Raw genomic sequence first — 41,760 nt, 5'->3', positions numbered from 1 at the left:
GTTCAATGACAGATGGTTATGACTGCTATCAAAATGCACTGGCTGAGAGAGTAAACGGTATTCTTAAAAACGAATACTTGTTAATGAAACCAAATAACCTAAATGAGGCAAGGGAAATGGTAAAACAATCAGTCGATTTATATAATCAACAAAGGCCACATTCGGCCTTAAAATACAAAACGCCCGATGAAATTCATCAGGCGTTTTAATCAAAAAAGTGTCAACCCATACTAGGATGGGTCATTTAGTGCGTAATTAGTTACACGTGCCTAATTCATCCCAAACAGCCCAAGGGCCAGAGTTTGATGCAGGGTTATCCCCCTGATTCCACCAGCGAGCACGGTATTTAACACCATTGTAGGCAACTTGGTCGTCAGTTAAGTAAACTGCGCTTGCGTTCCATGTTTCTACACCAGAGCAACCAGTACCACCTGAATTCCCTGATGTGACAGAAACTGATTTAGTCTTCACACTTTGCTCACCTTCAGCATCTTTAACGGTTAGAGAAACCGAATAGGTACCAGCTTGGCTGTATGTGTGATTAGGGTTACTTGATGAAGAATTTGAGCCATCGCCAAAATTCCAAGCATAACTAGTGACCGCTTTATCATCAGAAGCGTTTTCTTTAAAACTAACTGCTAAGTTATTTGTGGTAAAAGAGAAATCAGCTACGGGTGCTTGATTGTTATTACCCGAACCCGCTGTGTATTGGCCTAACAAAGTAAGTCCAGAGAACGACGAGTAACCTTGTAACATAACATGGTAAGTACCAGCTTGGACCGGGGTAATATCACAGCTTTCGCTATTACCATTGCGGTATGGACGACAATCATAGCTTGATGAACTAGGTTTACTGCCGAACTTGACATATAAATCTGCATCACCTGAACCGCCTGATATAGCAAAGCTCAAGTTACTTGCATTGGCAGGGACATCAAGTTCAAAGTAAGTGCTTGAGCCTCTGCTACCTGACAAATTTGTTTTTGCTTTGCCATTTTCCAAGGCGCCACCGGCAGGAGGATCAGTCGGATCAGTTACGCCACCTGTATCAATCACAGATAAGCCATTGCTTGCGCGATTGAGTTTCAGCACTTGACCAACCGAAGCTGCACTCCACCAGTTAACACCTGTAGGTAAAGCAAGCGAATCGGCAGCACGGGCACTGCGAGATAACGTACTAGCTGAAGAGCTAAATTGCGCTGTACGCACTTCTAAGTTATCAGCTGTAACACTGATCACTTTGAACTGCTGAATACTCGCTAAATCAATAGTCCATGATTTTGGATCATTGGCAGAGCGCGCTGGTGCACCCCAACTACCTTCACCAACATAAACTGTACCACCAGAAGTCGTTGCACTAAAGCCACTACCTGAAGGCCTTAAAGCTTCAGTTAACTTATTGATATGAGTGTCCGATTCAACAACTAAGTTCATATCATAGTTGTAAAAATTGTTCGCCCACCAAGTGTGCAAAATAGTGTTATCAGACTTACCTGTGTAATGTGGGTACATAGGTTTGTGATATTGAGCAAAACGCCATTTAGCGCTACTACCCGATGAAGCTAAATCACTGCGTAACCAATTGTTCATTGATGTCGCATAGCTTGACCAACCTGAATCTTTGAACTGACTGTTCAGTGTATAAACCCTAAGTAAAGGCGATACATTGAATGCACCATAAGTATCCGATGGATTACACGCGCCATTTTGGTCGTAATCGACACCAAACACCTGACAAAGCGTACTGTAGTTATTGTCTTCATGGTTACCATGTGTAGCGACAAATGGATAAATACGCTTATAACTTGTGCTGCCAATCACATCAGATGAAAACGTTTGCTGCCAATCAGATAAGTAGCTCGACATTTCTGATGCAGAGTTCGCATTGGTGTAATCACCACCGTGCATGATAAATAACGGACGGATTTTTGCGACTAACTGATTGCCGCTACGACGAGTGGTCCACCCGGTACGCGTATCACCACCGGCAATGGCAATAAAAGGTGAATTATCGCTAGGGGCCGTTTTAAACCACAATCTATCATCACAGCCTGTGCTATCACATACTCGGTAATAGACATCAGAATTGGCTCTTAAGCCGGTTAATTTAACAAACTCACTTTTCAAGCTACCGCCAAAAGTGTGTTTTGCCGTCACTGATTTTGATTGCCAGGTATTTTCATCGGTTGAATAACCATACTTCACATAGTGGCCAGAGCCGCCATCTGGTGTAAAGCCGATAGTCGCTTGAGTTTGCGGACTCGCATCCCAAACTAACCTGTGATATTTACTGCCTGCAACAGCAGAAGTGGACAAGCCGACTCCTGCCAATGCCATTATTGCTAGGCTTAGCCTTTTCATTGTTTTGCTCCAAAGTTGAATGCAGTTCTTCTGACTGCTTAAAATCAGCGGGATAGCACTCCCGCCTCGGTTCGCGAACTTGGCAACTGTTCAGTTACCAAGATCACAAATGCTGCATTTCGATAAGGCAGGTTCAACTCGGATTGGGAAAAGAAATTGAAGGCTTTGGCACCATGGCCAAATCGTTGATAATGCCCCGTCAATGCTTGATGATGATCGCTGCTCCAGTAATCACCATTTTTGATTTGTGGGAAATATTGTGTCGCAATCTGTGCTTGTTGCGGCAAGGTATTGAGCCTATAGAGCGACTGTAATTCTGCACTCGTCGGCAAACGCCAGCCTCTGACATTACACAAGGCTTGCTGGTTGGTTCTAATGACAAGATCTAAAGTGTCACAACGGTTATCTTCAAAGTAGCAATCACCAAAGTTATCTTGACCTTGCTGACCGTCATACCAAGAATAGGTCCAGTAACCATCGTGAATTGATTCATCATCGGTTTTCACTTCCCATAACAAACCTTGCTCTTTGTCTAAGGTACAAGCCCATGGACCTTGCCAAGGGTTTAATGGCTCACCATTACTAGCAATTTTTGCAAACCTATAATCGGCAAAGTCAACGGGGGTTTCTAGTTGCCAATAACACCAAGCAGTGAATACCAAAATGGTTAATATGCTGTAAATCAAGCGCGCGGTTTTCATGAAGCAAACACCAATTGAATGGCTCGAACATGGCGAGTATGGGCAACCTGAGAACGATCAAATGCCGAGAACCAAATACACACACCCGAATCGATAACCACATCTTTTTGCGAACCCGTATCGAGTTTTCGAGCGAGCTCTAAATGCCAATAGCCATCTTTCCAAATACCTTTGGCACGTACATTCGCGCGATCGCCTTCAAAGCGGTTAGAGCGATACAGTACCGAGGGTAATTCCGTGCCTACTGGATATCGGTCTGTTGTTTTGTGATAAGGCGTTGATTCAAACCAAGGCAGTAATGCATTTTGATTAAACAACGCGAGCTTATTGTTATCTTGTGGCAAGCGCTTTGGCACGATGATATCGGGTTTATACCAAAGCCAATTCATCACATACGCACCACTTTCTTTACCATCAGCTTGGTATCCAGCGGTATAACGTCGAACGCCAGGTTTATGTGAAATAGGCTTACCAATAAAGTTATCATCCGCAAGCAGCATGCCATTGGTGCGAACAGCTTTCCAATGCCATAAATCACGTACTTGGTTATCTAAACTGGCGTGATAGCCCTTTTGATGCCAGTTTACGGGTTTATCTTTTAAGGGTTGATGGCCAAGATGCGCAGTACCATCAGCACCATAGTCGCAAGAATTAGAAAGCATGACCGCAAACTTATCTTCGTAATGCTCAGTTTCATCAAAATGATGAAAACCTTGCTGTTTAACCTTCCAACCTTGCTCGGTTTTCTTTAACGGTAAGTGGGATAAACTTTCATTTGCATCTTGCCAGCGAAGAGCAAAATATATTTCTTGCTCATTTTGTACGGCCTGTGCCCAAATACGTGTTTGGCCATTATCAAAATTCGCCCCACCATGCGTTAATACGCTAATTTGATGGGCCTGCTGCCAAATGCCTTCATTGGCGATACCATCGATATCGATATGTGTATCAGGGTTTAAGTCATCTACTAACAAGGTTTGATATTGGTTTTGAGCGATAAATGCATGACTCAGCCAAGCCAATGCCGGTAGTGAAAAGACAATAATAAAAAAGAGGGGCTTGAGCCCTTTGCCGGGTACAAAAACGCGCTTTAATCCGCCAACGCCTGAATCAATAAAATGAAAATAGCTATGGGAAAATAAATAAGCGATAACAGCAAGCGCCATCAAATAGTGCAAGATACTAGCAAGCTTGTTAATAACCGGGGCCTGCAGCCAAATCAACCAACCAGAAATGATGGCTGTAATTAAAACCCAGTGCCCTAGTCTAATCACCAAATGATGGTATTTGTGCTTTAAACGCGTCGTAGTTCTTTTCTTATCTTGTTGTTTTAGACGCGTATAAATTAGATAACAAAAAGCGGCTAAGCTCAGTAGCATGCCCGATAACAAGTGAATAGAGATCACTTCACCTTGTGGCAATAAGTAACTGTAATTACGCCAAAAATCATCAAGCACTGCGCGAATACGCAAGCCAGTAAACAGGCTAATTAATAAAGCTGCTGTAGCCACCAAGTGAATAGCAACAAAACAACATCGAGCAAATTTCATCGTATGTATTCTGCTTATTGTTATAACGATGCGCTGATACTGCATAGCACGATAGAGCCCGCCATTTAGCGTGGTTGAGCGGATAAAAAGGCGAGATAATAAATAGCTTATGTGAAAGGTATGTTAAAAAAAAGTGTAATAAATTTGTCAGAACTGCTCTTACCAGCTGAGGTTGTAGTGTTTGAATTACAGCGCTTGAGCCATTTTATTAATTGAATATTTTAAGAGAGTTATAAAACAAAAAGGGAGCCATTAGGCTCCCTTTTGAAGTTTAGTAACTAGACTCTATTAAAGAGTACAAACTAACTTCCAAGCACCACCGTCAGTAGGCTCAGAACTTGTCCACCAGTTAGCTTCGTATAAACCACCATTGTGAGTTAAACGGTCGCCAGTGTTAGCGTGGCTAGGCTTACCTTGCCAGTCAGTTTGTGGGAAGTTAGGGTATGCGTTAACACCAGTTGCATCACATGAACCGTTGTTACCACCACCGTTGTTTCCGCCACCAGTGTCGCCACCGCCGTTGTTACCATCACCGATTGAGTCAACAACTTCAACACCATCTAATGTGCGGTAGTCACGAACTGTACCTAACGTCTCACCACCGATAGTGAATGTAACGTTTGAAGGTAACGTCATAGGCATGAAGATACGGAATGGAACAACGATACGCTTACCAGGACCGAAGTCTGCAGCACCCCATGCACCCGCTTCTTTCAATGTCATTGAAATACGGTGGAAGCCTTCAGGTAAACCACCTACAGCACCAACTGTGTTACCAGCAGGTTGAGCGTCGTAAGTAACACCTGAGTAGATGTCAACCATGTCAGCATCATCGAATACTGGGTATGCAGCATCAACGAAAGGTTTCAACCATTTAACGCCATCTTGTACTAATGGAGTTGAAGGAGCTGTATCAAATTCAATTGTCGCGCCAGATAAGTCAACGTTAGAGTTGTTAACTAATTCTAAACCGATTTGAATTGGGTAGTTAAGCATACCTACTGGGTTGTAACCAATTAAGTTAACTGATACGTCTACCGCTTTAGTAGGTTGAGCGTGAGTGTTGTCACCTGGTACTACATCGTATGGAGCAGCTGTCTTAAGCATGTTGTATGCTAAGTCAGTTAATGTGCTACCCATGTAGTAGTGGTCACGACCGTTTTCACCTGGTTTAGAGAAGTCACCAGCCATTTCCCAGAACATTACACCACCAGCACCTGAGTCGATAGCGTATTGAACTTTCGCAGCGTAAGACTGTTCAGTTTCAGTTGATAAGAATACTTTCTTCTCAGCGTTCCATAACCAAGCACCCGCAGATACTGAATCATAGTGAGCTGTGTAAGTACCTACTAACTCGTGTGAAGCTGGGTCTGTGTAGAACGGAGACGCAGGGTCAGCTGAGTGATACTCACCGAAGTAAGGCATAGGTAGTTTCTTCTCAAGGTTCATCGCGTGCCAGATTGGACCTGCACCAGCGAACATTTCTGAACCATCTGTGTCAGCATCCCACCATAAGTTATCGATACCTTGTGCACCGTAACCACAGTCTGCACCAGCTTTATCAGAGATAGCGTCGCCACCTAAGTTACCACCAGTACCTAAGTAACATGCAGTTTGGTCAGGAAGAGCAGCTAAACCGTAAAGACCGTTTGTGCCACCTTCAACGTTCTGCCAACCACGAGTGTAGTGAGCTAAACCGATGTTGATACGACCGCCTTGTAAAGCAGTAGTGAAGTAACGGTATGCCCAGTCAATGTTTAAGTAACCTTGACCGTTGAAGTATTTACCATCGCCAGCGATGTCGTAGATACCTGCATCAGCGATTTCGCTGTCGATACCATCGTCGTATAACGCTGAGTTATGGCCAACGAAGTGGTTCCAAGCACCGTGTAAGTCGTAAGACATGATGTTCACGTAATCTAGGTACTTAACAGCTTCGAATGCTTCGAAACCACGTAATAAGTAACCTGAAGAAGGTGAAGCGATAGTTAACATATAGTGAGTCTTATCTTCTTGACCCGCAGCATCTAACTTTTCACGTAAAGTCTTCATTAACTCCATGTAACCTTTCCATAATTCACCACGGATAGGGTTAGCAACATCCCAGTCTTGAGGGTGACCAGCATCTTGCATTGAAGTTGGGTATTCGTAGTCGATATCGATACCGTCGAAGTTGTACGTACGTAAGAAATCAACTGTTGAATCAGCAAATGTGTTGATGCCGTCATAGTTGATTGAACCATCAGGGTTGATAGTCATTGAGTAGAAACCGCCATTGTCACAACGACCTAACTCGTCAGTTGCGTATGCACAGTCTTGACCCCAGTATGCGCCAGTTTCAGCCCAACCACCTACAGAAAGTAGAAGTTTAACGTCGTTAGCTTGTGCATATTGGTTTAATAAGTTGAAGTGACCAGTGTAAGGTAATGAAGAATCCATTGCATTCTCAGCACCTTCCCAAGTCATATCAGTCGCAGCGTTACCAGCTTCGTTAGCATTTACAGAAACTTTCCAGTTGCTGTCGATGTGTGCGAATGCATAGTTAACGTGAGTTAAGCTACCCCATGGTGCGTCTGATGCTAAGTAAGTCGGCTGACCGTTTGCACCGTTTCTCCATGAAGTGAAGTAACCGATTACACGACGTGGGTGATCAGCACCCATCATTTCACGACCGTCTTCATCATAGATAGTACAGTAGTAAGTGTCACCAGTTGCAGTAACTTCTAGACCTTGAGGTACACAGTTTTTGCCTAACGCTTGGTCAGACTTAACCATACCTGTGTCTGTATCAGTTTCAGTAGCTGTTTCTGTTTCAGTAGCTGTAACAGTCTCAGTTTCAGTCATTGTTTCAGTTTCTGTTACTGTTTCAGTAGCAGTCTCTGTCTCAGTAGCTGTAACTGTTTCAGTTTCAGTCATTGTTTCAGTAGCAGTTTCTGTCTCAGTAACTGTAACCGTTTCAGTAGCAGTTTCTGTCTCAGTAGCTGTAACTGTTTCAGTTTCAGTCATTGTTTCTGTTTCAGTTTCTGTAACAGTGACAGTTTCAGTCATTGTTTCAGTTTCTGTAACTGTACCAACTGAACATTCACCTTTAGCTGTCCACGCGTCAGCCCAGTATAAACCAGTACCTGGTGCGTAAGCCCATGCAGCATTTGAAGAACACCAGCCTGCGATATCACAAGCGTATTCCATGCCTTCGTTTTGAACAACTTGACCAGCTGAGTATGCAGTACCAGCAACGAATTGCTCAGAAGTACATGAACCGCCAGTATCTGTATCAGTTTCTGTAACAGTTACTGTGCCAGTATCTGTTTCAGTTACTGTAACAGTGTCTGTGTCAGTGTTTGCGTCACAAGCACCAGCTTCAGACCAAGCGTCAGCCCAGTATAAACCTTCACCTGGAGCGTAAGCCCACGCAGCGTCAGAAGAACACCAACCAGCAATGTTACAAGTGTATAAACCGCCCATGTTAGCTACTTTTTGACCTGCTGAGTAAGCAGTACCAGCTACATAGTTAGGTGCATCACATGAAGAACCTGTGTCTGTATCAGTATCAGTTGCTGTACCAGTACCTGTAGAAGTCTCAGTTTCAGTCGCAGTGCCTGTACCTGTAGAAGTCTCAGTTTCTGTTTCAGTCGCTGTACCAGTACCTGTAGAAGTTTCAGTTTCTGTTTCAGTCGCTGTACCTGTACCAGTATCTGTGTCAGTTACTGTTACGTCAGCAGGCTCAACAAATACGCTTACTGTATCAGCATCGTCTAATGAACCGTCGCTTACTGTTAATTGGAATACTAACTCTTCAGCAACTTGCACTTCTTCAACATCGAATGTAACAACAGCAGTGTTGTCGCCCATTAATGCTACTGGAGTACCTGATAATTGAACCCAAGAGAAAGTTAATGCGTCGCCGTTAGCGTCGAATGAAGTAGAACCATCTAACTCAACTGTAGCAGGTGCAGTAACTGTTAAGTCTAAACCAGCACGCGCAGTAGGAGTTTGGTTAGTATTGCCTTCACCATGACCTAATGCTTCATGCATAGCATTCATAATGTCACCGTTATCGGCATCTACTTCCCAAGAGAATAAACCAGCAAGGCCTTTAGCTTGTGCATAAGCACCTTTAGCTTTAACTGAACGCTCGTTGTCGTAAGTTACTAAGTCACCTGTAGTTGGATTCCAAGAGTAAGCAGCTTCAGCTTCTTCATCGTAACCAACTTCCCAAGCACCAGTAGTCATTTCGTTAGCGATTTGACGATAGTCTACAACACCATTTTCCCATGTACCTTTAACAGGACCTGTGGCAGTACCTGTGAATGGGTTGTTAGGATCAGTTAAGTTAGAAACACCAGTCCAACCACGACCGTACTTAGCAACACCTGCAACTAACTTGTTAGCTGGAACGCCTTGTTGAAGTAAGATCTCAGTACCTGCACTCATAGAGTAAGGAGTCGCTTCTGGCTTGTCTGCGTAACGAGGTAATTCCCAAGAAGGAGTATAAAGATTAGTCTGGTGACCTAAGTCAACATTCGTCCAAGCACCAGAGAAGTCATAGTTCATCATGAAGATGTAATCCATGTGCTTCACTGCTTCACCGTAATCAACTACAGCTAGCTTGTCGTAACCAACGTTAATTGCAGAAGAAAGTTCGTATTCACGACCAGTTTCTAACTCTAACTTGTCTAACATCTCACGTAACTCTTTCATAAGTGCTACATAAGTTGCGCCATCAGTTGCTTGGTTACCTAGGTTAGGGTTAGCACCTTTACCACCTGGGAATTCCCAGTCAATATCTAAACCGTCGAAGAATTTCCATGCACGTAAGTATTGCTCAGCAGAATCTACGAAACGCTTACGCTTAACTTCGTCATCGAAGAAGAAGAATGGGTCAGATAAAGTCCAACCACCAACTGATGGTAAGATTTTAAGATCAGGGTAAGCTTGCTTAAGCGCCATTAACTGACCGAAGTTACCTTTATAAGCAGAGCTGAAAGACTGGTCTTGTTGGTTGATACCAACCGCTGCCCATGGATCATGGATAGAGATTTTGAAGTCTTCACGGCCAGCACAAGAGCGTTGTAATGCAGCGAATGAGCCTTCGATTTCTTTTAATGAATCGTTAAGACCGTCACCACCACATAACGGTGCGAAACCGTATAAAAGGTGAGTAAGGTTCATTGCAGGAATCTTGTCTACTGGGAATTTACGACCGTAAACACCCCATTCAACGAAGTATGTACCTACAACGCTACCCGTTTTGTTTTCGTATGGCTTGTTGTTTTCGCCAACGTTTAAACGGATTGGATCTAAGTGAGAACCATCAGTATCAGCAACTGCGATAGCGATCGGAGCAGAGTCTGTACAACCGTCAGCGTTACATAAACGCACAACTAAGTCATATTGACCACCTTTAGATACTTTAAGGTCGATGTTACCAGATTGGCTTGCGCTACCTGAAACAGCTTGTTCTGCTACAACTTTACCGTTAAGTAAGTATTGTGCAGTGTCAGCAGCATCGCCTGACCAACGATCCCAAGCAACTGGTACAGTCGCAGCATCATTGATTTTGATAATGTTGTTATATGCCGTTGCAGCGTCATCAACTTCGATGATAGAGAACGAAGTCTCCATCCAGCCGATATTTGCAGCACCAGGTGCTGCAGCCACCGCATTAGCACTTGATAAAGCAGCTATCGCTGCCGCAAGTGTGGTGAGTTTGGTTTTCATTTAAAGCCCCTTTATAGCTTTTATTATTAAGAGTTTTTACTTTTTGTAATGTGTTGACTAAATAACGCTCATTTTTCAATCAACACGAAAAGTAGAAACAATTGCAATACTAAAACTACACAATAATTAACATTTAGGCAACATAATTAACAACAAAAATGGCAAAGAAAACTAAATTAACTTAGCTACAAAAAGTTAAAAAACTGTAAAAACAAAAATAAAACAATATAAATCAGCAATTTAAATGTAAAACCTCACAAGACAAGTAGCTAAGCAGTGATCAAAAAAAGATCTTAATTTAACATTTTATTAACATAAAAATTACAGTAAACCACTCAAATAGACGATAAAAAGCCCTAGCTTTTATAGGTATTCTGATCAAATGTTAAAGTGAGATCTCAATTCATTTATAAATGTTGCAAAGATGAAAAATTGATCAATTTAAGCCCTGGTTAAGGCATGAGAAGTGTTTATATAGCGAGCAACTATGTCATTGCTGTAATACTTTAGTGAAGAGAAATAGGCTGAGTTTAGATAAAAAAGAGGCGCTTATGGGGACCTGAAACCCATAAGCGCCTACTAAATTAGCGAAACCAACAAACTTCCATATTCTGATGAATATATCCTTGGTACGCTAGCCACGGAGATTGGGAGTTAGCTAAAAATCGGCAAACCTAGAGCAAACTCACAGTAATCGACTGCCACTAAATGATAGTGATTATCAATTGCGTTTAACTATACTTATGCTTTATTCAAAGATCAATACCCAAATGAAAATAATTATCATTTAATTTTATAGGCATAATATTAACTTCGAAAAGGGCACAACAGATGCCAAAAACAACCTATAAAATATGCTTGGTGATAGATACTCTCTGAAGTCTTAGATATAAAGCTGCAGATAAAAGAAAAGCGCTTATAGGGACCTGAAACCTATAAGCGCTTAAAGAAATAGCGCCACCAAAAACTTCCATATTCTCGATGAATAAATCCTTGGGACGCTAGCCACGGAGACGGCGTATAAAGCAAGTTGCTTTATAAATATCTTTAAAACGAATTGCTAATTGATAGTGATTCTCAATTGCGTTTAACTTTACGCGCATATAAGAACGCCGTCAAGCACTAAATGAAAATAATTCTTATTTAATTAATTTTGAATATTCACAGCTGGCAAGTATATGAGACATACTTGCCAATCAATTTAGAATTTCACACTGAGATTAAACTCAAGTGTACGACCTGATTGGGGGTGATAAGCAGGAGCGAAGCCTTCTGGATTAGGGTTAGTAATCGGATCATAATCTGTGACCAAACTACGACCATCTTGACGCCCTACTCCGTAATAATCTTCATCTAATAGATTGTTGATTTTTAACTGTGGTTGAAGTTCAAAGCCAGCGTAATTAAATGAGCGGCTGGTGACAACAGCATTTACTTTAGTATATGAAGGCGCCTTTTCATGAGCAAAGTAGCTGTTGGTATCAGGTACTTCTCGTTCGCCGACATAATTGACTCTAAGATCAAAATTAGCCCACTCAGTTTGATAATTTATACCTGCATTAATTTTGTGTGTAGCAACATTTGGAATATCTTTCCAACCATCACCGGCATCACATTCATTAAAGTGATAATTAATATAAGACTTGAGGTTTCGCCCTAGTTGTAAATCAGAGCTTAGCGTTGCTCCGCGAACTTGCGTATCATCAGTGTTGCTATAAATAACCCCACTTTCTGAGCCAGGGTTGGCCACTAATGAGATAAGATTTTGTAAATCAGAGTAATAAACAGAAGCACTAAATGTCAGCGCTTGAATCCAAGCATCATTATTTTCGGCAATCCAACTGCCCTGACTAACCACTTCATAAGTACTAATTTCTTCAGGCTCTAAATTTTCATTACCGCGAAATTCATCGGTTAATTCAAAAACAGACGGCTCTCTAAATGCTTCACCATATAAAAACTTAACATTAAGCCTTTCAAAAAGTTCAACTGGCACCTTATAGATAAAACCTAAACGCGGGTTTAATGTATCGCCATAATCATCGCTATTGTCATATCTAAGCCCTAAGCTGTAATTCCAGTTGTCGGCCAATACCGAATCGTAGGTACTGTAGAGCGCTTGTTCTGATACTTTATTAACAGGTTCACGTTCAGGTAAACCAAGCTGAGGGTTATCACCTTCGGTGGCTCTATGCCAAGATGAGTCGGTAACTGGATCATGGCCCAATTGCTCAGCACCCAGTGAAACTAACTGATCCATTTTATCGCTTTGCATTAATCTCATACCAACTAATAAAGTAGAGTCTTTATCTCTTTGCCATTCTAGTTGAGGCTCAATACCAATCTGCGAATTGAAGCTGTGATAACTCTTAGTTAAATCGACAAAGCGATAGCTGTACCTAAAACCTGTGTCGGGTAATTGTCTATTTTCTCTATACCAAGCACGTGTTTTAGTTTTTAAATCACTACTGAGGCGGTAGTCGAGATCTAAATAGGCGTGTTTACCACTGTGATGGGATTTAAAATTATCTGCTGTGGCCTGATATTCATAGCTAGGTACATAACTGGCTAAGCCACTTTCTTGGTCCCACAAGTGAAAACCAAAGCTAATTTTACTGATACCCGCTAACTTGCTTTCTTCTTCTGGTGAAAAATAACTGGCATTGACCCGAATCGCCCAGTGATTTTGCTCTGTATTAAAACCTGCATCTAAGTATTGCCCAGCGTATGGATTAACCACATTTTTTTGATATTGGTTGTTTTCATCATAATTTTCTTCAAGCCAAACAGGCCAAGGGTGTGATGAAAAGTAACCCGCAGGGTCAAATCTGTCTTTTCCCATATCGCCATCACTTGAATAAGTTTTCAATGCGGCATTGAGATGGAAATCTTTATAAAGGCTTTGATGCGTCACCGTCAGGGACTGCGTACTGTTGTCTGCCAGTTTGACATCAACTTTGGTATTGGGCTCTTTGACATAGCGTTTAGTAATGAAATGAACAACACCAGAAAAAGCGTTAGCACCATAAATAGCGGAACCTGGGCCTTGAATGATTTCGATGCGTTCAAGGTCGGCAAAGATGTTTTCCTCACCCCAAAGTTGAGACCAGTTAAAAGCGATGTGATTTTGAATGATACCGTCTAGTAAAATTAATAACTTAGGATTACCAGGATCCCCGCCAATCCCCCGGGCAGAGCTATGTGTAGGGTATTCACCACCACCGTCTTGATACGTTGCAAAGTCAAAACCAGGTACATCTTCTAGTACCTGTACTAAATTAGAATAACCGCGCTGCTGAATTTGAACTTGGTTAATCACCGTTATGTTGGCTGGTGCATCAATCAGCTTTTGCTTGGTACGAGAGGGAGTAATCACTTCTAATTCGAGCAACTCACCCAACGACATGGCTTGTAAATTGTCGATAGATATATCTTCCAATTCATTGGCTTGAGCAAAGCTGGAAACGAGTAAACCGGTGAGCATCGAAAAGGAAGTGTACCGCATGGACTGATGGCTCTCTTGTTATAATTATCTAGTGAATGCGTATATTTAATTAAAGATACCATAATCCAAATAATATGGGGAATTATTGACTTCACAGTTTTCAATACTTATGTTTATAAGCTAACAAAGAAGTTAATAATAATTATGAGAAAACGATTTCCAGTTATAGCCGTGATTTCATCTTACCTGAGCTTTGGCCTAGCCGCCGAAGAGTTAGATGATTTATTTAACTATGATTTAGAAGATTTACTGGAAGTCGAAATCACTGTCGCCACTAAATCGGATTTGGCAATAAGACTCTCCCCCTCCTCTGTCAATGCATACAACCGAAAACAACTCAACCAAATGAATATACAAACATTAGCCGACTTAGCTGATGTTACACCTGGCTATTCGAGTTACAGTATCTATGGCGAAAGAGTGTTTGAAACGCGAGGGCAAAAAGCAGGCAGCTTTGAAAATAATAAACACTTAGTACTACTAGACGGTATTCCGCTTAATCACACTCGCTCAAATAAAGCGCCCACTGAGTATGAATTGCCATTAGCTACGATGTCGCAAGTAGAGATGCTGACTGGTCCTGCGTCTTCTTTATACGGCGTTGGGGCATTTTTTGGTGTCGCGAATTTGACTTCAAACTATACAGACTCAGATCAGCTCAATGCTTATATCAGTTACGAAGCAGAAGTAGATGCAGAGCAACTAACGTTAAATGGTAATTTTCACTCATACTTAGGTCATAGTTACTTAGCTTTTTCTAGCTTTAATAAAGAGGCAAGTAATGAAGAAGTAGCGCCTCATTTTTCTGAATTACAACAATACTACGATGACCAAAAAAGTGAATTCGGTTACTTCAATCACAAAGTGACATCTGGTTGGCTTAAAGACACTCGCTTTGGTTTCATTAAGCTCAATCGCAAAAGTGGTTTAGGCGAGCACTGGATGGGTGATTTTTCAGTTGCCGCTAACAGTATCGAATGGGATACCAAGATCAAGTTTATCCAAGTCCCAATTCAATTGTCCGAATCAGTCAGCTTCAACACTCAATATTTGCAAAACACTTCGACTGAAATTGGCTTTGCCGCTAATAGTACCCGTGGGGAATACCAACAGTCTCATGCTCTGCGTATTCCTTTTATTGACTATAGGGTTAATGTAAAAAGCGACCAGTTGCAATCAGAACTCAGCTGGTCAACAACTGATGAACAACAGCTTTTACTTGGCTTCAATTACGAAGAAAAAGTAGATCAAGGCGGTTATTTTAACGAAGGCTTAGATATAACCAAACCTGAAGATTGGCTGTACTCAAATCCTCGGCTAAAGTCAGATAAAGTTAAATACAAAGGGTTTTATGCGCAGTTTTATCAACAGCTCGATAACTTATGGGATGTGCATTTAACAGCGGGGATTCGTCACGATGAAGGGGAATATCACGATGATAAGTTTGAGCATACCTCTCCTCGTATTGCCTTAGTAAAATCATTTACACCGTCATTTTCTATCAAGGCCTCATATGGCTCAGCGCTTCGCTCGCCCGGCTTGAAAGAATACTTACTCAACGCTGAAAGCAACGATGTAATTGCTAAAAATGCCCTCCATCCAGACAGGGTACTGGCGCAAATCCCCTCTAGTCTAAAAGCAGAAACCTTTGATTCTTTTGAACTTTCGGCTAATTTCAATACCGATACATTAACCAGTTTTTTCTCTATTTATCACAACACCACAGAAGATGCGCTAGATGGCAATCCCATTCGCTACCTCGATCAACAAGGCACAAGACAAAGTGTTAATAGTTTTGCAAACAGTGATGGCAGAATAGAAAGTTGTGGTATTGATTTACACACCACCTGGTTTGCCTCAAGTGACTGGCAATTACATGGCGCATATAGTGAAGTCATTGAATTCAAGGGGGTCGATGAGAGAACACTCGATACGCCGAAAAGGAAAGTTTATTTGCGATTGCAACACAATTTTGAGAAAGGCAGCGCATTTATCGGTCATCAATATCGCTATTATGACGGCTATCAACAAACGGACTACAACTTAACTCAACTTGGCTTTAACTATCCCATCAACCAATACTTACAAGCACAATTGGTCGTTAACAACTTATTCGACAACACCGAATACCTGCCCTTTAACGGCATTAACACAGTTCCCGTCAGCCAAAGACAGGTGCGTTTTGCGGTGGCAATGGTGTATTAATGATGCAGATGTTTAAAGGAATAAACTTAACTCATAAATTGATAAGCCTTAGCTGGTACCTGTTATGCTTGTGTTGGCCTTTATCTGCAGCCGCGCAAAATACTGACGCAACTAAGCTCACAGTAGCCTACTTGTATCAGATGAGTAAATTTACCAAATGGCAGCAGGAAGCTTTTTCTGATGACAATGCCAAATTAGAAATTTGTTATGTTGGCCAACAAACACCAACACTCGAGGCCTTATTAAACAAACTCGCATCTCGAAAGAGCAATGGACGAGAAATAGCAACACATCACTTTGCCGACGGGCAAATAATACTGAAACAAAAACAAGCCTGCCAGCTTATCTATTTCAGTGAACAAACATGGTTAGAGCTTTCCTATGAACAACAAGCAGCAATAACTAAACAACGTTTAACAATCGGAGATAGTAAGGCATTTCTGAAACAAGGCGGCATGCTCGCTTTAATACCAGTAAAATCAAAACTCGCTATTTTTGTGAATCCAAAAGCCGTTGAACAAAGCCAAATTCAACTCGAAGCTCGATTATTGGCTCTGGCGAAAAAGGTAACGCAATAATGAATGCTTTTTTCTCTATTGGAACCTTCAATCGCAAGTTACTCATTATGGTGATGGCGACTTCCCTGCTATCACTGACTTTAGTCGCCACTGCTTTGACTATTATTAACATCAAAAACTACAAAACCAATATGCAGACATCGTTGCAAGAAAAAGCAAGATTGTTGTCATACAACTTGGTGCCTATGTTGGTTTTTGATGACAACTCAAGTGCAAGTGAAGCGATGTCAGCTTTTAGTACCAACCCGAACATATTATCGGCCCAAGTATTTCAAACCGACAGTCAAGGTAGCATCAGTCTATTCGCTGAATATCAAAGGCGAGACTACCCGTCACCGTCAACAAAAGATATAAGCAGTTACCTCAATCCGCAATTTTCTGAACGAGCGTTGATTTTGAGTCAGATCATTTCGTTTGAAGGGGAGAAAATCGGTTACCTGCACATTCACCGAGAGTTGTCCGAGTTAGACGAGTTTTTACAACAGAGCATTGCGATTTCCACCATAGTGCTAATTTTCAGCTTAATCATCGCCATGATGATGTCTGTTCGCTTCCAGTTCATCTTATTGAAACCGCTACAATATTTGATTGATGTCACGCAAAAAGTCAGAGATGAAAAAAATTATGACGTTCGCGCACGAACCGATTCTAACGATGAGTTTGCCGTTTTAGCTGAAAGCTTCAATCACATGCTACAAGAAATTGCCGAACACCATCACAAACAGCTTGCCGTTGAATCAGAAGTCAGACAATTAAACTTAGTATTAGAAGATAAAGTGCATGCTAGAACACTGGAGTTAGAAAAATCGAATGGCGAGCTAGTCAAAGCCTTAGATAGCTTGCAAGACTCTCAAAAGCAATTGGTTGAAAAAGAAACCATGGCTTCTCTTGGGCAACTGGTAGCAGGCATAGCGCATGAAGTTAACACTCCAGTGGGAATAGGTGTAACCGCAATATCCCATTTAGCCGAATTACACAAAAAGCTGGAAAAGGCTTACCTGGAAAAAACACTATCAGCCAAGGACATGAAGCAATACTTACAAACCTCGTCTGAAGCAATAGACGTGATGGATAAAAGTTTGCACAAAGCCGCAGAGTTAGTATCGAGCTTCAAACAAGTGGCAGTTGATCAGTCTTCAGATAATATCAGGCCCGTCAAACTTGATGATTACCTACAAGAAATTTTGACAACCTTAAAACCCAAGCTAAAACGGGTATCACATCAATTGAAAATCGATTGTTGTCCAGATACCGTCAATTGTAACGCTGGTGCAATTTATCAAATCATTACCAATTTGATCATGAATTCAATTCTGCATGGTTTTGACACGAACGTCAGTGGCATCATCAGTATTAAAATATACCTAATGCAAGATCATGTTCATATTGACTACTCAGACAATGGCAAAGGTTTGAGCCCAGATAATTTAGCTTCTTTGTTTGAACCTTTCTTCACGACCAAGCGCGGCGAGGGTGGAACAGGCCTAGGTACTCACATTATCTACAACTTAGTTACTCAAGCACTAAATGGTGATATTGCCGCTAAGAGTAAAATTGGCCAAGGCCTGAGCTATCAAATTCACTTCCCTGTGGTCAATCAATAACAACTCAACTCGTTCTAGCGTAAGTTTTTCTAAACTCACTTGGCGTGCAAGCTTTGTGCTGTAGAAAACGGCGATTAAAGTTAGACATATTGTTAAAACCGCAACTATCACTAATATGATTGATGGGCAGTTCGGTATTTTGCAAAAGTGCACACGCTTTACCAATTCTTAACTTAGTTAAGTGCTCACCAAATGTTTGCTCCGTTTTTTGTTTAAAAAAGCGGTGAAAATGATTGGTGCTCATATGTGTGAGGTTTGCCATATCTTCGGCTGTTACTGCCTCGTTGTAGTGTTGGTCTAGATATTTAAGTACCCGTTCAATTTTATCTTGGCTGGTATCTGAAGCTTCGGTAAAAGAATAGTTATCACTGGATAATGTCTTGGCTACATCATCTTGCTGCAGTAAATTAAGTAACTGCATTAACAAGATAAACCGCTCGATATCATTGGCTGTCGACATCTGCTCAAACAGGCTTTTGCTTTGCTTCGCAACCCTGTTACTAAATGCCAATCCCTTTTTTGATTTAATCAACATACCCTTGAGTTGCAAGCATTCTGGGGACGTTTTCATCAAACTCTCGAGTAACAAAACTGGAATTTGAGCAACATAAACTTGCTGAAGGCTTCCTTTAATACTGTCATCCGATCGCCAAGCATGTGGTAAGTTAGGCCCGAGTAATACTAAATCCAAATCATCATAATACTGGATATCATCACCGATATAACGCTGACCAAAACTATTTAATGTGAGGCAAATTTCATATTCAGGATGATAGTGCCAGTGAAAATCAAGTGACTCCACTTCATAAAGCCAATATCGCCAAGATGTATTTGCATCCGGGATTATTTTTTCACACAAAGGTTTGCTGATTGTTGGCATAAAACTTAACTTTTCAAAATTCTCATTCGGTAAAAAACGTCTATTTCACCGCCATACAAATTAACAAAAAGCCGATAGAAACCGCAAAGTTTCACCGTTATTTGGTTAGAAACATACCATCAGATGTTTCAAAAGTATCACCTAAGTGTAGTTTCTCTGGGCAAACTGTAAAAGCTAGCACAACTTGAGTATGGCAAAAATACGCTCTGGCCCGGCCGTTTTTGCATTCGTCATGCTCGGATAAAAACAATAATTCAACAGGGGACACACCATGTCTTTACCAACGTTCCAACGAACTTCGCTTAACCAAGCGGTTTCGTTAGCCATGCTAAGTATGATAGCAAGCCAAGTTTGTGCTGAAGAAAACAAAGAGCAGCAAGATACCTTAGAAGTGATCACGGTCACAGCGACCAAATCACCAACCAATTTAATGAAAACGCCCGTTGCAGTAACAGCCATGAACGAAGAATCATTGAGGCGACAAGATGTGACTGAAGTCAGGAATTTATCAGGCTTAATACCCAATATTCAGTTGGGTTTGTCAGCCAGTGATTCTGGGGTTCAAGCATCAATACGCGGTGTCACATCAACTAACTTCACTGAAATAGGTGACCCAGCAGTGGGGATTCATATTGACGGTTTATATTCACCAAGGCCTCAAGGCGCATTAGCTTTGATGTACGACCTAGAGCAAGTTGAAGCTTTGCGGGGGCCACAAGGCACCTTGTTTGGTCGAAATGCCACTGCCGGTGTCATTAATATCATCACCAATAAACCTAATTTTGATGAGAAACAAGGCAGCATTACCTTAGATAAAGGTAACTACAATAAGACGCAAGTTCGCTCAATGTTCAATATGCCAATTGCAGACAATTTTGCAGTTCGCGGTACGTTTATGATGGAAAAACGCGATGGCTATTTAAACCAAACCCAAGATTTTACTGATAGGTTTGGCAAAACAGCCTCTGTTCCTGATGGCAAGCCTGATGTCGATCAGCGTTACAATGTCAAAGTACGCCCCCAAGATTATTACACCAACGCCGATCATTGGGGAGCTAGGGGCAGTGCTCGGTGGGCTCCGAGTGACAATATAGATACGATTTTGACCTATGAAAGCTACCAAAACAATGGCGCAGGTGAAGTTAACTTACTCGATTGTGAAGATGCGAAAGGCACAAAATTTGAGTGTCAGGGCGATCACTTTTCTGCCCAAATCAATGTCCCTGGTGAAATTGATATGTCGATAGACACCATCCGCAGTATTACCAGCTGGCAAATCAACGAGCAAACCACTTTAGAATATCGACTAGCCTATGCTCAGCAAAGCCGTTACCAACAACAGGATAGCGATGCGGGCCTTCATCCTCACCCCGATGAAATCACGGTCAGCTATGACCAACAGAATCCCATTCCAGCGGGAGGAAATTGGGGAACTTGGCAAGTCGATGACCGAGGTACATGGACACTCGATTCCGATTACGATTCAGTCGTACATGAATTACAACTCAAACAAACTTTTGATAATTGGCGCTACGTGGCTGGCGCGTTCTGGATGAATGAAGAAAATACCATAGAATTTGCACAGAATAGCTTAGTAATTGCGCCCTTTGGATATCCATATGGGCAATACTATGACCAAGATAGAGAAGTAGATGCCAAAGCAATTTTTGCGCAGGCTGACATCAAACTCACAGAGCAGCTCTCGGTGACCTTAGGTTTGAGATATTCTGAGGATGAAAAAATTGATCGCGGTGGTTACACCTATGGCAACTGGGATGCTTATCAACCCTGGTATTACAATGGCGATTTTGATGTAAAAGCGCCAGGAACTGTGCCGACAACAGCCCACAATGGTTATGAATTAACACAAAATATGGGGGAGTTTGCACCATATAAAACACAAGCGTATGGCGAGCCAACAAAAAACGCTCACAAAATGGATTGGGATAAAACAACTTGGCGCTTGGGTGCACAATACGATCTCAACCCAGATGAAATGGTATTTATATCCGCTGCAACAGGTTACAAAGCAGGTGGTTACGGTGACAAATTTGATATCTGTGGTGGTAGTCAATGTGTCGGTCAACCAGAAGGACCGATCTACTCTTTTTTACCTTATGAACCCGAGACAACCACTAACTTTGAAGTGGGTTATAAGGGCGTATTAATGGATGGCAAACTCAATTTGAGCTCTACCCTATTCTTTACGCAATTTGATGATATGCAAGTAACAGGAAGCCATGTTGTCGGCCAAAAGGTATTGGATGAGAACCAAGTTTGCCCTGGCTGGAACCCCGCCTGTGACATGGTTACAGCTTGGAAAACAGAGAATATTGGTGAATCAGAAATTAAAGGGTTGGAGTTAGAGTATGACTTTATCCCTTGGCAGGACGGTCGTTTATCGGGTTACTTAGCTTGGTTGGATACGCAAGTTGTCGATTATAAAACCTACGCAGATAACTTATTTTGTGGTTATCGCGATGAGTATGGCGCAGAACCTTGCCCCGAGGTTTATCTAGGTGAAGACCCAGCGTTAAGAGGGCGCCAAATTTATGATGTAACAGGCAACCAATTGCCCTACTCGCCTGAATTCAGTTTGGCAATTGGTTATAGCCATGACATTGATTTAGGTGGAGGTTACGCACTGATCCCATGGGTTCAAGTGCGCTGGCAAGATGATATGTATTTCTCAGTAAGGAACTTAGACAATCAATACGTCAATGATAGACAAGATGCATATGTAAATGTAGATGCCACTGTAAAGCTAATGGGGCCAGATGGTGATTGGTATCTTGAAGCTTACGTCAATAATGCCACAGATGAAATTATACAAAACTGGTGGGATCACGATGGTGGCTACTCTGTAGGGTCGTATAACCCACCGCGTATGTATGGCGTAAGAGCACACTTTAACTTTTAAATAAAAGGCAATTGTTAGATATTGCCAACGAATAAAAAATGGCCATTAGTGATAGCGCTAATGGCCAATAATTAGAGGTATTTATGACTCGTTACCAAGCCTTAGATGCACTGCGTGGCTTGGCCATAGCATCTATGATATTAGTAAACTTTCCAGGAGATTGGTCAGCGGTTTACGCCCCACTACTTCACGCAAAATGGCACGGTTTTACCCCAACAGACCAAATTTTTCCGTTGTTTTTGTTCATTGTGGGCTCGGCTATGTATTTTGCTTTTAGCAAGAGTGATTTTCAATTTAGCCTAAGTGCATTTATAAAAATTACTAAACGTACACTTATTATTTTTGCTATAGGTTTAGCGCTCAATGCATTTCCATTTAATGCACCAATTGAAGAGCTAAGGGTGTTCGGTGTCCTGCAGCGTATCGCTTTGTGTTACTTCATCGCCGCAAATTTAGTGCTTCTGTTGAATAGAAAATATTTAATACTCAGTAGTTTAGCTATTTTGGTTAGCTATCCGAGCATATTTTATTTTTTTGCTCCAGAAAATAGTTACAGCTTGCAGCACAATGCCGCGTTAATGTTAGACCTTGCCATTGTTGGTCCTTCACATTTATATCAAGGCTTTGGTTTACCATTTGATCCAGAAGGGCTACTGAGTACTTTACCCGCAGTGGTCAATGTCATTGTTGGCTTTGAAGTGACGCGTCTTATGTTGCAGTACAAGGAAAAAATCCACGCAGTGCGAGAGTTATCCATGATTGGCTTTTTAGTGATCGCCATAGGCATAATTTTGGCACCCTTGATCCCAATAAACAAAGCGCTATGGACATCAAGTTATGTATTTTTGACCTCTGGGATAGCGATTGTATTGTTGGCTTTGTTTATTTATCTTTTTGATATTAAGCAACAAGAAAAAATGGCAGAACCATTATTAGCATATGGGCTAAACCCATTGTTTATATATGTGGTAAGTTGGCTCTGGATTGGCAGCTACTCTTTTATTGAAATCACGCCAGATACCAATATGCATGCCTTTATTTATCAAACGTTTAGCCAAATAACCTCGGCTAAGTTTGCTTCGTTATTATTTGCTATATTGCATGTAAGTTTATTTTGGTGGTTTTGCAAAGTACTCTACCAACGTCGGATTGTTATAAAAATATAAAAACAGGGTGTATCAATGAAAAAAACGCTTATTAGCTTAGCGCTCTCATGCAGTCTTATGGGCTGTAATGTAGCGAATGAATCGAGTGTACAGAGTCAATCTCAGCTAACAATAAATCAGGTACAGCTTGATCAACTAGCAGAAACACTAGTGGTAAATTACACGGTATTATCCAACCAAAACGGCAACTGTAAGCCTGCAGGAAGTCAGGCGAGTAAAGCAGATGAAGCTTGTTACTTAGTCAGGGTAGAATTAACGAGTCAACAGGACATCAGTGCTAATGATTGGGCGATTTACTTTAGCCAGGTAGACCCTTTAAAAATGCCGGCAAATGATGAGTTAAAAGTAGAACATGTTAATGGTGATTTACATACAGTATCACCAGGTATCAATTATCAGGGCCTGAAAGCTGGCAAGACCACTGCAATTGAGTTTGTTGTCCGTAATTATCACATTACTGAAGCGGAATACATGCCTAACTTTTATATAGCGGCAAAGGGACTGAAAGCCAAAACAATACAATCAACTATTGCTCTAGCCGATGATGAAACAGGATTAGAATTACTGCCTTTTGCCGGTGAATTAAATAACTACGCCAAAACTTTTGGCCGAGGTAGTGAAGATAAAACAGCTCGCGCCACCAGTGGCCACTTATTTGATAAGTACCAATCGTTAACACTGGATGAGTCAGTATTAACAACAGGGTTAATTCCACAGCCGAGTTACATCAAGGTGAACAGCGCTGATAGTTTAGATATCAGCCAAGGTCTGAACTTTGTTGCTAAAGGCATCAATCTAAAACACATTGAAGCGGCGCAGCAACGTTTGGCGTCAATTGGAATCAAACAGAATCAGCAAGGCATCAATGTAGAACTTTCGCCTATTCGCGATAAACGCAAGCGCAATAAAGGCAGTTATCAATTATTTATTGAAGCCGATAAGATTCGAATCTTAGCCGCCGACAACGAAGGTGCCGCTAATGCGGTTAACTCTATCGCGGGATTGATCCAAGTGGGCAAAGCTTCATTACCTTTAGTCACTATATTAGATGAACCTAGATATGAGTTTCGCGGCATACATATCGATGTATCACGTAACTTCCACTCTAAGCAGTTTATTTTAGATTTGATGGATCAGATGGCTGCATACAAACTCAATAAACTGCATCTACATTTAGGTGATGACGAAGGTTGGCGATTAGAAATCAAGGATTTACCTGAACTGACCGATATTGGCAGTAAACGCTGTCACGACCTAACAGAGCAAACCTGCTTGATACCACAATTAGGCAGCGGCCCTGATGGTAATACTCATTTAGATGGCTACTACAGTATTGAAGACTACAAAGAGATTTTGACTGCCGCCAATGCTCGCCATATTCAAGTGATTCCATCTTTTGACATGCCTGGCCACTCTCGTGCTGTAATCAAAGCGATGGAAGCCCGCTATAACAAATTTATTGCCCAAGGCAACGAAGAAGAAGCTAAACGTTACCTATTGACTGATTTCGACGATAAAACAGAATACGAGAGTATTCAGTTTTATAACGACAACACCATCAATGTTTGCATGGACTCAGCTTATGCATTCTTAGATAAAGTTATGGATGAAATGAAAGCCGTCCATTTAGCTGCTAATCAACCTTTGACCGTATATCACATAGGTGCTGATGAAACAGCCGGTGCTTGGAAAGAATCACCTGTCTGTAAAGCACTGATGGCAGAGCAAGGTATTGAAAAAGCCGAACAACTCGGTAGTTACTTTATCGAACGTGTTTCTCAATTATTAGCAGAGAAAGATATTCAAGTTGCCGGTTGGAGTGATGGTATGGGTCATACCCGTAGTGAAAAAATGCCTCAATCTGTTCAATCTAACTCTTGGGGGGTATTACCTTGGGAAGGTCATGTGGGTGCTCATAAGCAGGCAAACTTAGGTTGGGATTTAGTGCTTTCAACACCAGATACGCTGTACTTTGATTTCCCTTATGAAGCCGATCCTAAAGAAGCCGGTTACTCATGGGCTTCTCGTCATGTCAGCACCTATAAAGTCTTCCAGTTTATGCCAGATAACCTACCTATCCACGCTGAAATGTGGGTAGGTCCAGACGGTAAACCATTTGAAATTAATGATACTGTGCAAAAAGATAAGGAAGGTAATATTACACATAGACCTTTAGCCAAAGATAAGCGATTTATTGGTATTCAAGGCCAACTATGGAGTGAAACCATCCGCAGTGATGAAAGCGCTGAATATCAGATCTTTCCTCGATTCTTAGCAATGGCAGAACGTGCATGGTACAAAGCGGACTGGGAAGTACCGTACAATTATCAAGGTGCTATCTACAATCGAGAATCAGGTGTTTTTAATAGTGAATTACAACAGAAGCAGCAGCAGGATTGGAATCGCTTTGCAAACGTGTTGTCACAAAAAGAGCTCGCTAAATTAGAAATTGCCGATATTTTTTATCGTGTACCGACTGTTGGAGCCAAGATCCATGACGGTAAATTGCATGCCAACATTGCTCTACCGGGTTTGGCGATCGAATACCGCATTAATGAACAAGCTTGGCAGACTTATACACAGCCTGTAGCGATTGCTGATAAAGCTATAGTAGAAGTCAGAGCAAATAGTCAATCTAACGGAAGAAAAGGCAGAACAATCGTAGTAGAAAATTAATGTTCAAAAAACATTCAATTAAAATTGAACCATTTTGAATTTTGATGAGTCATAAAGGAGGTAAGATGAATGGATTTAGTTTACCTCCTTTTTTCATGAAACATTTTCAGCCCAGCCGGTCAGCTGGGCTTTTTTGTTTCTGAGCAACGCTGAATTAACAAAAACCTTTAGCTTTCAATGCATCTAACACGTACAGCGCACATTGTTCGATATTCATCTCTGCAGTCTTAACGACAATTTCAGCATTTTCTGGTGCTTCATAAGGCGAGTCAATTCCAGTGAAATGTTTGATTTCACCCTGACGAGCTTTTTTGTATAAGCCTTTAGGGTCGCGTGATTCACAAATTTCAATTGGGGTATCAATAAATACTTCAACAAATTCGGCATCACCCACCAGCTCGCGTACCATTTGACGATCTGCAATAAATGGCGAAATAAAAGCGGTTAAAACAAATAAGCCTGAATCTACAAATAACTTACTGATTTCACCAATACGGCGAATGTTTTCAACTCTGTCTTCATCAGAGAAAGTAAGGTCTTTATTAATACCGTGACGAACATTATCACCATCTAATAAATACGAATGAAAACCCGCTTCAAACAATTTTGCCTCAACCGCATTAGCAACGGTTGATTTCCCCGAGCCACTTAAACCTGTGAACCAAAGTACACAAGGCTTTTGATTCTTTTGCTCTGCTCTTTGTTCACGCGTTATAGCAGTTGAATGCCAAACAATATTCTCATTACTTTCGTGAGTAGGGTTATTTTTCTCTGTCATTATTCTTGTCTCGATTCGCTTTCTTTTTAGAAAGGGAAAAAATAAGGTATTAGCAGACTACAAACTACTAAGTACATTAAACTAAAAGGCAAACCAAACTTAGTAAAGTCGGTAAATTTATAGCCCCCGGTATTAAACACAAGTAAGTTAGTTTGATAACCGTAAGGACTTAAAAAACAGGCACTTGCACCAAAGGCAACAGCCATTACAAAAGTCATTTCACTGACGCCAAAACTATGGGCAAACCCCAATGCTAGTGGAAACATCAAAGCGGCGGCAGCAGTATTAGTCACGATTTCCGTCAAAATCATAGTAACAATGATAACGCCGATCATCGCAAATAAAGCCGACTGTTGGCTAAAGTATGCATGTAATGACGTCGCTATCGTATCGGATAAGCCACTTTGCATCATGGCATCTGCTAAGGTCAAAGCAGCCGTAATGATTAGCCATAAGTCGAATGGAAATAAGCGTTTTAATTCAGCACTTTTCAGCAAACCTGCCGCCATACATGCCACAATAAAAATACAAAGGCCAGTAAACAAGGTCGTCAAACCGGCGATACTTGCTGCCAAGACGGTAGCAAAACCAGCGAGAACACAGGCATTTTGTGTAACAGTCAACGGCTGGTCAACAGATAAATCAGAGATTACAAAGAAGTGCTTACTTAGGTTTTTTCGTTTTTTGAAATCGCCACCCGCAGCGAGTAATAAACTATCACCCTCTTTGAGCTTTACTTCACCTAACTTACCAGGGACACGCAAACCATTGCGCTTTAAGCCAACAACGGCGGCATCAAACATAGCGCGAAATCCAGCTGACTTGAGTGTTTGACCAACTAAAGTAGAGCGCTCGGCGACGACAACTTCAACGAGGTTATCACTCATCAACCCCGTGTGCTCGGCAAAAATAGTTGCCCCTTCAACACGTTGTAACTCTTCGATGTGATTAACATCACCGCAAAAAACGAGTCTGTCTTTGGCTTGTAATACACGATTTGGCTGAACAGGCGTAATTGAGTTGCTCGCGCGAACCAACTCAACAAGGTAAAAACTATTTAAATTTCGAAGGCTCGACTCTTCAATTGTTTTACCAACAAGTGGCGAATTAGGGTTGATTTTAAGGTCTATAAAATAATGACTATCATCAGTTTTAGTTTCGACCAAAGGTAATTTTTGCCGGCGCAAAATCAACAAGAATGCACCACAGATAACCAGTGCGAGACCTATTGGCAAAAAGCTGAAAAAGCCCAAGGATTCATTGCCTTGGTTCATCCAGAAACTATTAACGACCATATTAGTCGATGTGCCAATCAGTGTGGTGGTTCCACCGAGAATAGCCGCATAGCTAAGCGGAATTAGTAGCCTCGAAGACGGGTGCTTGCTTTGCGCTTTTATCGGCTTGATTAAAGTAGCAACAACCGCGGTATTATTTAAAAAAGAGGAGAAAAAAGCGGCAAGTCCGGATAACTTAGCGACGGTTTTTGCTTCACTGTCGTCGATAGCTTTACTGGCAAATAACTTTAAAACACTCGTGCGCTCTAAAGCGCGAGATGCCAAAAGAAGTGCAATAAGTGTGGCTACACCAGGGCTTACCGCATTTTGCAGAGATTGTTCAGGCGTTATGATGCCAGTGATAAACAAGCTCACTAAAGTGAAGGTAAAAACGCGAGTAGCGCGCCAGCGAGAAGAAATTAAGGCGATAATTGTCACGGCAAAAATTGCCGCGACAATCCATTGAGAAAGCATATTGATTTATTTCATTAAATCTTTTAAATCAATCGCTTGCCAGTGTGGGAAGTGCTTGCGCACTAACTGGTTAAACTCGATTTCGAATTCGCTGAACTGTGCAGAAGTAGCACCTTCAAGCGCTTCTGAGATCATACCAGCACCAACAGTTACGTTAGTTAAACGGTCGATAATAATAAAGCTACCTAATAGCTTGTTCTCTTGGTAGCGATCAACTGCAACAGGTGCATTTAAAGATACATTACATAGAGCAATTTCATTAAGTGCTAATTCGTCCGTAGTTTCATGCGCTAACGTATTAACATTGATACGGTAGTCCACTGCATCAATTTGACCAGCAGTTTGTTTCGTACCTAATTTAAAGTCATACGTTTTGCCTGCTTGCATGGCTTTTTCATCCATCCAAACAATGTGTGCTTTAAGGTTATTCGTAATCTTAGGCTCGTTACCTACAGGTACAATCACGTCACCGCGGCTGATATCGATTTCATCTTCTAACGTTAATGTAATCGACATAGGTGCAAATGCTTCTTCGATTTCACCTTCAAATGTCACAATTGATTTAACTTTTGAAGTTTTACCAGATGGTAGTGCTTTGATTTCGTCACCTACCTTAACCACACCTGATGCAATTGTGCCGCAGAAACCACGGAAATCTAAGTTAGGGCGGTTAACATACTGTACAGGTAAGCGGAAATCAGAGAAGTTGCGATCAGCTACAATTTCAACTTGCTCTAAAGTTTGCATTAATGTTTCGCCTTGGTACCAAGGAGTGCTCTCACTCTTAGAAACAACGTTATCGCCATTTAAAGCAGAGATAGGTGCAAAACGAATATCATGAATGTTTAATTCAGCTGCAAACTCTAAGTATTCTTTTTTGATTTCTTCATAACGCTCTTCGCTGAAATCAACTAAATCCATCTTATTAACCGCAACAACAACGTGGCGAATACCTAATAGAGAAACGATAAAGCTGTGACGACGAGTTTGTGTTTGAACACCGTGACGCGCATCAATTAAGATAATTGCAAGATCACAAGTTGATGCACCTGTTGCCATGTTACGCGTGTATTGCTCATGACCTGGCGTATCTGCGATGATGAATTTACGCTTAGATGTTGAGAAATAACGGTATGCAACATCGATGGTGATACCTTGCTCACGCTCTGATTGTAGACCATCAACAAGTAACGCTAAATCAATTGCATCACCAGTTGTACCGCTCTTTTTACTGTCTTGAGTGATTGCTGCTAATTGATCTTCATAAATCATTTTTGAGTCGTGTAATAAACGACCAATTAATGTACTTTTACCATCATCTACGCTACCACAAGTTAAAAAGCGTAATAACTCTTTGTTTTCATGCTCTTTTAAGTAAGCATGGATATCGTTTTCAATCAGTTCCGATTGATGTGACATGTCAAATTCCTCTCTTTACGCGAACGTCTGTTCAAACGTATTTATAAATCTGTTCAGTTCTTCTTCAGGTAGTACGTTAATACCTGCTGCCGCTTTACGGCCACCGCCAGTTTCAAATTGACGACATAAATCATCTGCGCCTTCAGGACGATTCTTTGGTGAGCGAACTGAAACTAAATAACCACCTTTGGCCAGCTCAGTCAGAACTGCGTGCGCTTTATCTTTCGCAGCATTGGCCAAGTCATTACCCCACACACCTGAAATGCGACGTGCCCAAGCTTGGTTTGGTAATACAAAAATTGATCCTGTGTCAGATGCGTGTTTTAACTCAGCACTTTCAACTTGCTTTAAATCAGCTTGATAGTTGGCGATTAGCTCCACATACAGTGGCGCTTTTTGTGCAATCATCTCTAACGGATTTGGATACTCAAGCAATGCTTTGAATAAATCCGCAGGAGCGATATGTAAATCTGATAAATCAGCACCATAACCATTGTAATTAATGGCAATCCCAAGATCTTTTAATGCTTGCTTTTGTTCTGCAGTTAAACCTAACTCGTCAGCTAACGCATCGGCAGCTACGAGCATATTGTCGCCGTAAGCAGCAACAACTGCCCAATGGGCAAATTGGCCGTTCAAATGCTGATTGACAAGCAAACTAGTACAAGTACCAGCATCGGTATCAATCAAACTGGTTAAGTTATCAGCCTGTGGGATATCACCTGCAAAATGGTGATCACAGTAAAAGACAGCAGCACCTGTTGCTAGTGTCGACAGTAGCGCCTCTTTATTTTTATCCATAGAGATATCAAGGACCGTGACTTGGTCACCCGAACTTGCCTCTACTTTTGCTAATAATTTAATATCGCGTTTAACGCCAGTAATCAGCGTACTGTCTAAAGGTTGTGCTAGTCGCAACTGCAATAAAGCGCAAATTCCATCTGCATCGCCGTTGAAGACGTCGAAATAAGCCATGGTTAGAAGTAACCTTCCATTTTCTTCTTCTCCATCGAGCCAGCAGAATCGCTATCGATAACACGTCCTTGACGCTCAGATGTAGTGGCTAATAACATTTCTTGAATGATCTCAGGTAACGTTGTCGCTTCAGAGTTGACTGCGCCCGTTAATGGGTAACAACCTAAAGTACGGAAACGAACCATTTCCATAGCTGGTACTTCACCTTCTTCTAAAGGCATACGATCATCATCAACCATGATCTTCACGCCATCACGCATAACAACTGGGCGCTCTGCCGAGAAGTAAAGGTCAGGAATTTGAATGTTTTCTAGGTAGATGTACTGCCAAATATCTAATTCAGTCCAGTTTGATAATGGGAATACACGAATACTTTCGCCTTTATCAACTTTAGAATTGTATACATTCCACAACTCTGGACGTTGGTTTTTAGGGTCCCATCTGTGATTTTTATCACGGAAAGAATAAACGCGCTCTTTTGCACGTGACTTTTCTTCATCACGACGAGCACCACCGAATGCAGCATCAAAACCGTACTTGTCTAAAGCTTGTTTCAATGCTTGTGTCTTCATTATATCTGTGTGTTTAGCACTGCCGTGTGTAAACGGACCAACACCCATTTCTAAACCTTCAGGGTTTTGGTGAACTAATAAGTCGAAATCGTACTCTTTAGCCATGCGATCGCGAAACTCGATCATCTCTCTAAATTTCCAACCAGTGTCTACGTGTAGTAATGGGAATGGAATTTTAGCAGGAGCGAACGCCTTACGCGCTAAATGAAGTAAAACCGATGAATCTTTACCCACTGAATAAAGCATTACTGGATTTTCGAACTCAGCCGCAACTTCACGCATAATGTGAATTGACTCAGCTTCCAGTTGCTTTAGGTGCGTCAATCTATGATCAGACATAATAAATTTCTTATATTGATTAAGCTATAAATAAACCGATTTATATAATAATTGATTATATAAATTACAGTTAATCGAAAAGGTTATTTGATATTTCCGTTGCCTATAAAAGCAGCAACATACTATAACCTTAAGTATCCGTCATTTTACCCAAAGCGTTAACAAGAAAAAGTGAAACAGCCAAAAAGTTAAGAATTATTTGCTTTTATATGTGGCTTATATTTATATGCACCTTTTTTCTCTGAGAGCACGACTAGCTATGGCTTCACATTCAGCCCCTACCCAGCTGTTTTTACAACACGCAAAAGAGCTCATTACTGCACCTTGTTTGATTGTTGATCCAATTCACGATGAAGGTTTTAATCAAAACGATTGGCCAGACTGTGAGTTACTAAATTTTCGTGCGACAACTCAAACAGGCAACCTCAAACAACATACTTGGCCAGCCAAACCAGAGCGCGAGTTCGATTATGTCTTAATTTACTACCCTAAAGCGAAAAACAAATTAGCTTGGTTAGTCGATCAAATTGCAGCCTGCTGCCATCCCAATACCGTTATTTATTTTGTCGGTGAAAACAAAGGTGGCATCAAATCTATGGCGAAAATGAAATCGGATCAGCTCGCATTTATAAAAAAAGTGGCCTCAGGAAAGCACAGTTTGATTTTCCAAGCCATGCTCAATGAAAATTATTCAGCCAATGACGAATTAAACTTCAGTCAACACGATTTTCAAATCGGTGAAAACAACATTTCGGTATCATCACTTCCAAGTGTATTTAGCGATGGACGATTGGATGAAGGTACTCAGTTATTATTAGAAAATTTACCCAATGATATATCCGGGAATGTGCTCGATTTTGCTTCTGGTTGTGGTGTGATTGGCAGTTACTTAGGTAAACACTTCGAAATCAAGCAATTAACCTTATCTGACGTGGACTCGCTGGCCGTTGAAGCTAGTAACAAATCGTTACAAATGAACAATATTCAGGGAAAAGTGATTCTATCAGACGGTTTAACGAAAATTTCATCAAAATTCGATTGGATTTTTACCAACCCCCCCTTTCATACTGGGGTTAAAATCGACTACCATGTGGTTGAAACATTTATAAAAAGTTGTCGACATAAATTAAATACTCAAGGGAAATTGATTTTAGTCGCCAATAGCTTTTTAAAGTACAGTGAAATACTTAAAGCAGAGTTTAAAACAGTAGATGTAATAGCTCAAAACAATAAGTTTAAAGTTTACAGCTGCAGTTTGTAAAAACCACACACCCGACAGGTTGTTGGGTGAACAATACAATTTGATATAAGACAAAATACAAGGCAAAAGGTTATGGCAGGGATTTTATCTATGATTTTGGCGGGTGGCGCAGGCACTCGATTATTTCCACTAACGGAGACGCGTACTAAACCAGCAGTTCCGTTCGCAGGACAATATAGATTGATTGATTTTGTACTAAACAACTTCGTCAATTCCGATTTACTCAAAATATATGTTCTTACCCAATTCAAGTCACAATCATTAAATATCCACCTTCGCCAAGCCTGGCATTTATCAGGACTAACTGACCAATTCATTGACGCTATACCCGCACAAATGCGTATGGGTAAGCGTTGGTATGAAGGCACTGCTGATGCCATCTACCAAAATCTACGCTTAATTGAAATTCACGAGCCTGAGCTTGTATGCGTGTTCGGTTCTGACCACATTTACAAAATGAACGTGCGTCAGATGACTGATTATCACAAAAAACAAAAAGCTGATTTAACCGTTGCAGCTATTCGTGTACCGATTGAAGAAGCCCACCAGTTTGGTGTAATTGAAATTGATGAAGCAGGTAAAATGGTTGGTTTCCAAGAAAAGCCCGCTAACCCTAAATCAATTCCTGGCGACCCAAACACAGCATTAATTTCAATGGGTAACTATACGTTTGACCCAGATGTTCTTTACCGCGTACTTAAAGAAGATGCGCAAGATCCAAATTCAGATCACGACTTTGGTAAAAACATCATTCCAGGCTTAATGGCAGAAGGAAATGTATTTGTTTACGACTTCACCAATAATGAGATCCCTAACGAAAACGGTGATGCTTTCTACTGGCGTGATGTAGGTACGATTGATTCATACTGGCAAGCGAGCATGGATTTATTATCGAAAGACAGTGCATTTGATTTATATAACTCGCAATGGCCACTTCGAACTTATCATCCAACTGTACCACCAGCACAGCTTCTGGAGTCTTCACAGGGACAGCAAACGACTGTTGTAAACTCTTCAATTGCTTCAGGTTGTGTGATGCGTGGAGCTAAAGTAGAAAAATCTGTACTGGGTTTCAACGTTCAAGTTGAACCACGTTCAGAAATCACCGAAAGCGTAATCATTGGTGATGCCGTGATTGGTAAAGGCTGTGTCATAAACAAAGCCATCATTGATAAAAATGTTGAAATCGCACCTGGTACAACATTGGGTGTAGACCGTGAACTAGATGAAAAGCGCGGCTTTACTGTATCTAGAGGCGGTATTGTTACCGTTCCTAAAGGCACTAAAATCGGTTTCGACGAATAACGAATATGAACATATTATTTGTTTCTTCAGAAGTTGAAGAGCTGGCCAAAACAGGTGGCCTTGCAGATGTAGCAAAAGCTCTGCCGCTAGCCTTAACCGCTATGGGACATGACGTAAAAATCGTCATGCCCTACTACAGTAAAACAATGTCTGATATCGATACTCATATCATTCACGAAAACGTGGAGTTGAGAGTTGGTGAAGATAGTTACTATTACACTGTTCGCGAAACAGAATTAAAAGGTGTAAAAGTATTCTGTATTGAGCATGATGATTTCTTCGGGCGTGATGGCTTTTACAGCGATGGCTATGAGGCTTATCACGATAACGGTGAACGCTTTGCTTTTTTCAGTATGGCTTCACTACAAGTAGCCTTACTACAAAACTTTACCGTTGATATCATTCACTGTAATGATTGGCATACTGGCACGATTCCTCACCTACTCAACAAACATTGGCGTCATGAAGCTTGTCTTGCCAATGCAAAAACCGTATTTAATGTACACAATGGTGCTTTCCAAGGGATTTTTCACTTAGACCAAATTCCTTTCCTAGTGCATGCTGGCATAGATTACGAACACATTCACCACGGTATGGTGAACTTCGCTAAAATGGCTATTCGCTGTGCAGATAAAATTGTTGCCGTTAGCCCTAGCTATGCTCAAGAATTACAAACTGACTTAGGTTCACATCACTTAGGTGATTTATTTAGAAGCCGAAGTGCAGACCTTTCAGGTGTCCTCAATGGTTGTGATTACAGCCAATGGGATGCTGCAACGGACGAATTAATTCCAGCTCGCTATACACATGAAAATATGTCTGGCAAAGCTTTTTGTAAGGCCAACTTACAACAACAAAGTAAACTAGCAGTAAATGATAAAATTCCAATTATCGGTATGGTATGCCGCATTACCGATCAAAAAGGTTTTCATTATTTGCTACCTGTTCTTGAAAATATCTTGAGACACAACGTCCAGTTTATTTTAGTGGGCACAGGTGATCCGCATATGGTGGATCAGCTAAAAGTGCTCAGAGACAAGTATCCTGATAAATTCTACTTCTTAAATGACTTTAGCTTGCGTTTTGCTCATTTGGTTACTGCAGGTAGTGACTTTTTCATGATGCCATCTTTATTTGAGCCATGTGGCTTAAATCAGATGTATTCGCTAGCCTATGGCACATTGCCAATTGTCAGAGCAGTAGGTGGTTTAAGAGATACCATTAACGACTATGAAGCTGATAGTAGCACAGCTAATGGTTTTGTTTTTGAACATCCTGATCCGACTGATCTACTCACATGTGTGTTAAAAGCCTTGCTCTTTTATCATGAATATCCAGAGGTATTTGATGTCATTAGGAAACGAGCAATTCAAACTCGTTTTAACTGGCACGACTCTGCGGTTCAATACGAAACCGTATACAAAAATGCATTAGGTATTGAATGAAATACTTAGCAGCACTTTTGCTCTCACTTTGTTGCTCAGTAGCGTCTGCTGCTGAGCAATGCTTGCAAGACCCTCTAAGAGTTAAGCCTTGTAACCATCAAGTTTATCGCTCAATCGCAACAGATGACCCAACCTCACCACACAACAAAGTAGTTACTTGTATCTGTGTACCTGATTTTATCGATTTAATTAAACCCACCGAAAGTCAAAAACAAGCTTATCTTAAGAAATATCAACTGGAAGATATTGCAATAAAATACAAGCTTAGTAAGGCCGATTTGGTGCAGTTACTAACGGGTAAGTAACTAGTTATATTTAAGATAATCTGTAAACTGACCCAATAACACACTTTGCACATTTAGCAGACACGGTTCAAGGTATAATTTACCACTTCGCACATAATAAATAGCATTTTGCTCAAACAGCACACCCCATTTTTTTGCTTGTGTTAGATTACAAATGCAAACATGACTTTGCTCGGCGTAATCGTAACTTTGTGACATTACTAATGTCTTGAAAAAATGAACTTCAGACTCGTGAAGCACTTTAGCTAGATCATTCATCTGTTTGCGATTTTCTTCTGAGCCAACTGGCTGACCTTTCGGGTTCATTGCCGTGATCACAGCAAAATCATCAGCAGGCATGTTTTGATTCTGCTCGAATACAAAGTAAACAGATTGATATATTTGCCATAGTTTTGACATGAAGTTAGCTCTTTACTCAATGATTTAATTGATAATACTTATTAATTAGAATCAGTACTAAGGCTAATTTAAACAAGGCTTGTTAAATTCTCTATATCTACATACACTCTTGAGATGAAAAGAAATAATCAGTAGGTTTTCTTTGAGCAATATGGCATCGATTAGAAGTACATCTTCGATAAAAAGTTCGATTATTTTAATGGTAATGCTCACCGCAGCACTTTCACTTATATCTGCATTTATCATTAATGGGTGGCTTGAAATAAAGCAACAAAAAGACAACGTCAAATCGTCAGCAATTGCTTATGCTGACATCATCGCATTTAACTCTGTCAGTAGCATCCTATTCGATGACTCTAAAACTGAAACAACGCGATTACAGGCGCTTGAAACGACAGATTTCGTTGAGAACATTCATATCTATCGTGTCGATGACTTCAGTGGAGAACTGGAGTTTTTTGCCAGCTACAATAAATTGGGTACCCCACCTGTTCCAGCCAAGTTTGGAAAAATAAAAACCTTACTCAAAGCTCATTTTAGTGATAACTATTTAGAGCTCATCAGGCCGATACAATCAGAGCAAACAATTATTGGATACTTGTATATCCGAGGATCACTCGAAGAATTAAATGAAAGGGTGAATAACCAGCTTTATTTGAAAGTAGCTGTTTTAATCTGTTCACTGATTGTAGCTTTTGTATTATCGCTTAAATTTCAAGCTCATATTACTAAGCCAATAGAAGAGCTTGTTAGGCTCTTTAAACAAGTTGCAAACGAAAAAGATTATACCTTGCAAGCACCAAGGCAAAGCTTACAAGAACTTAACGTGTTGAGTACCAGCTTCAATACCATGCTGGATAGAATACGCGTAACGTTAGACAAACAAAGAGAAGCCGAACTTGAAATTCGCAAGCTCAACTCAAGTTTAGAAGACAAAGTAAACCAACGTACAACAGCATTAAAAGACTCTAATGGAGAGCTGATGTCAACGCTGGAAAAACTGCACCAGTATCAGAATCAGCTCGTTGAAACTGAAAAAATGGCTTCATTAGGAGATATGGTTGCAGGTATTGCTCACGAAGTTAACACGCCGATAGGTTTAGGTGTCACAGCCTCAACCTTGTTAATGGACAGGTTAAAAGACATCCATGAGAAAATGGATTCTAAACAACTCACTGCAGGGCAATTAAAGAAGTTTATTGGAGAAGGGGAAGAAAACCTCAATATCATCTACCGTAACTTGAATCGAGCAGCAGAATTGATCAGTAGCTTCAAACAAGTCGCAGTTGATCAGGGAAGCGAAGGCGATCGAGAATTTTCAGTCTATCAGTTAATCCAAGAAGTTTTACTTTCATTAAAGCCCAAGCTAAAACACCATCAACACCAAATTGATATTGACTGTGAACAAGAGTTGATTATTGAAAGTAAACCAGGCCCTTTAAACCAAGTGCTTATTAATTTAATCATGAATTCAATTATTCATGCATTCGATGAGGGTGAATCAGGAAAAATTCGCATTGTAGTTCGTTGCTACAACAATCAGCTCAATATGATTTATAGCGATGATGGTAAAGGCATTAATGATCAATTGCGAAAACGTATCTTTGATCCTTTCGTCACAACTAAGCGTGGTGAAGGTGGAAGTGGCCTTGGTATGCATCTAGTTTACAACCTAATAACCCAAGCTTTGAACGGCCATATCACAGTCGCAAGTGAAGAGGGAAATGGCATAGAATTTGAGATAAGTTTGCCAGTTAAAGTAATTCAGTTAAAAGAACCAACACCAATTTAACACCATTTAAAATTATGTAACAAAATAGGGGATAAATTTTCAACTAGGTAAATATGAAGTATTGAGATATAAAAGGAAATCACTATAATTTCAACGAATACCTAGATCATGGATATAGAGACTACCAAAAAGGGTCAAGATGCAAACACGTAAGATCCTCATCGTTGAAGATGAAGCTGTCACCAGAAATACTTTAATCAGTTTATTCCAAGCAGAAGGATATGATGTTTACTCTGCAGAAGACGGCGATGAAATGCACACTCTATTATCCGAACAAGAAATTCACCTTGTAGTAATGGATATTGGCTTGCCGGGTAAAAACGGTTTAATGCTTGCTCGTGAATTGAGAGAACAAAGAAACATTGGCCTAATTTTCTTAACTGGTCGTGATAACGATGTTGATCGAATTCTAGGCCTAGAGATTGGTGCAGACGATTATTTGGTTAAACCGTTTAATCCTCGTGAACTAACTATTCGTGCGCGCAACCTTATCAACCGTACGGGAGAGTTAACCTCAACCAGTAGCGCGGAAGTCAGTGAATACAAATTTAATGGTTGGTGTTTAGACTGCGACAGCCGCAGCTTAGTCAACCCAGATCAAGAAAGCACGCGTTTACCAAAAAGTGAATTCCGAGCACTTAAGTTATTATTAGATAACCCAGGTAAAATAATGACGCGCGAGCAACTCATTAAAGAGATGACGGGCCGTGAGCTTAAACCTAACGATAGAACGGTTGATGTGACTATCAGAAGGTTACGTAAGCATTTTGAAGAAGCTCCAGGCGCACCAGAGCTTATCTCGACAATACACGGCGAAGGGTACCGCTTTTCAGGACAGCTCGACTAAGCGAACTTTAAATATTATCAATTAAATAGCCACATCACGTGGCTATTTTTTTGTCTCTAGCCAACGTTTGAGATAACTGACATCATCCACTCTGGCTTTAATTAAAGCAGCAATTCTGTCGTCAAGTTGAGCCAACCAATTTTTTTTGTCTTTTTCTTGGATGGCATGAGCTACTTTTTGCATACTTGTTAAACCAACTGAAGCACAAGAACCCTTTATTTTATGTCCTATTGCAGCTACTTCTTTGTAGTTTTGCTGATTTTTAGCTTGAATTAACTCATCGAGATAATCGATAACGAGCTCTTCGAATAAAGCGAGGTTATCCATCATAATTTTAGCGCCGACTGTAGAGAGCATTTGCTCAATAAAATCCTCATCTAACAAAGGAATGGGTGAGTTGGAGCACTCATCTTCTGTCTTAACCGTATTATCTAACTCGACAAAGTCAGAAATTTTTTCACGGCCAAAAAGTTGCCCAAAAACATGAGAGATTTCGTCAACTCTTAATGGTTTAGTGATCACATCAATAATGCCAATTTCTCGATATTTGTCTTTATTACTGACTGAGTGTGCTGTCAAGGCAACCAAAGGAGGATGGTTAAGATCAATTTGCTTCACTCGTGCAGCAACGTCAAAACCTGTCATGTCAGGCAAATGTATATCAAGTAACAGTAAATCAAACTTACCTGGTTTGTATAAATCGAGTGCTTCATTACCTGTTTTAGCAACGATAATCTCATGGTCCATTTCTTCTAATGTTGCTTTAGCAACTTGAGCATTTAGAGCTACATCTTCAACCAATAAAATTTTAAGAGGCGGGATTTCAATTTTAGTTTCTGTCGTTTGCGGGGGCTCAACCAATTCAGCAGGGAGTGAAACAGAAAAGTTACTGCCCTGGCCTACTTCACTATACACTTCTATTTGACCATCCATTGCTTCAACTAGCATTTTTGAGATCGCTAAACCAATGCCTGTACCACTACTTGAACTGACTTCTTCACGATCGACTTGGTAGTACATATTGAAAATATTATCGATTTCATTTTCTGCAATACCAATTCCAGAATCAACCACTTCAAAATCTAACCAAACTTTCTCGCCTTGTTGAGCAACATCAACTAAGAACTTAACTTCGCCTTTGAGCGTAAACTTCATCGCATTTGACAATAAATTCCAAAGTACTTGTCGCAATCGAGTAGGGTCAATCTTAACCCAAAGCGTTTCAAGGATATTGTGCTCAAATACAAACCCTAGCCCTTTGTGCTTAGATTGCAGCTCAGTAACCGTTGCTAGCTCATCTATTAATTCATGTAGCTCTATAGGCTCGAGATGGACTTTTAATGCATTTCTCTCAATTTTGTCTAAATCGACAATATCATTAAAAATATTACCTAAGGTAATTGCACAAGCATGAATAATTTTAGCTTGTTTCTTTTGCTCATTACTGGCAAGTGAAGCTTGTAAAATACGGCTAATACCCACGATTCCATTAAGAGGCGTTCTAAGTTCATGACTAATAGTTGAGATAAAAGCAGTTTTATCTCTATTCATTTGCTCAAGGCGATCTTGCGCTAACTTACGCTCCATTACATCACGCCCAAAGCCCAATAGACCGATCCGTTTACCCGCTTCGTTGAAGAAAGGTACTTTTTTAAACTCGTAAAGGCGACGTGTACCGTCAGGTAATGGAAGCCAAATGTCATAAGAAATACTGGTATTACTGGCCAGGACTTCTTTATCAGATGCAATAACCTGCTCAGCCACTTCGTGGGTATAGACCTGCCATGGGGTTAAGCCTATCATTTCTTTTTCAGTCATCCCTGTCACAGCTTCAAGGGACTTATTACAGCCTGCGAAACGGCCATTATCATCGCGGTAATAGATGATATCGGGTGAGCAATCAAAGCATGAACGCAAGAGTACCTTCTGAGCATTTAGACTCATCTCGGTGCGTTTACGCTCTTCTATCTCTGATTGAAGTAAAGTGATGGCTTCTTCACGTTGGAGCTCGGCTCGTTTACGTATTTCAATTTCAAAATTAAGTTGTTTGATATTTTTCCGTAAGTTGGTCGCCGTTTGTAAATCTTGTGCTCTTAAGTTCTCAAGCTCTGATACCGCTTTTTGGATTTCATCCTGAGATGTATGCAATCTTGCAATTAATTCAAAAATAAAGAATAAAAAAGCAGGTGCAATAATCAAAGTTAATAAAATTGAAGGAAAAAACGCCTTTAGGGATAGCTCCCCATGCATTAAGTACTCAACAATGGACGTTTCTATAATGGCAATAAAAATCGCAATAGACAGAAATACAAGACTAACAGCGAAAGTGCCATAGTGATTGACCATTTCAGCAAATTTTGCTGGCCATGGTCTAGTTGTTGTTATTTTTGTATTCATTGACTTTCACTGCCTTAACAGTTTGGAAATGGATAAAAGTAAACAGATTACTCTTTAATGACAAAATACTGAATTATTAACAAGTTTGGCAAGTTTTAATTGCGATAGTAAATGTAATTAAACCTATTATTGGGAATTAATACTTCAACTTTTATTACGATCAAAAAAGGCCGCTTTCGCGACCTTTTTTAGAACTGATAGTTAAATCAATTATCGATATTATTCGATGATTGAAGCAACAACACCAGCACCTACTGTACGGCCACCTTCACGGATAGCGAAACGTAAGCCTTCGTCCATCGCGATTGGGC

Annotated in this window: 27 protein-coding genes; 13 read left to right on the top strand and 14 right to left on the bottom strand. The window is 40.7% G+C overall.

What is annotated here, in order from left to right; all coding sequences use genetic code 11:
• Nucleotides 1–209, top strand: a 209-nt coding sequence (locus HR060_RS16950) for an integrase core domain-containing protein (protein WP_174198709.1), incomplete at its 5' end; no start/stop codon positions are given.
• Nucleotides 210–255: 46 nt separating this feature from the next.
• Here HR060_RS16950 and HR060_RS16945 read toward each other — a convergent pair.
• The 5 genes from HR060_RS16945 to HR060_RS16925 form a co-directional block, all read right to left on the bottom strand.
• Entirely contained in the window at nt 256–2,361 is a 2,106-nt protein-coding gene (locus HR060_RS16945) for a PKD domain-containing protein (protein ID WP_174201475.1), read from the bottom strand.
• Between the two features lie 44 nt (nt 2,362–2,405).
• Nucleotides 2,406–3,062 carry an Lcl C-terminal domain-containing protein gene (locus HR060_RS16940; protein WP_174201474.1) on the bottom strand — a complete coding sequence of 219 codons (657 nt, stop codon included), beginning with the start codon at nt 3,060–3,062 and terminating at the stop codon, nt 2,406–2,408.
• On the bottom strand, nt 3,059–4,612 hold the full coding sequence (locus HR060_RS16935; protein WP_174201473.1) for an ethylbenzene dehydrogenase-related protein: 1,554 nt from the start codon (nt 4,610–4,612) through the stop codon (nt 3,059–3,061). Before HR060_RS16935 ends, HR060_RS16940 begins: the two co-directional genes overlap by 4 nt.
• Before the next feature lie 288 nt (nt 4,613–4,900).
• Nucleotides 4,901–10,333, bottom strand: coding sequence for a glycosyl hydrolase family 18 protein (locus tag HR060_RS19905; protein WP_174201472.1), 5,433 nt, complete (start codon nt 10,331–10,333; stop codon nt 4,901–4,903).
• Nucleotides 10,334–11,534: 1,201 nt separating this feature from the next.
• The gene (locus tag HR060_RS16925) at nt 11,535–13,838 is read right to left on the bottom strand and encodes a TonB-dependent receptor plug domain-containing protein (protein WP_174201471.1); all 2,304 of its coding nucleotides are present in this window, start codon (nt 13,836–13,838) and stop codon (nt 11,535–11,537) included.
• A 144-nt stretch (nt 13,839–13,982) separates the two neighbouring features.
• Here HR060_RS16925 and HR060_RS16920 point away from each other — a divergent pair, with 144 nt between their 5' ends.
• Genes HR060_RS16920 through HR060_RS16910 form a run of 3 tightly spaced genes read left to right on the top strand, consistent with a single transcriptional unit; the run spans nt 13,983 to nt 18,225 of the window.
• A complete protein-coding gene (locus HR060_RS16920; protein ID WP_174201470.1) occupies nt 13,983–16,043 on the top strand; it encodes a TonB-dependent receptor plug domain-containing protein in 2,061 nt (686 codons plus the stop codon).
• Nucleotides 16,043–16,621 carry a YfiR family protein gene (locus tag HR060_RS16915; protein WP_174201469.1) on the top strand — a complete coding sequence of 193 codons (579 nt, stop codon included), beginning with the start codon at nt 16,043–16,045 and terminating at the stop codon, nt 16,619–16,621. The genes HR060_RS16920 and HR060_RS16915 overlap by 1 nt, the downstream gene beginning before the upstream one ends.
• Nucleotides 16,621–18,225: an ATP-binding protein gene (locus HR060_RS16910; protein ID WP_174201468.1), complete on the top strand. Its 1,605-nt coding sequence runs from the start codon at nt 16,621–16,623 to the stop codon at nt 18,223–18,225. Before HR060_RS16915 ends, HR060_RS16910 begins: the two co-directional genes overlap by 1 nt.
• Before the next feature lie 4 nt (nt 18,226–18,229).
• Here the strand turns inward: HR060_RS16910 and HR060_RS16905 are convergent, their stop codons facing one another.
• The gene (locus HR060_RS16905; RefSeq protein WP_174201467.1) at nt 18,230–19,105 is read right to left on the bottom strand and encodes a helix-turn-helix domain-containing protein; all 876 of its coding nucleotides are present in this window, start codon (nt 19,103–19,105) and stop codon (nt 18,230–18,232) included.
• Nucleotides 19,106–19,376: 271 nt separating this feature from the next.
• Between HR060_RS16905 and HR060_RS16900 the strand changes: the two genes are divergently transcribed.
• The 3 genes from HR060_RS16900 to HR060_RS16890 all read left to right on the top strand — a co-directional run bounded on the left by HR060_RS16900 (nt 19,377) and on the right by HR060_RS16890 (nt 25,867).
• Nucleotides 19,377–22,025, top strand: a complete 2,649-nt coding sequence (locus HR060_RS16900; RefSeq protein WP_174201466.1) for a TonB-dependent receptor — start codon at nt 19,377–19,379, stop codon at nt 22,023–22,025.
• A gap of 83 nt (nt 22,026–22,108) precedes the next feature.
• On the top strand, nt 22,109–23,191 hold the full coding sequence (locus HR060_RS16895) for an acyltransferase family protein (protein WP_174201465.1): 1,083 nt from the start codon (nt 22,109–22,111) through the stop codon (nt 23,189–23,191).
• A 15-nt stretch (nt 23,192–23,206) separates the two neighbouring features.
• Complete coding sequence (locus HR060_RS16890) at nt 23,207–25,867, top strand: family 20 glycosylhydrolase (RefSeq protein ID WP_174201464.1); 2,661 nt, start codon at nt 23,207–23,209, stop codon at nt 25,865–25,867.
• Nucleotides 25,868–26,021: 154 nt separating this feature from the next.
• On the opposite strand, the gene cysC is transcribed toward HR060_RS16890, so the two are convergent.
• The 5 genes from cysC to cysD are packed head-to-tail and all read right to left on the bottom strand — an operon-like array spanning nt 26,022 to nt 31,698.
• Complete coding sequence (gene cysC / locus HR060_RS16885; protein ID WP_174201463.1) at nt 26,022–26,645, bottom strand: adenylyl-sulfate kinase; 624 nt, start codon at nt 26,643–26,645, stop codon at nt 26,022–26,024.
• A gap of 26 nt (nt 26,646–26,671) precedes the next feature.
• Complete coding sequence (locus HR060_RS16880) at nt 26,672–28,393, bottom strand: SLC13 family permease (protein WP_174201462.1); 1,722 nt, start codon at nt 28,391–28,393, stop codon at nt 26,672–26,674.
• Nucleotides 28,394–28,399: 6 nt separating this feature from the next.
• On the bottom strand, nt 28,400–29,812 hold the full coding sequence (gene cysN, locus HR060_RS16875) for a sulfate adenylyltransferase subunit CysN (protein WP_174201461.1): 1,413 nt from the start codon (nt 29,810–29,812) through the stop codon (nt 28,400–28,402).
• A gap of 15 nt (nt 29,813–29,827) precedes the next feature.
• On the bottom strand, nt 29,828–30,787 hold the full coding sequence (locus HR060_RS16870; protein ID WP_174201460.1) for a DHH family phosphoesterase: 960 nt from the start codon (nt 30,785–30,787) through the stop codon (nt 29,828–29,830).
• 2 nt (nt 30,788–30,789) lie between these two features.
• The gene (gene cysD, locus HR060_RS16865) at nt 30,790–31,698 is read right to left on the bottom strand and encodes a sulfate adenylyltransferase subunit CysD (RefSeq protein WP_174201459.1); all 909 of its coding nucleotides are present in this window, start codon (nt 31,696–31,698) and stop codon (nt 30,790–30,792) included.
• A 259-nt stretch (nt 31,699–31,957) separates the two neighbouring features.
• On the opposite strand from cysD, the gene HR060_RS16860 reads away from it, so the two are divergent.
• From HR060_RS16860 to HR060_RS16845, 4 genes are read left to right on the top strand one after another with little or no spacing between them, the layout of a single operon-like run.
• The gene (locus HR060_RS16860; protein ID WP_174201458.1) at nt 31,958–32,959 is read left to right on the top strand and encodes a methyltransferase; all 1,002 of its coding nucleotides are present in this window, start codon (nt 31,958–31,960) and stop codon (nt 32,957–32,959) included.
• A 45-nt stretch (nt 32,960–33,004) separates the two neighbouring features.
• Nucleotides 33,005–34,264, top strand: coding sequence for a glucose-1-phosphate adenylyltransferase (glgC, locus tag HR060_RS16855; protein WP_343044265.1), 1,260 nt, complete (start codon nt 33,005–33,007; stop codon nt 34,262–34,264).
• 5 nt (nt 34,265–34,269) lie between these two features.
• On the top strand, nt 34,270–35,709 hold the full coding sequence (glgA, locus tag HR060_RS16850; RefSeq protein WP_174201456.1) for a glycogen synthase GlgA: 1,440 nt from the start codon (nt 34,270–34,272) through the stop codon (nt 35,707–35,709).
• Nucleotides 35,706–36,014: a hypothetical protein gene (locus tag HR060_RS16845; RefSeq protein WP_174201455.1), complete on the top strand. Its 309-nt coding sequence runs from the start codon at nt 35,706–35,708 to the stop codon at nt 36,012–36,014. Before glgA ends, HR060_RS16845 begins: the two co-directional genes overlap by 4 nt.
• Here HR060_RS16845 and HR060_RS16840 read toward each other — a convergent pair whose 3' ends face one another.
• Nucleotides 36,015–36,413 (bottom strand): DUF3293 domain-containing protein, encoded by a 399-nt coding sequence (locus tag HR060_RS16840; protein ID WP_174201454.1) that lies wholly within the window; start codon nt 36,411–36,413, stop codon nt 36,015–36,017. It lies immediately after the preceding gene.
• 151 nt (nt 36,414–36,564) lie between these two features.
• On the opposite strand from HR060_RS16840, the gene HR060_RS16835 reads away from it, so the two are divergent.
• The gene (locus HR060_RS16835; protein WP_174201453.1) at nt 36,565–38,205 is read left to right on the top strand and encodes an ATP-binding protein; all 1,641 of its coding nucleotides are present in this window, start codon (nt 36,565–36,567) and stop codon (nt 38,203–38,205) included.
• Nucleotides 38,206–38,344: 139 nt separating this feature from the next.
• Nucleotides 38,345–39,052, top strand: a complete 708-nt coding sequence (gene arcA, locus HR060_RS16830; protein WP_174201452.1) for a two-component system response regulator ArcA — start codon at nt 38,345–38,347, stop codon at nt 39,050–39,052.
• Between the two features lie 42 nt (nt 39,053–39,094).
• On the opposite strand, the gene arcB is transcribed toward arcA, so the two are convergent.
• Complete coding sequence (gene arcB / locus HR060_RS16825; protein WP_174201451.1) at nt 39,095–41,449, bottom strand: aerobic respiration two-component sensor histidine kinase ArcB; 2,355 nt, start codon at nt 41,447–41,449, stop codon at nt 39,095–39,097.
• 219 nt (nt 41,450–41,668) lie between these two features.
• Nucleotides 41,669–41,760, bottom strand: a 92-nt coding sequence (locus tag HR060_RS16820; protein WP_484502640.1) for an EF-Tu C-terminal domain-related protein, incomplete at its 5' end; no start/stop codon positions are given.

It is taken from the genome of Marinifaba aquimaris, from assembly GCF_013328345.1.
GTDB classification, from domain to species: Bacteria; Pseudomonadota; Gammaproteobacteria; order Enterobacterales; family Alteromonadaceae; genus Marinifaba; species Marinifaba aquimaris.
Note: the sequence above shows the minus strand (reverse complement) of the source record. Positions and strands in the feature narration are given on the sequence as shown.

Bases quoted from the DNA above. Each gene is read 5' to 3' on its own strand.
- HR060_RS16945 (WP_174201475.1), bottom strand. From the start codon at position 2,361: ATGAAAAGGCTAAGCCTAGCAATAATGGCATTGGCAGGAGTCGGCTTG.
- HR060_RS16940 (WP_174201474.1), bottom strand. From the start codon at position 3,062: ATGAAAACCGCGCGCTTGATTTACAGCATATTAACCATTTTGGTATTC.
- HR060_RS16935 (WP_174201473.1), bottom strand. From the start codon at position 4,612: ATGAAATTTGCTCGATGTTGTTTTGTTGCTATTCACTTGGTGGCTACA.
- HR060_RS19905 (WP_174201472.1), bottom strand. From the start codon at position 10,333: ATGAAAACCAAACTCACCACACTTGCGGCAGCGATAGCTGCTTTATCA.
- HR060_RS16925 (WP_174201471.1), bottom strand. From the start codon at position 13,838: ATGCGGTACACTTCCTTTTCGATGCTCACCGGTTTACTCGTTTCCAGC.
- HR060_RS16920 (WP_174201470.1), top strand. From the start codon at position 13,983: ATGAGAAAACGATTTCCAGTTATAGCCGTGATTTCATCTTACCTGAGC.
- HR060_RS16915 (WP_174201469.1), top strand. From the start codon at position 16,043: ATGATGCAGATGTTTAAAGGAATAAACTTAACTCATAAATTGATAAGC.
- HR060_RS16910 (WP_174201468.1), top strand. From the start codon at position 16,621: ATGAATGCTTTTTTCTCTATTGGAACCTTCAATCGCAAGTTACTCATT.
- HR060_RS16905 (WP_174201467.1), bottom strand. From the start codon at position 19,105: ATGCCAACAATCAGCAAACCTTTGTGTGAAAAAATAATCCCGGATGCA.
- HR060_RS16900 (WP_174201466.1), top strand. From the start codon at position 19,377: ATGTCTTTACCAACGTTCCAACGAACTTCGCTTAACCAAGCGGTTTCG.
- HR060_RS16895 (WP_174201465.1), top strand. From the start codon at position 22,109: ATGACTCGTTACCAAGCCTTAGATGCACTGCGTGGCTTGGCCATAGCA.
- HR060_RS16890 (WP_174201464.1), top strand. From the start codon at position 23,207: ATGAAAAAAACGCTTATTAGCTTAGCGCTCTCATGCAGTCTTATGGGC.
- cysC (WP_174201463.1), bottom strand. From the start codon at position 26,645: ATGACAGAGAAAAATAACCCTACTCACGAAAGTAATGAGAATATTGTT.
- HR060_RS16880 (WP_174201462.1), bottom strand. From the start codon at position 28,393: ATGCTTTCTCAATGGATTGTCGCGGCAATTTTTGCCGTGACAATTATC.
- cysN (WP_174201461.1), bottom strand. From the start codon at position 29,812: ATGTCACATCAATCGGAACTGATTGAAAACGATATCCATGCTTACTTA.
- HR060_RS16870 (WP_174201460.1), bottom strand. From the start codon at position 30,787: ATGGCTTATTTCGACGTCTTCAACGGCGATGCAGATGGAATTTGCGCT.
- cysD (WP_174201459.1), bottom strand. From the start codon at position 31,698: ATGTCTGATCATAGATTGACGCACCTAAAGCAACTGGAAGCTGAGTCA.
- HR060_RS16860 (WP_174201458.1), top strand. From the start codon at position 31,958: ATGGCTTCACATTCAGCCCCTACCCAGCTGTTTTTACAACACGCAAAA.
- glgA (WP_174201456.1), top strand. From the start codon at position 34,270: ATGAACATATTATTTGTTTCTTCAGAAGTTGAAGAGCTGGCCAAAACA.
- HR060_RS16845 (WP_174201455.1), top strand. From the start codon at position 35,706: ATGAAATACTTAGCAGCACTTTTGCTCTCACTTTGTTGCTCAGTAGCG.
- HR060_RS16840 (WP_174201454.1), bottom strand. From the start codon at position 36,413: ATGTCAAAACTATGGCAAATATATCAATCTGTTTACTTTGTATTCGAG.
- HR060_RS16835 (WP_174201453.1), top strand. From the start codon at position 36,565: ATGGCATCGATTAGAAGTACATCTTCGATAAAAAGTTCGATTATTTTA.
- arcA (WP_174201452.1), top strand. From the start codon at position 38,345: ATGCAAACACGTAAGATCCTCATCGTTGAAGATGAAGCTGTCACCAGA.
- arcB (WP_174201451.1), bottom strand. From the start codon at position 41,449: ATGAATACAAAAATAACAACAACTAGACCATGGCCAGCAAAATTTGCT.